Source organism: Tannerella forsythia 92A2 (genome assembly GCF_000238215.1).
Taxonomy (GTDB): domain Bacteria; phylum Bacteroidota; class Bacteroidia; order Bacteroidales; family Tannerellaceae; genus Tannerella; species Tannerella forsythia.
Window position 1 is genome coordinate 461,371 of record NC_016610.1, and the last position, 57,671, is coordinate 519,041.

Consider the following 57,671-nt stretch of genomic DNA (forward strand, 5'->3'; position numbering starts at 1 on the left):
TTCCATTTCGTTTTTCTTGCCGCGTAACAGTTCGTCCACCTTCTTTTGGGCTGCAGGATCAGCGGCGAAACTGTTGTAGTCTTCATTTACCTTGCTGAACCAAAGCGATTTGTCTTTCCATTCGGGCGTAGAAGACATCATCAGCTTGGGCGCCACATCGAAGAGATCGACCATATTCGGTTCTTTCACGAAAGGACGTACGTCGGAGACGGCAAAGCTTAACACTTTACGATCGCCTGAGAGCCGAACAGACGACCGGCATTCGCCCTGATAAAACTCGTACTGTACTTCTTTCGTACGAGGCATGTCTACGGTGTAGATTTTCGAAACAGTCGGGACGGCCACCCAAAACGGCACGATATCGTAAAACTGCCCGCGCATGGGAGGAACAAAACGCTCCTCGTCATCGGCTGCCAGCAGGGCATAGGTAAAACCTTTCTTGCTGATCTCGTAATCAATGATATCCCCGGCATCGAGCGCGCCGATTTCCAGCATGATCTGCCGTGCTCCCCAATAGATGGCACGGGCCGGCGCCGCATAGTCACAAGCCTGAGCGACATCGATGGTGCGTTGCGAGCCATCGGCCTTGTACACTGTGGCACGGCTAAACTCGGCAAAGGCCGTCAGCGGATCGTAATCGTATTTGATCACCCGGTACTTCAGCGCTCCCGCTTTGTTTTTCACTTGCACCACTTGGCGAATCGTGAAGCTTCCCGATCCGTTATCGGCTACGACGACTCCGGTGCTGTCGAGCAATGCGACAGCCTCATGTTTTTTCCATTCGGCTTGTCCGGCTGCCCGTTCTTTGAAGGGAAGCCAGCTTTGCGCCATGACCGACAAACAGCATCCGGCCATCAGCGCGACAATCATTTTTCTCATCATCCTCATATTATTTTTTGTACCGATCCTACAATTGCATCGTAACAGCCCTACACGACGAGTCAATGGAGACAAAAAAATAGGTAGGGGATGTGCCTCAAACACTCGTTTGTTTTTGACACATCCCCTATTCTGTTTATCGGAAAAGCAATATCGGAACGCAATGACCGAATTTCAATACTCCCATAACCGCAAGGCTGAAAACGGAACTCGTTTTTACTTACTTCACAAAGTCGGCAGCGGCAAGAAAGTCATAGCTTTTCTTAACATCTTCTTCGGGTGTGCCGTCATAACGTTCTATTTCGGCATACCAATCTTTAATGACCCCTGCGGCATAAGCCTGCTCGAATACGGCTTTGTAGTCTACGACATTCTGTACGCCGATCGCTGTTTCGTCCTTAATATGGAGCAGTTGGATACGCTTTGGGTATTTCTTCATGTATTCTACCGGGTCGTATCCTCCTTTTTGTGCCCAATATACATCGAGCTCAAAGCACACATGGTCAGCGCTCGTATGCTCCATAAGCAGGTCGTACAGGGGCGTTCCATCGATCTTGCCTTTGAATTCAAAGTCATGGTTATGATAACCGAACCGGATGCTCGAAGCAGCCGTTTTAAGTCCGATCTCGCTGAAATAATCGGCGTAGCGTTTGATATTGTCGAGCGTAGCCCGTTCGCCTTTGAGCGGAGCCCACGGCATGATCATGTATTTGAATCCTGCTGTGTTGTGCGTGTCGATCGCTTTGCTCCACCAAGCCATATCGGCTTCGTAGTCGCCGCTCAGTTCGTGTCCGAGGTGTGCGCTTGTTGCTTTCATTCCCAAATCATCGACCATCTTCTTAAACTCAGCCGGTTCCAATCCGTAAATTTTTCCGTCGTTATACGCCGCTGTTTCCAGATTGTTATAGCCCATTTGTGCGACGGTTTCGAGTGTTTTGCGGATTCCGGCATCTTTGACCATGTCACGCAACGAGTAGAGCTGCAAACCGATATATTTGGATGATCCGGTCTGAAGATTGATACCGTTGTTACGGGAGTACAAGAAATTCGGCATCACCATGCCGCTTGCGAGCAATAATGAAGCTCGTTTGATAAAGTCACGTCTGTTTTGCATCACGAATTATAATTTAAAGTTTGACGAATATTTTTTGCAAAGATAGCAGATAATCCTGACATCACGCATAGCATTGTCCCCAAAAAGCGATGGGTTGTTTAATTTTGCAGGGAGAACGATTTGCGACCGATCAGGTGGCCGTCGGCAAAGATATCGACACGATAAGTTCCGGGAGAGAGGTATTCGGCTACATCCCAATACATCGTTACGGGTAACTCTTCGCCTTCGTATTCGATCGTTTTCATCATCGAGTAAGAAATATTCCTGTTTTCGAACGCAAATACGCCGGAGTTGGGTTTAGTCAGAATATCGTCGTCCGGGCGCATGATACGCACATAGATATTTTTCTCGCCCACCGGAGCAGTGATGTTTTTAGCCAAGTGGAATGTAAGCACGAGTTGTGCGATTTTGTCGATCTTCTTCGCGTCCTTACCTCGCGAGGTCACGGGGCGTACCTGTATGGCCGTGGCGTCCATGCGGCTGGCTAATGTGACGCGTTCCGTCAGTTTTTCTTTTTCGCGCGTCAGTTGTGCTGCTGCCGACGTGGCCTGCCGGTATTGCTGGGTCACTCGTTCATTTTCGTTGCGCAAGCGTCCGTTTTCAGCATTCAGCGAATCGATTTGTATCACATAATTGCGCATGATCTTTCGGAGCGTTTCCAGTTCTTTTTTCAACTCCGTAATGCGTCGCGTATTCGTGGCTTTGACCGTACGAAGCTCCTCCATCAGCCGTTGCACCTTCATCTGTTCGGTGGTCAGCAGCGCTACGAGTGAGTCGTTGCCTACACTGAATTTATATCCTTCGTATTGAAGGGAGAGTTCGGCATATTCGTCGGAAAGTTCTTCTTTTTCGAGTGCAAACATTTCAGCCATGTCTGCCATCTGCTGCCGCTGGTGGTAAATGACATAACCCACGGCGACGAGTGCCAGCAGCACGATGACAATGGCCATGATCAAGAATGTTTTTTTCCTGATTTCTTTTTCTTCCGAGTTCATACGTAAAACAATCTATTCGGGGGACAAAGATAAGAAAGTTCGGCCATTAACCATTGGTCAATGACAATTTTTCTTACCTTTGCGCCCTGAAATCAGCTTTAGACGATTATGTACGAAAAAATTATCATTCTGGATTTCGGTTCGCAGACTACGCAACTTATCGGTCGTCGAGTCAGAGAACTTAACACGTATTGCGAAATCGTGTCTTATAATAAGTTTCCGTCCGATGCTTCGGGGGTCAAAGGGGTGATTCTTTCCGGAAGTCCCTATTCGGTGAATAGTCCCGAAGCGTTCAAGGCCGACCTGAGCGCTATTCGCGGTCAATACCCTTTGTTGGGAATCTGTTACGGAGCGCAACTGCTCTCGGCTACAAGCGGAGGGCAGGTCGAATCGGCCGGTTCGCGCGAATACGGTCGGGCGCATCTTTCGTCACTCGATACCAACGATCCATTGCTGACAGGCATCACTGCGGGAACACAAGTTTGGATGTCGCATGGCGACACGATCACTCACCTGCCGGAAACGTTTCGAGTGATTGCCGGTACGGACGATGTGGAAGTTGCTGCTTTTCACATTGAGGGCGAACAGACATGGGGCGTACAGTTCCATCCCGAGGTGTTTCATTCGACCGACGGCACGAAGCTGCTGGATAACTTCCTGAACATCTGCGGATGTAAAAAAGACTGGACGCCGGCCTCATTTATCGAATTGACCATCAATGAATTAAAAGAGAAACTCGGCAACGATAAAGTAATCCTGGCTCTTTCGGGCGGCGTAGACTCGTCCGTAACGGCCGTGCTGCTTCACAAAGCTATCGGCAAAAACCTGACGTGTATTTTCGTCGATCACGGCCTGCTTCGCAAAAATGAGTTCGAGACCGTATTGAAAGATTACGAACACCTGGGACTGAACGTGATCGGGATCGACGCCAAAGAAAAGTTCTACAGAGAACTGGCCGGTGTGAGCGATCCGGAAAAGAAGCGGAAGATTATCGGTAAGAATTTTATCGAGGTGTTCGATGAAGAAGCGCATAAACTCGAAGGCATTCGATGGCTCGGTCAGGGAACGATTTATCCCGACGTGATCGAATCGCTCTCCATCACCGGAACGGTCATCAAGAGCCATCACAATGTGGGCGGGCTTCCCGAAAAGATGCGACTGAAACTCGTTGAGCCGCTGCGCCTGCTCTTTAAAGACGAAGTGCGCAGTGTCGGCACCGAATTAGGCATGATGCCGCACCTGCTCAAACGCCATCCGTTCCCGGGTCCCGGCTTGGGCATACGCATCCTTGAAGACATCACTCCCGAAAAAGTGCACATCTTGCAAGAAGCCGACCACGTGTATATCTCCTTGCTGCGCGAATGGGGACTGTATGATAAGGTATGGCAGGCCGGTGCCATTCTGCTACCCATACGGTCGGTGGGCGTGATGGGCGACGAACGCACATACGAAAACACGATCGCTCTGCGCGCGGTGACTTCGACCGACGCTATGACGGCCGACTGGGCACAGCTACCTTACGAGTTTCTGGCGAAAGTGTCGAACGAAATCATCAACAAGGTGAAAGGTGTGAACCGAGTAGTCTATGACATCAGTTCCAAACCGCCCGCAACCATTGAGTGGGAATAAAAAAAGAAAAACATCCACATGAATCCTATTTGGTCAATAACGTCGAATCAGGCGATAGCCCGAGAAGTGCGAGACTATCTGATGATTGCTTTGGGAATGGTGCTTTACAGTATCGGATGGACGGTGTTTCTCCTCCCAAATGATATTATGACAGGCGGTGTGCCCGGTATTGCCTCCATTGTTTATTTCGCTACCGGACTGAAAGTACAGTATGTGTATTTCGGGGTAAACATTTTTTTATTGTTGCTTTCAATTAAAATCCTGGGATGGAAGTTCAGTATCAAGACGGTTTACGGCGTTTTTATGCTGACGTCTGCTTTGACCGTCATACAGGAAGTGACTCAGGGCATGAGACTGTTACAGAATCAGCCTTTTATGGCCTGTGTATTGGGAGCTTCGTTCTGTGGATGCGGGTTAGGTATTGCTTTCTCGGCCAACGGCAGTGCGGGAGGAACGGATATCGTAGCCGCCATCATCAACAAATACAGAGATATTACGCTGGGGCGGGTGATGATGATCTGCGACACGATCATCATCACATCCAGTTACATGGTACTCAAAGACTGGGAAAAGGTGGTTTACGGCTTCGTGACGTTATATGTATGCAGCTTTATGCTTGATCAGATCGTCAACAGTGCTCGTCAGTCAGTGCAGTTTTTTATCATATCCAAACGATACGAAGAAATTGGCCGCGCGATCAATGCCATGCACCGTGGGGTGACGGTGATCGATACCGTCGGGATGTACACCGGACAGCCGCAAAAGATGATGTTCGTGCTGGCCAAAAAACGCCAATCGACGACTATATTCCGTATCATCAACGATATTGATCCTCGTGCTTTCATATCACAGAGTGCTGTGATCGGGGTTTATGGAGAAGGTTTTGACCATCTCAAGGTGAAGAAGAACAAACCCATTGATCTTCCGGCCGAAAAAGGGGCATCAACCCAAATTCTGCAATAGTAGAGATTTCTCGTAAATCGAAAATCTAATTCGCATTTATACATGACTACTTATATCGTAACACGATGATATGATGGTAGAGTGAGACCCTTGATCCATGTGCGCCTCTGTATCTGTAAAGGAAACGGCCAACGACAGTGTTGAATAAAATAAAAGAGAAACATATTTTAACTATATATTTATGTTTTTTTAACTCATTAAATTTATCTAAGTCATTTAATAAGTCTATCTTTGCGAGTATTAACATAAATATCTTTAATTATGAGAAGTAAATTATCTGTTATTTTTTTGTTTTTGATAGGCTTTGTGATGCTGTCGCATGCGCAAAGTTTTATCAATGTAAACTTAGGTAATGCCGTCAAGCATAAAGACGGCTCGGGAGTGTATTACACTTTCCCAAACTTAAGTGTTGTTGCAAGTGACGGACTTCTAATCAAGTCTGTGCGACTTAATATTAGACAGGCTACTGCCACCTATGTACTTCCTGCCGGATGGCGGTTGAGACCACAAGGGTACTCTTCCAATGAGTATTTTATTGAAAATGAATCCGGCGTATCGGCCTCCGATGCGCAAACTTTTTTAAGAAGTATACAGTACAAGTTCAGCAATGGGTATAAAGGCGGTGAATTAGGTATTTGGGTATGTGACTATATCACGCCGGAAGTCTCCCCTATGCCGGGTAGCATATCTGCTCAAACAAGAGCTGTTGCACCTACAACATGTAGTGATTACACAGAGGTCCGTTTCGGCTTTGAAAGTACGAAAAGTGCTTCGGTGAATGATGGTGGGGTCAATAATGGGACATTAGCTGCGCCTGTGAAAGTGCTTCTTGGAGATATCATCGAATATAAAATCGAAGCGGTTAATGCGGCCCCACAGGAAGAGGGAGGAGGTCAAGCGATGTCTTCCGCCCGTATGGGATTACGGGCACAGGGTGAACCTCTTTCCACTCTGATCATTGAGGATAAGCTTCCCGAAGGACTTGAAGTGGTTCCCGGCTCTATTACCGAAGGCGGAGTTGAGAATAGCGGTATGATTAAATGGACGTTGGAAAATGTTCCCAGAGGAGTGAATAAAGTCGTAACATTTAAAGCGAAGCTGAAAACCCCGTTGATTCAGGCGTATTATCAGAACATCATGAAAAATACCGCCAAAGTAACCACTCAATGGACAGTAGATATACCGGAACCTGCAAGCGGTCAGTTAAGTCTGAGGCGTGAAGAGTCGCAAGAATATACTTCACAAACCGATACTACGTATCATCAGCGCGCCGTTTGTACGGTTAAATTCACCGTCGACCCTGCAGCCGGAGGCGCATTGACCAACGGAAACGATCAAGTGATTGATTATGGTACGAAACCGGCCGCAGGCGTGACGGTAACCCCATCGGGTGCTTCGTATAAGTTTAAAGGCTGGAAACATGGCGGGTTTACTTCGCTGAAAGACGGTGAAGCGGCTGCTCCCGCAGCATCGGGGCCGGAGGGGGATGCCAACTGGTATACTACGGTAGATGTGAAAGGCGATGTGACCTTTACGGCCGAGATGGTGTTGCAAGGCTATGCAATTACCTACGATTATAATGATAAGGCATCTTCTCCCAAAGGTCAGACGATGCCTCTTGCCACCCCTCCGACTGTAGCTAATCCGACCGGCTATATTACGAGCGAGATTCCGTCCGGAGGTATCCCGCTTAACGCTCCCACCCGTATAGGCTATGTGTTTAATAAATGGCTGGTAACGAAGACTGCAGATGGGACTCAGGTAAGTGATAATAATATTATCCCTGAGGGTACGCAAGGCGATTTGAAAGCTACAGCTCAATGGACTCCCAAACGCTTCGGTATCGGTTATGAATTAGATGGCGGTAATCCTCCAGCAACTCCTAATCCGACGCACTATACCATCGAAACGTTGCCGGAGAAAGTTCAGCATGCACCGACGAAAGCCGGTTATACCTTTGTTGGCTGGACCAACGATCGTTTTGCACCGACGACCCAGATGACGGTAGATATTCCGCTGAAGGATGCTGCCGGACACTATACCCAGGATTCGCTGACGTTCTACGCTCATTGGCACCAAAAGATTGTGGTTGATACGGTAACCTGCGAAGGTCCGCTTAGACTCAAAGGCATGCCCGGTGCGAAGAGCTATAAATGGGAATATCTTGTGTCGGCTACGGAAAAGAAAGAAGTAGGGAATGCTCAGCACTTTGATGCTGAGAAATCGGGTACGTATGTTTTGACGACCGACTATGGTACGGTAAATGTCCAAGACACCTTCAAAGTACTGTTTGCATTCGAAGGAAAGCAGGAACTCAAAAACAATAAGCATATTCCGGCCAAGATCGGAAGAAAGCAGGAGTTTTATGTTAAAATGGATACGGTAGGCCGTAACGTAAGTTACAAATGGTCCTTGACGGAAGGCGATACGACTCATTCGATGAAGGGAGACTCTTTGTATGTTGTGTTCCGAACTTCAGGAAAGAAAGAAGTCGGCGTAGAAATAACGGTTACGCTTCCGAGCGGTCTGATATGTAAGAAAGTACTCTCTGCTTCGATTGTTATCAGCGAGAAGTATAACGGCTTCTTTGTCGACCAGCATGTACAGGGTGGCCGTGAAGACGGTTCGTCGTGGGCCAATGCTTACCGTCGCATAGAGCAGGCTCTTGATAAGGCGCGCGCCGGCGACTGCGTATGGGTAGCACGTGGTGTCTATACTCCGCCGACCGGTAAGTCATATGAAATGAAATACGACAGTGTAGAGGTGTACGGCGGTTTCGGCGCGTGGGAAAGCTATCTGCATGAACGGGTGTTCGCCTCGAACCAGACGATTGTTCGACGCAGCGACAACGGTTCTTCGGTGATTGTGATTGAAGGAAGCAAAGGCATGCGCTGGGATGGCTTTACGATTGAACAAGGACAAGCGACACAAGGTGGCGGTATCCTGAACAAGAACGGTCAGGTAACGATAGCCAACTGTATCATCCGGAACAATCGCGCCGATCAGGGCGGTGGAATATATAACGGCAATGGTGGCGATGCAGTCATCTTCAATACGGAGATTAGCGGCAATACGGCTACCGATGGCGCCGGGATGTATAACCATTCCGCTCATCCGCGTTTGACCAATGTAACGATTAGCGGGAACCTCGCATCGAACCAGGGCGGTGGTCTCTACAACGACGGATCGAATCCGGATGTTCGTAATACGATTCTCTGGGGGAACCGTGCCGCCAAATTCCCGAATGTGTCGAATACGGGAAGTACGCCGATGTTCAGCTTCAGCTTGATCGAAAAAGACCGTGCCGGCTGGGATGTTGCGCTGGGCTCGGATCAAGGCGGTAATATAGACGGCAGCCCCGTATTCAGAAAGAGAGGCTTTGATGAGAGTGGTGCTATGCGTGAAGGCGACTACCGTTTAGGAGCCAATAGCGCTGCAGAAAATCAGGGGTTGAATCGTTATGTCTATGTAGAGAAGACCCGTGATGCACACCTTCCTACGTTAAATGAAAGCGAATATCACAGTGGCTTCCCGTATGATCTGTCAGGGATGAATCGCATCATCGAAGACCGTGTAGATATCGGCGCCTATGAATATGCACCTGATATAACCTTCCCGAAGGTTTCCCGCGAGATTGTGATTCCGACGGTCAAAGGGTTGACCTTCCAACCGACTCCGGGTATCCATTATGTGAATACGGGAGATGACTTTACGTTCAGCGTGAAAGAAGAAGAGTCCGGAAGCGCGCTGAAGGCCGGAGAAAAGAAACGTTTGATAGAACGTCTTAAAATTACGACGGGTGATCCGATTCGCGACAAAGACGGCATTGAGATGACGGAGAACGAAGACGGTTCGGTGACGGTTAAACTGATTAAAGTGACCGAAGGTATCACGTTGACCGTAGACCCGCATGCTAACTCATCGGCGGTCGTTACGGGCGAAAAAGTATGGTCGTACAAAGATCATGTGCTGTTGAGCGTGAAAGCCTCTACGGACGTTCGTATCTACGATCTCGAAGGCCGGTTGGTCGATGCCCGCAAGGTCAATGCCGGTGAGACATCCATTGCTCTTCCGCAAGGCATCTATCTTGTTCGTATCGCCGATCGAAGCTATAAGGTGATTCTTCGGTAATCCGGAGAGTTGATCCTCTTGGTGAAGCGTAAATTATTCAAAAACGGCAGCCCTTTTCAGTATCGAAAACGGCTGCCGTTTTTGCGTAAAAAATAAAAATAAGTTACCTAAGGGAACGGAGTTAGATTAATTCTTCATTTTATATTTTCCCATCTCAGGCAGATACCTTTTGATGGCGGCGATGCGTGTTGCATCGCTGGGGTGTGTGCTCAGCACTTCGGGAGTCCCCCCGTTTCCGGCTGTCGACATTTTTTGCCAGAACGTAACAGCCACCTCCGGATTATATCCGGCCATGGTCATAAACACCAAACCCATATAGTCGGCCTCGGATTCATGTTTGCGGGAGTAGGGAAGAATGACACCCAGCTGTGCACCCAGTCCGAAAACGGTTGCCCCCAACTGTCGCATGGCCATCGATCTTTCACTGAGTGCGGCATTGACAATAGAAGCCCCAAATTGGGTCATTAACCCTTGACTCATACGTTCATTGCTATGCTTGGCCACGGCGTGCGCCACTTCATGACCGACAACGACCGCCAACTCGTCGTCCGAAGCTGTCAACCGGAGCAATCCTTCGTAGACCACGATTTTGCCTCCGGGCATGCAGAAAGCATTCACTTGATTGTCATTAATCAGATTAAACTCCCATCTGAAATGCTTCAGTTCATTTTCCAGACCGTTTTGCTTCAGATAAGTTTCGGTCGCTTCGGCAATTTTTTTGCCGACACGCACTACGGTAGCTGTCTTGTCTTTATCGGTCGATTTCTTTGCCGTCTTCATATATTGGTCATACTGAGTCAGACTGGCTGTCAGCAACTCCGAATCGGAGACTAGCAGCATCTGCCTTCTACCCGTCAACGGCACGGTACTGCATGAGGCTGCCAATAGCGCCACCATGCAAAAAAAAAGCATCTTTTTCATGTTGTTTATATTCATATGTGAAGAATAGAGATTTTACGCCGTATACGTCGATGCGGATGTATCTCCTCCCTTACCGGTCCAGTTCGTATGGAAAAATTCGCCGCGCGGCCGGTCGGTACGTTCGTAGGTATGTGCGCCGAAATAGTCGCGTTGCGCTTGCAGCAGATTGGCCGGCAAACGTTCGGTACGATATCCGTCGAAGTAGTTGAGCGCGGCGCTCATCGACGGTATGGGGATGCCGTTCATTGCAGCGGCGGCTACGACGCGTCGCCAGCTTGCCTGCGCCGCCAGTACCTTTTCTTTGAAGAACGGATCGAGCAGCAGGTTGGTGAGGTCGGGATTCCTGTCGAACGCTTCTTTGATTTTTCCGAGGAAAGCCGAGCGGATGATGCATCCGCCGCGCCACATCAGGGCGATGCCGCCATTGTTCAACTCCCATCCGTATGTTTGGGCAGCTTCGCGCATCAAGGCATAGCCTTGAGCATACGATACGATCTTGGAGGCATACAGGGCTTGCCGAAGATCTTCGATAAACGCTTTTTTATCTCCGGAGAAAGAGGGTGCGGGGCAACACAATTCGTGCGAGGCTGCCACACGCTCGTCTTTTTGTGCAGACAAACAACGGGCGAATACGGCCTCGGCAATCAGGGTCAGAGGCACCCCCTCGTCGAGAGCTACGACGGCCGTCCATTTGCCGGTGCCTTTCTGACCGGCAGTGTCGAGTATCCGGTCGATGACAAACTCGCCTGCCTCGTTGCGACAGGCAAGGATGTCGCGGGTAATCTCAATCAGGTAACTGTCCAGCTCGCCCTTGTTCCATTCCTTGAAAACGTCGTGCATCTCGAGGTTCGACAGGCCAAGTAACTCTTTCATCATCTGATATGTTTCGCCAATAAGCTGCATGTCGCCATACTCGATGCCGTTGTGTACCATCTTGACGAAATGTCCGGCACCGTCTTCGCCTACCCAGTCGCAGCAAGGCATTCCGTCGGCCTGCGCACAGACGGATTGGAAGATCGGTTTGACAAGTTCCCAGGCGGCTTTCGACCCTCCGGGCATCATCGACGGGCCGTTCAGCGCGCCCTCTTCGCCCCCCGAGACTCCGGTACCGATATATAGCAGTCCTTTGCTTTCGACGTATTTCATGCGGCGAACGGTATCGGGGAAATGCGTGTTCCCCCCGTCGATAATCACATCGCCCGGTTCAAGGAAGGGGATCAGTTGTTCGATAAAGTCGTCGACCGCCTGCCCCGCTTTGACGAGGAGCATCACCTTGCGCGGACGTTTGAGCGATCGGCAAAGTTCTTCGATCGAATGTGCCGCAATGAAATTCTTGCCCTTGCCGCGTCCGTCAACGAATTTGTCGACCTTCGCCACTGTACGGTTGAAAACGGCTACCGTAAAGCCTTTACTCTCCATATTGAGTACGAGGTTTTCGCCCATCACGGCGAGACCTATCAGTCCGATATCTGCTAATCGATTCATGTCAGTTTAATCGTTTGTTATTCTTATTACATTCCAAGTGAAAAGGTCTGATTGTTTTCTGTTCGAGACCGTTTTTCACGATGTCTCTCTTTACGAGGTATCTGCAAAAGTAGTGAAAAACAGTTGGAATATCAAAAGCGGTCGTGGATTATTTTTTCGACGTTCAGCCGGTCGGAAGCAAAATAGAGCAACAGTCCGCGTGCGGAGAGGAAAATCAAAAAAGCGATCCAGAGCGCCGTATTACCGAGCCACGGCGACAAAGCATAAAAACTTGCCAGATAGAGGACGGTGGAGAGGAAAACGGTGTTGCGTAAAATCTTTGTCCGTGTGGCTCCAATCATGATGCCATCGATCATAAACGGTACAGCCCCGATGAGCGGCACGGCAATAACCCACCCGATGTATTGTCCGGCACAGGCAATGATCTCGTCCGAAGGGGAAAAAACCCCTAAGATTTCTTTCCATCCGACGAGGTATAAGCCGACAAACAGCACGGCGATGAGGAATGACCAGCCCATCAGCCGGCGGATAAACCGGTGTAGGGTCTCAGTGTTGCGTTCGCCCACGAAACGGCCGGAAAGCGCTTCGGCCGAGTAGGCGAATCCGTCGGCCAGATAGGAGAAGAGGGTGAAGAGCTGCATCAGCAAGGTATTCGTCGTCAGTATCACGTCGCCGAAGCGTGCCGAAGCGGCCGTAAAAAACGTGTAGGCAATAACGATGCAGAATGTACGCAGAAAGATATCTTTGTTGATATGCAGGAAACGAACGAGGGGAGCCAGCCTGAGCGAATCACGGAGGCTGAAATAAGCGCTGTACGGACGATACTTCACAAGCCAGAACACCACCGCCATGATCAGCCCCGCATATTGTGCCACGACGGTGCCCCAAGCTACCCCCGAAATGCCCATCCCCAGACCGAAAACGAATCCGACACTGAACACGATGTTGGCTACGTTCGAGAGGATGGCGATGTACATCGGCGTGCGTGCGTCCTGCATCCCGATGTACCAGCCTTGAATGGCGAAGAGAAGAACCGACGCGGGCACAGCCCGGATACGCGCGAAAATATATTCGGCAGCCAGCGCCTGCACTTTGTCGCTGCCCTGCATGAGCGCCAGCGAATACTTCCCTATCGGCTGTTGGAAGACGAGGATCAGCACCGCAAGGACCAAGGCTAACCAAACGGCTCGCACGAGCATGTTGGCACATTCGGCGTGGCGTCCCGCGCCACAGGCTTGCGCCGTGATGCCGCTCGTACCCATGCGCAGAAAGGCGCAGTTCCAGTAGATAAAGTTGAAAATGGTAGTCCCGATCGACAAGGCCGCGATATTCGCGTCGTCGCCCAACCGGCCGGCAATGGCCGTATCAGCCATACCGAGCAGCGGCACGGAAATGTTGGAAATAACATTCGGAACGGCCAGACGAAGAATATGACGGTCGGTATCGGTGTATTTCAGAGCCATCTTCCTCTCATCGTAGAGTAAACCCCAACCCGGCCAGTCCGTTTCGTGTTTCTTCGGCGACGCGGGTAAGGTGCAGGCTGAAGTGCTTACATTCGCGCCGTATCCAATAGTCTCCGCGCAGTTTCTCGAACATGGCGGGCGACTGTTTCAGCCGTTCGCTGTCCTGCACGATAGGATAGGTATGCGTCACGGCTTCGTAAAAAACCGCCTCGGCTGTTTTACCGGCGCCGTCGATGGCGAGCGTTGCAGACATGGGAGGAGGCGGAATATCGGCGGGATACCAGTCGCGCAGGGCGTCGAGGCCGAAGAAGCGACAAAATTCATGCACGCAGGCGGCCGTTCCGTTCGCTTTTCCGTCCGACGAATACCCGGCAATGTGAGGAGTGCCGATGAAAGCGTCGCGCAGCAGATCGAGGTCGATGGCCGGTTCGTTTTCCCACGTATCGAGGATGAAGGCAGACAGTTTTCCTCGCGAAGCCCTTTTAAGCGCGCCGGAGTCGGCCACCGCTCCTCGCGACGAGTTGATAAATACCGCGCCGCCTTTCATCCGGCCGAAGAAATCGTCCGAAGCCAGATGGTATGTCGGGTACGCCCCTTCGCACGTCAGCGGCGTATGACACGTAACGATATCGCTTTCATTCAACAAATGTTCCAACGGAACAAAAGCCGCATCTCCTTCGCGTTCGGCGCGCGGCGGGTCATTCAGGAGGACACGCATGCCGAGCGCTTCGGCGGCTGCCGCCACTCTGCGACCGACGTTTCCCACGCCGATCACTCCGATCGTCGTGTCGGCCAGTCGCAATGCCCGTTCATGCGCCAGCATGACGCATGCCGCCGCAATATATTGCTGTACGGACGAAGCGTTACACCCCGGTGCATTGATCCATCGGATGCCTGCCGCATCGCAATAGTCCGTGTCGATATGATCGTACCCGATGGTTGCCGTGGCAATCAGCCGGACACGGCTGCCCTTCAGCAGCGTTTCGTTGCACAAGGTGCGCGTGCGGGTAAACAGGGCGTCGGCATCTTTCACGTCGGAAGCTGTGATGGCTGTCCCGGGCAGGTAAACGATGTCGGCATAAGGTTCCATCACCCCTTTGAGGAAAGGGATTTTATCGTCGGCAATAATTTTCAGTCGTTCCATTCGACCGGCAAAGGTAGCATAAAAAACGTGCGTTTCTGCCATCACACAAAACTGTTTGGTTCTTGTGTAGCCGTTGCAAGCATCACACAAAACCACATAAACACTCCTCATTGAGGAAGATAAGTGCCGACGGACGGATTACTCCCTTACTCGACCGCTACTTTGGCCACGACCTTGCGGATGTTCCCCTGTCCGATGCCCGGCGCGTGCCCGTCTTCGGGAAAATAGACGGCGAACTGTCCGGGATACAGTTTGGTGTAGGTAGTCGGGAAATCGTAATAGAGCGTGAGGTCTTTTTCGGCATCGTAGGGCTGGGAGATGATCATCAGCTCGTCGCCGGCTTTCCATCCGATGCTTTCCACCCCGATGATGGGGGTCTGGATATCGATGTATTTCTCATGCGTTTCCATTACGGCATCCTGCGGGTCTTTGCCGCGAAGCGTGGAGACGGAGAAAAACAGGCGCGGATCGTCCGTTTCGATTTTACCGTCTTCTATCTGCGAGAAATCCGTCTCTTTAAGATAATCGAAGGCTTTTTTGAACAAAGGGTGTAAAGACTCGACATGTTTCGAGTTCTGTAAAGAATCTACTATCATCATATATCTGTTTTCAGATGGCCGGACGAGAGCATGCGAGTGCTTTCGTCCGGCGTCGTTTTCCGTTATTAATAACTGCCGGAACGTTTTTTTGTTATACGAATAAATGCAAAATAGCCACAAATGATTTTAAAGCGGCTGTTGAAAAGGTGTTGCCGTTTTACAATGTGTCTGAAAAAAACAAACTGCCTCAAGCATACGCAGCCCGAGGCAGTTTATTTTACCTGAAGGTCAGATTCCGCTGAAGTCCACCCCGTCGAAGAGCAGCGAGGGGATACGCCAGCTTGACGAGAAACGCGGGTCGTTGCCTGTTTCGGCCAGACTTGACCAGAGCGTGAGCATGTTGCCCGTGATGTTCATCTCGTTGACCGGCTGCGTGAGCTGCCCCTTCTCGATCAGAAACCCTTCGATGCCGTACGAGAAGTCGCCCGTTGTCGTGTTGCAGTTGCCACCGTTGAAACCGGTAACGAGCACGCCTTTGTCGACCGATGCGACGAGCCCGTTCATATCCTTTGTGCCGAGCGGCATGGTCAGGATCGAGGGAGAGCTGACGGTGGGCTGTGTACCCAGCTTATTGGCATAGTACGTATCGATGTAGTACGTTTGCAGGATTCCCTGATCGAAGACTTTCCGTTGCTGCGTGGCGATACCTTCGTTGTCGAAGTAACGTGCGCCGGAAGATCGCAGCAGGTGCGGCTCATCCGTGAGCGTCATCTTTTCGCCGAGCGTCTTTTGGTTAAGTTTGTCTAACAAGAACGAATTTTTCTGTTGGATGGATGATCCGTAGAGTGCATTGATGACCGGCGAAAGCAGTCGGGCGGAGCTTAAAAAATCCACGACCATCGGCATGCGTGCCGAAGCGATTTTGCGTTGTCCGAGTTTGCGGCGCACGCGTTCGAGCGCCTTCGTACCGATGCCTTCCTTTATCAGGGTGCCGTAGTAGAGCGATGAGTCGAACCAGTACGATTCCGGACGCGCATCGCCTTCGCCTCTGATGCTGACCGTACCGACGAGCGAGAAGAAGGAATTCGACGCTTCGCCCTCGAAGTCGTTGCTGGCTACCATATAGCGGAAGTTATCTCCGTCGTTATACGACGAGCCGGCGGAGATGATGCGTTCATCCTTTCCCATGATTTCGTCGCAGACCTTCATGGCCAGCCCTACCTTGTCGTCCGGATGTACGGATTCGAACGCTGCATCGTAGAGTTGCAGGTCTGCTCCGCCGCCCTTATAATACAGGGCTGGATCGGGCAAGGTGCGCGCTTTGTCTTCGGCCAGATAGCGTGTCGAATCGATGCCGTTACGAATGAATGATTCCAACTCTTTCCGGTCTAAACGGTTGGTTGAGAACGATCCGTAGCGGCCGTCTGTGAAAAGATGGATCGACATGCCGTTTTCCGATGCCTGTTGTAGCCGGTCGATTTTCATGTCGCGAATATCGAACGAAGTATTGGAATTGTTGTAAAGCGCAACGCGGGCAGCCTGACAGCCGTTCTTCAATGCGTACTCCATCACCCATCGCGCCAGTTCTTTCTGAGGGTTCGTAATCATATCAACTCTCTCCTCCTACCGTTAATTTACTTACCAATGCCGACGGCATCCCGACCGTCACAGGGCACGACTGCCCGTCCTTGCCACACGTCCACGTGCTGTCGTCCGTCTTGAAGTTAGACCCTACCATCGTGATATCGGCCAGCGCCTGGGGGCCGTTGCCGATGATGTTGATGTCTTTAATCGGCTGTGTCAGTTTTCCGTCTTCGATCAGGTAGCCGCTCTTGACGAAGAACGTGAAATCGCCGGCACCGATCTGTACCTGTCCGTTCGTGAAGTTCGACACGTACACGCCCTTCTTCACGGCTGCAATGATTTCTTTTTCGCTATGGCTGCCCGCCTCCATGTAAGTGGAGCGCATGCGCGGAAGCGGAACGTTACGGAACGATTCACGCCGCCCGTTGCCCGTCGGGGTTACCTGATAATGTTTCGCGCTGATGCGGTCGTGCAGGTAGCTTGTCAGTACGCCGTTGCGCACAATGTATGTTTTCTGTCCTTCCGTCCCCTCGTCGTCGATGTTGACGGCCCCGCGGTTAAACGGCAGTGTGCCGTCGTCTACAATATTGATGTTCTCGTTACAAACCTTTTGATTCAGTTTATCGGAGAAGATCGATGTCTTCTTACGGTTGAAATCGGCCTCGAACGTATGGCCGATAGCCTCGTGCAACAGAATGCCCGAACCTCCAGCTCCCATCACGACCGGCATCTCGCCCCCTTTGGGTTTGATGGCCTGAAACAGGATCGAGGTACGCTCGATGGCTTCTTTCGCAAGTGTCTCGACGATATTGTCCGTCAGAAACTCGGCGCCCATGCGGAACGACCGCGAGGTGTAATTGCTTTCGATCTTGTCGCCTTCCTGCATGATGCACAATGCCGAGAGACTGACCATCGGGCGATAGTCGTAATACATCTGTCCTTCCGAGTTGCAGAACAGGATGTGTGAAGTCGTATCACCCAGTCCGGCCGATACCTTCGTGACGCGCGAATCGAGCGCGAAGATGCGATCGTTGAGCTTTTGAATGTAGGGCATCTTATCCTTGACGATCATCTCATCCCACGACTTCTCCACCGCATAATAATTGTATTTGAGTGAGACGTCCGTCAAACCTGCGGGCGCTTTCGGGGTGGCGCTTTCGGCAATGCGCGCAGCCGTGCGGGCGGCTTTGAGCATCTCGTCAAGGGTGATCTGCTCTACGTAGGCATAACCGGTCTGATCGCCTGACAGTACGCGCACGCCCATCCCGAAGTCAATGTTCGAGGATGCACGGTTGACGACGCCGTCTTGGAGACCGATGTTATTGGAATACGAATGTTCGAAAAACAGATCGGCATAATCGCCTCCTTTCTCCAGAGCTGCCGCAAGGACCTGCCGGAGCTGGCTCTCCGTAACGCCGAAGAGTTGCATGACGAACGACAAGGGACTCGAGCCTTTGGCCGTCGATGCGTTCAGGTCACAACCGGTTACCATGGAAGAGGCGGCCATTGAACTCAGCATCGCCCATCCTCCCGCTTTGATGAACTCACGTCGATTGATTGACATAGGTAGATGTTTTTTACGTTCATGGCTACAAAGGTAACAAGAAAAAGAAAAAATACGGAGCCGCGGAAAGAGAAATCTTCAATGTATGGTCAGGACGTTCCACGGTTGTTCGTGTCGGGAGGCGGAATGCCTTCTCTTCGTTTGGCATTCTGCCACAGTTCGCTTATCTTTGCCCAAACAAAAAAACAGAGAAACATTATGAACAGAAAAAACGTAAGCATGACCGTCGCAGCATGGTTGGCCGGGAGCCTCTTATTCTCTTCGTGTATCGGCTCCTTTAAGCTGACGAACGGACTGTTGAGCTGGAACCGCAGCCTCGACAATAAATTGGTAAACGAACTTGTTTTCGTTGCTTTCTGCATCGTCCCGGTATATGGGGTCTCCATTCTTGCCGATACACTGGTATTGAACACCATCGAATTTTGGAGCGGAGACAACCCGATTTCCTCGATGCCCGAAACGCAAACTGTCGAATCCGAAAACGGACAGTACACCATTCGCACCCAACCCAATGGCTACCACATCCGGAAAGAAGGTGGAACTGAAGGCATCGACCTTGTGTTCGACAAGGCTGACCGTACATGGAGCGTGGTGAGCGGCGATCAGTCGCACCGGCTCTTCCGCTTTACCGAGAAGTGTGATGAAGTGGTGATGTACCTACCCGACGGCAGAGAAATGAACGTCGAGCTAAGCCGTGCCGGAACCTTGGCATTCCGTCAAGCCGTAGAGAAACTGACTTATTTTGCAGCTAATTAATTTAACATTCCTATTTTATTTTCTATGAAGAACTATTTCTTGACGGGCATGTTCTGCCTTTCTCTTACCGGATCTTTGTGCGCGCAATCGTCCGGTCTGCCGTATTGGCAGGACATACAAACCGTAGCGGTGAACAAAGAAAAACCGCGTACCGAATTTATGAGTTACGACGATGCCCGAACGGCAGGGAGTACGCCTTTTGAACAGAGCAAGTATTATCTGTCGCTTAACGGCACATGGAAATTTCTGTATGTCGACAGCTATAAAAAGCTTCCGGCCGATGCCACGTCAGCCGATGTACATACCGCATCATGGAACGACATCCAAGTGCCTGGCAACTGGGAAATGCAAGGCTTCGGCACGGCTATTTACACGAATCACGGCTACGAGTTCAAGCCGCGCAATCCGCAACCTCCCGCATTGCCCGAAAACAATCCGGTGGGCATCTATCGTCGTGACTTCGAAATTCCCGCAGGTTGGGACGGACGCGACGTGTATCTGCATATCAATGGAGCCAAATCGGGGCTGTACGTCTACATCAACGGCCGGGAGGTTGGATACAGCGAGGATTCCAAAAATCCGGCCGAGTTCCTGATCAATCCGTATTTGAAGCAGGGAAAGAATATCGTGACCCTGAAAATATTCCGGTGGAGCACCGGGTCGTACCTCGAATGTCAGGATTTTTGGCGCATCAGTGGTATCGAGCGTGACGTCTACCTTTGGTCACAACCTAAAATCGCCGTGAACGATTTCCGTATCGTTTCAACACTCGACGATTCGTACCTGAATGGCATTTTTCGCCTTGCCGTCGATGTAAAAAATCATTCGTCGAAAGCCGAAAACGTAACGGTCTCATATCGATTGATCGATGAGCACAGGGCTGAAGTTGCGACAGGCAACCGTACGTTATCGGTAGAAGCCGGCACAACGCAGACCTTCTCGTTCGGAAACCTGTTGGAGAAAGTGGCGCGGTGGAGTGCCGAACAGCCCCACCTGTACCGTATCGTTATGACGGTCGAAGCAAACGGCAACGCGTGTGAGGCCGTGCCTTATCGTGTCGGCTTCCGCCGTTTCGAAATGAAGCAAACCGAAGCGCTTGCAGCTAACGGAAAGCCCTACACCGTCATGCTTTTCAATGGTCAGCCGATTAAGTTTAAAGGAGTAAACATCCACGAGCATAATCCCGAGACGGGGCATTACGTGACCGAAGCGTTGATGCGTCGCGATTTTGAACTGATGAAACTTCATAACCTGAATGCCGTGCGCCTGTGTCATTATCCGCAAAGCCGCCGCTTCTACGAATTGTGCGACGAATACGGGCTTTATGTGTATGACGAGGCCAACATCGAGTCGCACGGAATGTATTACGATCTGCGCAAAGGAGGTACGCTCGGCAATAATCCCGAATGGCTTGTCCCGCATATGGATCGGACGATGAATATGTACGAGCGTCACAAGAATTTTCCGAGCATCACACTCTGGTCACTCGGCAACGAGGCCGGTAACGGATACAATTTTTATCAGACATATCTATACATAAAAAATAAGGAGAAGGACGGAGCAGACCGCCCCGTGAACTATGAGCGTGCGTTGTGGGAATGGAACACGGACATGTATGTGCCGCAATATCCGAGTGCCGACTGGTTAGAGAAAATCGGTCGCGAAGGGAGTGACCGTCCTGTCGTGCCGTCGGAATATTCGCATGCCATGGGAAACTCGAACGGAAATCTTTGGAAGCAGTGGCAGGCAATTTACCGATATCCGAACTTGCAAGGCGGATTCATCTGGGACTGGGTCGATCAGGGCATTCGCGAGACGGATAAAAACGGACGTACCTACTGGGCTTACGGAGGCGATTACGGCGTCAACGCACCGAGCGACGGCAATTTCCTCTGTAACGGCATCGTCAGTCCCGACCGTACCCCGCACCCGGCGATGGCCGAAGTGAAATACGCTCATCAAAACGTAGGCTTCGAACCGGTCGATACTCAAACAGGCGAAGTGCGTATCACCAACCGTTTCTACTTCACCTCTATCGACAACCGCTATAACATCATCTGCCGGCTCATGGCTGACGGAAAAACCTTGCAGGAAAAGGTGCTGCCTGTAACCCTGAAACCGCAGGAATCGACAACCGTCCGTACGTTTGTGCCCAAAGGATCGTCGGAATGTTTCGTCAATCTGTCTGTCGTAACGAAAGAGAAAGACGGCGTAATCCCTGCGGGACATGTGATTGCTCACGATCAGTTCCGTCTTTCGGAACAGACGAATCGCCCGCAATATAAAGCCGGTGGAGCTAAACCGCAGATTGTGAATGAAGGTGACCGGATCGTCGTTTCGTCGCCGAAGGTGCAATTCGTCTTCGACAAAAAGAACGGCATCGTCACCTCCTACAAGGTCGGCGGCAAGGAATATTTTCATGACGGCTTCGGCCTCCGGCCCAACTTCTGGCGTGCCCCGACCGATAACGACTACGGCAACGGCGCCCCCGAACGCGAACAAATCTGGAAGCAGAGCAGCCGTCATTTTCACGTCACCGACGCAACGGCTCGTATCGAAGGGAATCAGGCGATTGTCGGCACGACGTTCCTGTTGCCTGCCGGAAACCTGTATATCGTAGATTATACCATTTCTCCGAGTGGCGTAATGAACGTATCGGCACGTTTCACATCGACCGAGCTGAGCGCCGCCGAGGCAGAAGCGTCCGAAGCAACCCGCACGGCAACGTTCACTCCCGGCAAAGAGGCAGCCCGCAAAGAGGCTTCCCAACTGAACGTGCCACGTATCGGCGTACGTTTCCGTCTGCCCGCATCGATGAATACGGTGCGGTATTTCGGGCGTGGACCGGAAGAGAACTACTGGGACCGGAAAGCGGGTACGCCTGTCGGGCTCTACCAATCGACGGCCGATCAGCTGTATTTCCCGTACGTCAGACCGCAAGAAAACGGACATCACTGCGATACGCGCTGGCTCTCCCTCACTGCCGGAAACGGGGGCGGACTGCTCATCGTGGCAGACAGCCTGATTGAGTTCAATGCTTTACGTAATGCGATCGAAGATTTTGACGACGAAGAGAAAACCCATCTCCCACGCCAGTGGAACAACTTTACTCCTGAAATGATCGCCGATCACGATGAGGCGAAAGCTAAGAATCGCCTTCGCCGGCAGCATCATATCAACGACATCACGCCCCGCGATTTCGTTGAGGTGTGCATCGACCTCAAGCAGCAAGGTGTAGCCGGCTACGATAGCTGGGGAGACCGTCCGTTGCCGGAACATTCTTTACCGGCCAATCGCAATTACCGGTGGGGATTCACCTTTGTTCCTGTCAGCAGTGCATCGGAAGTGCAGGCAAAAAGCCGGATGACGTACGGAAACAAAAGCGGATCATCACCCGTGAAGAAGCAGGATTAACGAGACAACGCTTTTCAGACATGATCATTTGTCCCGGAGCCGCTGCCCCATACGGCCCCGGGACATTTTTATCTTCTGATGTAGTGTGTCAGATGTTGGGACAGAGAGAGAGTCGTCAGTCGTCGACAGCTTGTCCCAAGAGCGTCGCCGAAGTAGCATCTTCGATACGCACGTTCACATACCGGCCGATGCGGTGATTGCCCTTATCGAAAATCACAACTTTGTTGTGTTCCGTATGTCCGAACAGGCGGTCGCGCGACCGTTTGGAGAACCCTTCCACAAGCACCTCGAATGTTTTCCCGATGTCGCGGCGGTTGCTTGCTTCCGAGAGCTGATTCTGCAATTCGATCATTCCCTGCAATCGTCTGACCTTCACCTCCTCCGACACATCGTCGGGGAGATGTTTGGCGGCATATGTGCCCGGTCGCTCGGAATATTTGAACATAAAAGCTGCGTCATAGCCCACTTCGCGCATCAGCGACAAGGTTTCTTCGTAATCTTCCTCCGTTTCGGAATGATAGCCGCAAAAGAGATCGGTCGAGATGGCGCACTCCGGCAGGATGCGGCGTATGGCGGCGATGCGGTCGAGGTACCACTCGCGTGTGTATTTACGATTCATCACGGCCAGCATACGCGAACTGCCCGACTGTGCCGGCAGATGAATAAATTTGCAGATGTTTTTGTGTGCGGCCATGACGTAGAGCATCTCGTCGCTCATATCTTTCGGGTGCGAGGTCATAAAACGGATGCGCATCTCGGGCACAGCCTCCGCCACCCGGTCGAGAAGCTGAGGGAAACCGATGATTTTACCGTCGGGTGTCTCGTAACGGTACGAGTTAACATTTTGCCCGAGCAGCGTCACATCTTTGTAACCTTTCTGCCGCATGTCGCGTATCTCGTTCAGAATGCTGTCGATGTCGCGGCTTCTCTCCCGTCCGCGCGTGTAAGGCACGATACAGTAGGAGCAGAAGTTATTGCAGCCGCGCATGATGGAGACGAAGCCGGTCACGTGCACACCCGCCATCTTGAGCGGGATCACGTCGCGATATGTTTCCTGCGTCGACAATTCGACATGGATCGCCTTCTCGCCCCGCTCTACGGCTCCGACAAGGTTCGGCAAATCCATGTACGAGTCGGGGCCGGCCACCAGATCGGCGCCGTGCCGATTCACCAGTTCCTCTTTGACGCGCTCGGCCATACAACCGAGTACCCCGATAATCAGATGTTTCTTTTGCTTGCGCAACGACTGAAAGTATTGCAATCGCCCGACGACACGCTGTTCGGCATTGTCGCGCACCGAACAGGTATTGACGAAGATCGCGTCTGCCTCACGGATATCGTTCGTCAGTTCGTATCCGTCAGTCTGCATGACCGAAGCCACGACCTCGCTATCCGCCACATTCATCTGGCATCCGTATGTTTCAATATATAACCGGCGATCGCCCGTATGTCTTTTTGTTTCTATCTCCATTCCTTTCCAAAAAATAAGGGCGCAAATTTACACGATAATCTTCAATTTCCGTAACATACCCCCGGATTTCACTCCTAAACAGATGTTAATCCAAACAATCCATAGTTGTCGAAGATATGAAATACTTTAGGAATAATATGCCGGATTGCATTCCTTGATACATATAATGTTTTATCCAATAATTTTGATTATATTATTTTTTTTTATATCTTTGCGACTAAATCCAACCTTCAGCATATTCACATACTGATGTAGTTGGTAATATTTAATAAAAACTTTTTTAACAAAATGAAAAAAAAGATTAAAGACGGGCTATAGTCGTTTATCTACCACTCGACTACAGTTGCATTTAAAATAATTCTAGCGGTAAGAGAATGGGGAGAATGGTAGGACTTCTTTGAAATCCTATTGAATATTTATTCTTTGATAGAATAGATTTTCAGTCTATTCTAAGAAATAGGGGGGGGGGGATTTGATCCCCCTATTTCTTAATTATCAAGGCACAAAAAGCATGTTTTCGGATAAAGTCGTTTCCCGGATCTCTTTGCTCGAAAAGCCGACTTCCAGCACCTGCCCCATATAACTTTCGAAATAGAGCACTTTCAGTTCATGCCATCCCGCCTCCAGTGCGATCTTGCCGTCCTTCCGCCGCGGGCTGCCGGAACCGTCGTTATCGACTACCTCATGTCCGTCGATCAGCAGGCGCGAACCGTCGTCGGAGAACGTATAAAAACGATAGACGCCTCGTTCAGGAATGTTAATCCATGTCCGGAACTCGTAGCCGAAGTGATCTTCGCGCGGGGCTTCACGAATCGAGAGCGCAGGCATCGTTCCTTTCCCGGCCGGTTCACTCTGCGTCATCTGGCGCGTCGATTGGAAATCGCCTTCATAGTATATATAGCTCACGCCCTGTTTGGAAGGAGCACCCTCGAGCGCAGGCAGGTACTGCATACCCGTTTCGTCGGCTGCCGAAAGTCCCGAAGGGAAGTAATAAAGCTGCTCTTTCCCCGATGGGGTACGAATCCACGTATCGAACCGGAACTTGTCCTGATACAACTCGATGATCCGCGCACCGCGTTCGAGTTTGCCGTACGCATCCGTCCCCGTGACCCGTCCGAAAGCCAAAGCGATGTCGTACTCGATCCCGATAAAATCGTTGTCATGATCATGCCCGGCAAACACCCCCATGACGTCTCCCATCTCAACCAGCGAGGCAAAAAGTCCCGAGTTGATTTTGGGAGAAGCATTCCCTTCTCCTTTCGTCCCGAGCGTCGTATGGCGTCCCTCCACGTGATCGTACTCCGGCAGTGGGATATGAAAGAAGGAGAGCGCAGGCAACGGCACGCCTCCGTTCCCTTGCGTATAACGCCGGCTCATCTTCCTGTACCATTCGATCTGATCGAAACGAATCCAGTCGTAATGCCCGTATTTCGTTTGTGCGGGATAGTCGTTCGAATCGAAGCAGTAGAGCAGCGCGGCAACATCGGCCGATTGCGCACGCATAACGGGTAATACATAGTTTCCTGTGCCGTAAATATCTGCCGGTCCCTCCTCCCCGACGAAATACGGGCGATCCTTTAACAGAGCGAAAATCTCTTTCCGTGATATTCCGGCTTCAGCATCGTGATTTCCCATTGTGACGGCAAAAGGGATCTTCGTCTCTGCAAAAATGGCGGCGATAGCCTGCCAGGCCTCACGTGCCGGCGCATCGGTCACGACATCGCCGGTAAGAATGGCCAGATGAGGCTTTTCGGTATCGAGTATATGCTTGATGGTCGCGACGGTCGTTGCACAGTTCGGAGAGCGATGGCTCCAGTGCAGGTCTGTAAACTGTGCGATACGGAAGCGCCCCGCCTCATCGAAACGGAGCGTAACAGCGGACTCTTTCGCTGGCAATGCCCAAGCATACACGCATAAGAGCACAAGGAAGAAGAACAACTTTCTCATGACAAAAACGTTTTATTTCCATACAAGTTTAGCGACTACAGGAGCATGATCCGAAAGATAGATACCGTCTTTTTTTTCGGGTAGCGTTTCATAGGTCTGTACGGTGAAGTCGCCGGTCAAAAAAACGTAATCGATCAGCGGGCGTTCTGTTTCGACAATCTTCCCAAAGTTATGAAACGTACCCCGAAGGCCGGTCACGTTTTGTGCGATGGAACGGCTGTCGCGCAAAGTCCGGGTCACATGGGTAAACACATCTGTGTCGGGCGTGGCGTTGAAGTCGCCCGTAAGGATCACCGGCAGACCGCGCCTCAAGGTCTCGGTGCGGCGGAGCAGCAGCGCAACGCCTTCGCTACGGGCTACTTTCCCGACATGGTCGAGATGCGTATTGATAAAAAAGAGCTCGCGCCCCGTCTTTTTCTCCTTCAATATCGCCCACGTAGCCATGCGCTCGCAGGCGCCGTCCCAACCTTTCGAACCGGCCACCTCAGGCGTTTCGCTCAGCCAGAACCACCCGGAGTCGATGGCTTCGAACCGGTCGGCACGGTACATAATCGCGCTGTATTCCCCTTTTTCCTTTCCGTCTTCGCGTCCGGCACCGATCGCCCGGTATTCCGGCAGCCGTTCCTTCAAATCATTCAACTGATGCGCGAGGACTTCCTGCATACCGAGCAGATCGACCCCACGCGCACGAATCACCTCAGCCGCCACTTCCTTGCGATGGGGCCAGGCGTTTTCGCCGTCTCCCGCATGATCGTAACGAATATTGAACGTCATCACATACAACTCGGCCGGCTTCTCCGAAAAAGAGAGTAGCAACGGCAACAATAATAATCCGAATATTTTTCTCATGATGTTTTGATTTTTATGTAACTTATTAAATTAACGAAATTCCACTTCAGCACGGCAGACCGCTTTGCCCTCGTGACAGATGGCGGTGGCATAACGTGCGTCTCCGAGGCTTCTTCGATACAGGTCAAGCCTCATGCCATAGCGTCCCTCGGCCAGAAAAGCGATTTCAAACCGTGCGATCGACCGCGTACGATACGTTTCGATATCGAACAGGTCGAGCATCACCTCCATATATTTGATACTGTTGAGATGTCCGTTGATATCGAGATCACTGTATTTTACGGTATAGCTCATGGCCTCGGCATCGGGCGACTGTTCAGCTGCCGCCGGCTTGCCTGATAACGAGACGGGACACGGCCGCAACGTCAGATAGTCCGACAATCCTGTTTCGACAAGTGATACGGGGCGGCGCGTCGTTTTATCGATCGCTGCCCATACCGAGCGCGCATAACCGAGCGTCTCACCAGCCGATGTCGTAATTTCGAAACATCGATACGTAAAAATTCGCTCCACTCGTTCGACCCATGTCATGATCCGTATCGGTTCGGACAGACGTATCTCATCAGAGATTTCGATGGCTAACCGCGAAAGCACCCATGCCGTATTCCGAGCCTCCATATCTTCGTAACCGTAGCCGCGCTCAGCCGCATGGCATGTAGCCGCATGTAACAGATAGTCGCCCAAGGTCGGAATGGTCAGCCTACCCCTAAAATCGAGCGAATACACCTCTGTTTGGTACGCATACGTCCCGACTTTCCCGATGGGCTGCTCCGTCTTCTTCATGTCCTCACCTTGTTTGAATCTGTTTTCCGGCAAAGATAGTTTTTTTAGACGTACGGGAGGCGTTCGAAGTCTGATTTATGCGCCATCACATAAAAATCGGGGAAGGACACCGGTCATGGCTTCACTTCCTCCAACTCTTCCAATTCTTTCAGATTTTGCAGCATGATCTTAAAACTGCGAGAGAAAATCCGCTTGTATTCAAACACAGCGCCGACACCGCCTCCAGCGAAAAGGGCGAACAGCATCCCCCAGAACCACAAAGGAAATGTTGCTTCCAATGTAAGTAAATAGATAACCACCGTAATAAACAGCAAAAAACCGATCACATAGCTCACTATTGCCATACGTCGGTAGAATCGATAGGCACGTTCTACCTTTCTGATTTTCGCACAAACAGATTCCGAGAAATCGGCTCTATGGATTTTCAGAATTAGCATCATGGTTGTCACAATAGCACACAAAAGATAGATTAACACCATCATATTAAGCACTTCTACAAAACTGCGTGCCCGACCTTGTCCCCATAGAAGAATAGGAATACCGATCATCATGATCACCAGTCCTACGACAGAATAACCGATCATTTTGTTGGATGCTTTGTCCGATTGGTCGAGCAATATTTTCCGTATAATTGCCGACTGTAATCCTTCCTGTTGTTGCATACGCTGATCAAGCCCCCTCCATGCGCATTTTAACCCAAATCACGCGATATACTGTTGGGCGTTTTCCATTAATAATGGACGTATGAATGTACGACAATGGTTACGTCAGGCTTACAGCCCTCCGCCGAGATACGATGCTTTTTTTCCCCCAACGCTTCGCATTGGGCTGAATGATCTCCCCCCCCCTATTTATTAATGGTTAATTGTCATGCCGGGTACATGATTCAGCGTGTAACACGCATAACCATTACCCGAAAGGGCTGAAAGCCCGAATTATTTCAGCCCCATCCCGTAAGGGTGGGGGATCGACATCCGGACCTTGTTCGAAGGGCTGAAGGCCTGAATTAAATTCATCCTTATTTGTTCTATTGCCGAATCTGGGTTTAATTTTCCCAGTTCCATTGTGTTGTAATTTATTGATTAGACATATTGATTAGTTTTTCTTTGGTGTGTTACAGCTTTCCGGCTGCGGCTTCGTCGAGACAGTAAACGAGGTTTCCGGCCGGTGCGACGCGCGTAGCCGGCAACGTGAGGTTCTTCTTGCGTATCACCTCGTCGAGAATCTCCTGCTTGCCCGCTCCGGTGCAGAGGAAGACCACTTCTTTGGCGCGATTAATCACACCGCCGGTAAGGGTAATGCGCCGCTGTCCGTTCTGCGGATGAGTAGCCAAAGCCACGATATCTTCCGTATCGAAAAGCGACAAGTTATCGGGGAAGATAGAGGCCGTATGACCGTCTTCGCCGATGCCGAGGATGATCAAGTCGAATTGCGGAAAACCGTCGGCAAAGGGAACTTGTTCGCGTATGCTTTGGTCGTATGCGGCCAGGGAACGATGCTCGTCACGTTCGTACCGGACGGGAAAAACCGATGTTTCGGGCACGATGCCCGAAGCGATCAGGATACGATGGAAGACGCCGAAGTTACTCTCGTTGTCGGTTTGCGGCACCATCCGCTCGTCTACCCAGAAGAAACGTATCTTCGACCAGTCGGTTTGCGTGTACTTCTCTGCGATGGTATGAAAAAGCAGTTTCGGGGTAGAGCCGCCGGACAGTGCGACGTTGGCTCCTTTTTCGGCCATACGTGACAGCAATCCGGCCAGATGCAGACAAGCCTCTTCTGCCGAATGATATCTGTTCAGTGTCATCAGAGTTCGCAATAAGAGTTATCGGATGTCAGATTTTTGCAGGGGTAGCGCCATTCGTAGCCGTCGGCAGCGAGCAACGCATCGGCCTGTTCGGGGCCCCACGAGCCGGCAGGATAGCCATACACCGGGATGGCCGGATTTTCATGCCAAGCCTCGAGGATGGGCTGCACAAACTGCCACGTAGCTTCTACCGCATCGCCACGCTGATAGAGGGTTGCATCGCCTGTCATGCAGTCGGACAGCAGCCGTTCGTAAGCGTCGGGGATGTGCCGTTCGTTGAGTGACGAGTAACGGAAATCCATGCCGACCTGATCGACGTGGAAACCGGCTCCGGGCACTTTCATCCCGAACTTGAGCAGAATACCTTCGTCGGGCTGGATACGTATGACGAGCTGATTCCCGATGTTCTCGATGCCGTTCTTACGGGCGAAAATCCGGTGCGGATTGGGACGGAAATGCACGACAACTTCCGTGACGCGCGTAGGCAGGCATTTGCCGGTACGGATGTAGAACGGCACCCCACTCCATCGCCAGTTGTCGATGAAACATTTCATCGCCACGAACGTTTCCGTCTTCGAAGCCGGATCGACCCCTTTCTCGTCGCGGTAAGCCTTTTGTGCGACGCCCCGAATCGTCGACGAGGTGTACTGTCCGCGCACCACGTATTCGGGCACCTGCTCCGCTGTCATCCGCCGCAGGGAGAGGAAGACTTTCAGCATCTCGTTACGGATGGCATTGGCGTCGGACGACACAGGCGGCTCCATCGCGGCGATGGCCAGCAACTGGAGCAAATGATTCTGAAGCATATCGCGCAGAGCGCCGGCCGTTTCGTAATAACCCGCACGCGACCCGACCCCCAGCGCCTCGGACGAGGTGATTTCAACGTATTCAATGTAGTTCCGGTTCCACAGCGGCTCGAAGATGCTGTTCGAGAAACGTGTTACCAGCATATTTTGAACCGTCTCCTTACCCAGATAATGATCGATACGGTAGATTTGCTCCTCGTCGAAATACCGGAGCAGTTCGCGGTTCAGCTGCACCGCGCTCGCGTAATCGTGTCCGAAAGGTTTTTCGATGACAAGGCGCTTCCATCCTCCCGTCTGACAGGCCAACCCCGCGTGATGCAGCGACTCTGCCACGGAAGCATACATAAACGGGGGTATGGCAAAGTAATAAAGATAATTGGCATTGCATACAACCGTTTGCGAGAGCGACTCGAGGCGTGTTTTCAACCCCTCGTAATCGGCCGGATTGTTCGTGTCCATCGCATGATAGTGCAAGCTCGCGGCAAAACGTTCCACCGATTCGTCGTCGACGAACGAAGCCGGAGCAAACTGTTTCACTCCGCCGGCCATTTTGTCACGAAACTCGCCGTCGGTCAGCGATGCGCGTCCCACCCCGAGTATCCCGAACTGTTCGGGCATCAGTCCCTGATAATACATATCGTAGAGCGCGGGGATCAGCTTGCGCCATGTCAAATCTCCGGATGCTCCGAAGATTACCAATATAAAGTTTTTCTGTTCTTTTATTTCCATGTTCCTGTTTTCTTGTCCTGTTATTTTTGACAAAGGTAGCATAAATCCGTCATTATCTCTCTCGTTGCGGCAGAGAATTATGACGAACGATATCCCAAGAACGTATGACCGAATGCTGAAGAACAGTCAGGCAGTGCAGGGCAGAGCAGCCGGTCAGTTGATGCCTTCGTAATACTCCATAATCTTTTTACGCAGCAGATATTCGTACTTGGCCTGCGTTCGGTTCGACATGGCTTTCGTCATGCCTGTTCTGGATTGATTATACTCATAGACCGTAGCGCGTCCGTTGGCAAACTTCTCATTCATATAACCGAACGATTTGCGCGCCGAGACGTAAGCCGCCTCCGAAGCCTTGTACTTCTCTCCGGCGGCGACTGCATTGTAGTAAGCCTGCTGAATATCTTTATACAAGGCCTTCTTCGTATTCTCCAACTGTAATTCCTGTCTGCGTTTGTCGAGTTTGGCGCTGCGCACTCCGTTACGCGTAGCCCAACGGTTGAAGATGGGCACACTCAGGTTGAAGCCCAAATACTGATTCCGGTTCTTCTTCAACTGTTCGGAGAACGAAAGATTATCCATACCATCGGCGAAATAGTAGTTATTGCTATATCCGGCCCTGAACGAGAGGGTCGGATAATAAACGCTCCGAGCCATCCCGATATTCTTCTCGCTGCTTTTCAGGCGCAATTCTTCAGCACGTACCGACGCCCGTGTCGTCAATGCCGTACGGTAGATATCCTCCGGCTTGCGCGCCAGAAGAAATTCCACCTCTCCCGCCGGCTCTTCAACGGCAAATCCTTCGGGGCCGGGCAGTTCGAGCAGTTGGGTCAACCCCAGCAAAGCGATTTGCAAATCGGATTCTGCCTGTACGACCGATAACTCATCATTGGCCACCTGCGCTTCGACTTCATAAATCTGCGCTTCCGAGGCACGTCCTGCCGCGTGCATGCTCCTGATGCGCTCAAGCTGTTCACGGCTGAGCGCAAGCTGCTCGTTCGATACGCCTAACAGCTCTTTCTGGTAGAGCACCTGCAAATAAGCCGAAGTGACGGTAATCTCCATATTCTCCTTCACCTTCTCCAACTCTGCGGCTATCGCCTGCAAGTTCAGCCGGGCTACCGCCTCCTCATTCGTAATCCGAAAGCCCGTGAAAACCGGAACGCTGGTAGAGAGAGACCAGTTGGTTGAACGGGAGTTTTGATCTTTATAGGTATTATCATAGCCCGAAGGAGAGCGTCCGAAGTTCCATCCCTGCGAAGCGCTCGCTGAGAGGTCCGGCAGACGCTTGCTCCTGACCGTGCTCAGCGTCACCTCCTGCTGCTGCACATTCATTTGCTGCATCCGCACCTCAAGGTTATGCTCTTTGGCATAGTCGATACATTCCTGCAACGACCATTTCTTCACATTCGCATGCTCCTGCGCCGGGAGCATACCGGCAAACAATAAGAGCGAAAGTCCTATCATCTTCGTTCGTTTCATCATTTCGTATCTTCCGTTTTGTCCGTTCCACATACCTGACATTTCCCTGCAATCAGTTTTCTTTATTGACAGCCGCACCGCGTATCTTGTCCGAAGATGTCAGCCCCTCTTTTACCTCAATCTTGATGCCGTCGCTCAGTCCGGTTTTGATCGGATGCCTCTCAAAAACCTGCGTCGGTTTCTCCTGCTTCACCAGCTGCACAAAGGCCGAGTCGCCACGAAACTCGACCGTGCTTTCCGGAATCGTGAGAACGTTCTCGGCACGTTTCAGCACAATCTCCGCATTTGCACTGTAGCCGGCACGCACAAAGGCGGTGTCGGGCAAAGACACGGCTGCCTTGATCTCAAACTGAATCGCCCCGTTCTTCTCCTCGCCCTTAGGCGAAACATATTCCAATACGGCGTGAAACGTCTGACTTTCCAGCGCACCGATCGTCAGTTTAATCGGCATGCCTTCGTTGATCTTCCCGATCTCCGTCTCATCTACATTGCCTCTGAAGATCATATCGTTCATATCGGCGACGGAGGCTATCGTCGTACCTTCGTTGAAGTTATTGCTTTGGATCACTGAATTGCCGACCTTCACCGGCACATGGAGAATCATTCCCGTGATGGTACTGCGAATCTGCGTCGTACTGCTTACTTTCGAGTTCTTCGCAATCCCGTCGCGCACAATTTCGAGCGCGTTCTGCGCATTGGCATATTCTTCCTTCGCTTTCATGTAGTTGGCCTTCGATACGTCATACTCTTCAGCCGTCATAATCCCCTGCTTGAACAGCTGCTCGTCACGTTTAAACGTGCTCTCGATCTGCTTCAGGCTGATATCGGCCACATTGACACGCGACTCGGCGCTGTTCAACTGCACCATCTCCGGTATCACTTTGACACGGGCAATAATCTCGCCGGCCGTCACTTTTTGCCCGGCTTCCTTCATCAGCTCGGAGATGATACCCGATATCTGCGGCTTAATCAATACCTCGTAACGAGGTTCCACATGGCCCGTTGCGACGGTCTTGGTCTCCACTGTTCCCGTCGCGGGCGTGACAATCTCGTATACCGTCACTACCGGTTGCGCCTTCTTCCACAGGAAAATAAACGTGCTCAATACCAGCAGCCCCACAAACGAAAGCAGGACGATCCTCATAATCTTCTTTACCAATCTGTTTTTCATCTTTCTGTCTTTATACTTTATTTATTCGTCTCTAATCGCATCGATCGCTTTGATCTGCATCGCCCGCCAGGCAGGAATGAGCCCCGCCAACATACCGCACACGAGCAGTACGATCGTCGCAACGACAGCCGTCCCGATATGTACGCCCGGATGAAGTATCGCCGGGCTATCGCCGGGCTGAGCCGAGAGGATACGGTCTACCAGATCGAGCAGGAATACGCCGAAACTCAACCCCAGCAATCCGGCAAGAGCCGTCAACACAAGGCTCTCGCTCATCACCTGCGAAACAATGTTCCACGGCTTTGCCCCGATGGCGCGACGCACGCCGATCTCACGTGTACGTTCTTTCACCGTCACCATCATGATGTTACTGATACCGATCACACCGGCCAGCAGGGTTCCCAGACCGACCAGCCAGACCAATGCGTCGATCCCTCCGAACAACATGTCGAACATCCGGAACTGAGCGGCCAGATTGATGACGAGCACGGCCTGTTTGTCGTCCGGCGCGATACCGTTCTGGCGTTTCAGAATCCCGGTGATGTCGTCGATGACTTTCTGAATCGGTTGCTTGGGGTAAGCGCTCACACAGAGGAAGTGCATAATGTCTCCCTGATTCAATGCCTGCTGCATGGTGGTATAGGGCAAGAAGACCGTCTCTTCCGAACGTCCTCCGATGTTAATGTTCGCAGAGCGTCCCTTCACCACACCCACGACCTGATAATACAGTCCGTTGACACGTACATATTTCCCACAAGGGTTTTCGTTCTTAAACAGTACCTCATTGATCCGCGTGCCGATCAGACACACCTTGCGCTTCTCGCGGGAGTCGATCTCGTTCAACAGACGGCCGAAATGTAACTGCTGCCTCTCGATCTTAAAATAAGAAGGATGAACACCTTTCACATTATATGTCCCTGTGAGTTGGCCATACACCACATTCTTCTCTTGACGGGATCCCCAAAGCACGGGCGATATGGCTTCGAGGCCTTCCACCTCACGCTGTATCGTTTCCAAGTCACGGTTACGCATGTTCCATTGCCTCCCTTTGTTGAAGCCGCGATACGGCTTGCCCGTGCGTTCGGCAATGAAGAACACCGAGTTGGTCGCAAAGCCTTTGGTTCCCTCATACATGGCATTCTTCAGCCCCGCTCCGGAACCTAACAGGATGACAAGCATCAGAATACCCCAGAACACCCCGAAGCAGGTCAGCAAACTGCGGGTCTTGTTGCGGGTAATGGTCACCCATATCTCCACCCATCGATCCGTATCAAACATCATCCACCTTTTCATCATTCTACCCTCATGGCTTCGACCGCAGGGATCTTGACCGCTTTACGTGCCGGGAAATAACCGGCGATCACCCCTGCGATAATCAGTAAAACCGTCGCCGAAACAGCGACACCTAAGTCTACGGTCGGATGGCGGAAAAGCGTAAGATTTTCACCCGGACCGCCACCCGCATGCGCGCTGTTGGCACCCGTCATCGTCATGATATAATCGATACCCTCCGTCAGTCCGATGCCCGTTACCATCCCGACATAGCCGAAAGCGGCCGTGATCAGGATGGATTCGATGATGATGAGCCGGAGGATCGACGACGGCTTGGCGCCAATCGCTTTCCGAATGCCAAATTCGCGCGTGCGCTCACGCACCGTCACCAGCATGATGTTACTCACCCCGACAATCCCCGCCATCAGCGTACCGATGCCTACAATCCAGATGAAGACGAGAATCCCGTTCATCATCATGGTGAACATCCGGATGTTCTCTCCCATATTCCATATCCCCAAAGCCCCTTTGTCCGTCGGATCGAACTGATGACGGCGTGCCATCTTCCTGAGAAAACGCTCTTCAAACGCTTCATTCTCGGCCTGTGTCGTAACCCCTTTCACCGTAAAGAGCAGTGAATTTAACCCTTCGCCTCCGTTATATAACTGTTGAGCCGTGGTGAACGGGAGATAGGCCGGCATGTTATTGCTCATATCCTTCTCGTGATATATACCGATCACCTGAAACATCATCTGCCCGATGCGGACATATTGCCCCAACGGATCAGCCTCATGAAAAAGCACTTCGGCCATGCGTAGGCTAAGCACAATCACTTTGCGACGCTCACGCATATCGATATCATTGACAAAACGTCCTTTTCCGGGATCGATCCGGATAAAATCGATCTTCGCAAGATCCGGTGCCACTCCCATCATTTCGCCGTTCAGGAACTCTTCGCCGTAGACGAGCGTGTCACTATGCGAGACGGTTCCCGTATAAAGGTCGACCTCCGGGAAGTCGGTTTTCAGATGAGCAAGATCATCGTTTTTCAATTGCAGTCTCCGGTTTTCACGGTTACCCTTCCACGGTTTGGTAGTATAGCGTGGCCAGACTTCGATACGGTTAGCCGAGAAATCGCGAAAGTTATACATTACGCCATTGTGGAGTCCGTTGCCGGCTCCCAACAGGATGACCAGCATAAAAATTCCCCACGCAACCGAAAAGCCGGTCAGGAAGGTACGGAGCTTGTTCTTCCGCATCGTGCTCCAGATCTCTCGCAGGTTATCAAAATCTAACATGGCCTTTGTTCTATGAGTCCGTCCTTCACATGCACAATCCGGTCGGTCACTTCGGAAACGGAGCGCTCATGCGTCACGATGATCATTGTCATCCCGGTTCGGTTGACTTCGCGCAACAGCTCCATGACCTCGACCGTCGTCTTGCTATCGAGCGCTCCCGTCGGTTCGTCGGCCAGAATCACTTGCGGTTGCGCAATCAGAGCGCGGGCAATGGCTACTCGCTGCTTCTGCCCGCCCGACATCTCATTGGGCATGTGTTCCGCCCAGTCTTTCAGCCCGACACGGTCTAAATATTCAAGCGCCAAAGCGTTTCTCTTCTTTCGCGAGACGCCTTGATAGTACAGCGGCAGTGCCACATTCTCCATGGCATTCTTGAACGAGATCAGATTAAACGACTGAAACACGAAGCCGATCATCCGGTTGCGCAGTTCGGCCGCGCGGCTCTCGCTGAGGTTACGGATCAGCTGGTTATCGAGGTAATACTCACCCGTATCGTATGTATCCAGTATGCCAAGGATATTCAACAATGTACTTTTCCCCGAACCCGATGCTCCCATGATGGAGACCATCTCGCCCCGTTCGATATCCAAATCGATCCCCTTGAGCACATGCAACGGGGCACCGTTATAATAAGTCTTATGAATCCCTTTCAGTCGAATCATCATCGTTTTTCAGTCTATTTCGATTCTATTTCTTTTCTGTTAGACGCAACTCTTTTCTTTTTGTTACAAGATAGCGTTCGTTTTCTTCTGTTCTAAACCTCATACATGCTGCACAAGGCACATTCTTCAAGCTGTTTTTCAATATTTATCCCCTCGCTTCCCATACTGTTATGGACTGCACCTACTCGCAGGAACACCTCGGTTCTACGACGTTGTTTCCTTTTAGTCAGACCGGTTCAATCAATGGATGTTGATTTGGTATCACCCTTTTAATCTGCCGGAAAAACGGGAACAATATACGAATGTTTTTTCATGCAAAGGTAAGATGGCATAAAATTTTATCCCGCCGATTTGTTTTTCTGGTTATCGGAAACAAAAAACAGAAGCGAGAAAGAGTCTGCACCGTCTCTCATCGTTCAAATTTCACGATCAGCGAACTCAGCGGAGCAACATACAACAGATGTCCGACGGTGACGGAGCGACCCGACAAGACGTCTTTTCCTTCCGGCTTGTAGTTGCGTAATACTTCATCATAGCGCTCCCAATTAATCGTGCATGGTTGGCTCGCAGCATTCACACAGACAAACACCGCCCCGTTATCGTCATACCGGAAATAAGCGTACATATTATCCTCGACGGCGAAATGCATCGTTCGCCCATGATGAATAACGCTCTCCGTTTTGCGCCAGTTAAAAAGCCTGCTGTAATGATCGAACACATCCTGCTGAACAGTCGAACGTTGCGAAGCATCGAAAAGATTGAGCGTATCGCCCGGCCATCCTCCGGGAAAATCGACCCGCAGGCCACCGTGCCCCTGCGTAAGATCTTTTGAGGCAAACATCAGTTCATCACCGCTGAAGATCTGCGGAACACCGCGTAAAGTGGCCAATAACGTAGCCACAAGCTTTGCCTTTTCAGGATTCTTCCCGACCTCATCGGCCACACGCTCGGTGTCATGATTTGCCGCCATAATCAACAGACGACACGGATCATCGAACAAAAAATCGTGCGAGAGCGAACGATAAATCAGCTTCATCCCGCTGTCCCAACTTGTATCGTCGTCTGTCAGCGCCTTGCATAACACGCTTTGAAGCGGGAAATCCATTACCGAAGGGAGGTAAGAACAGAAACCGTCCTTATTCTTCGTGCCGGCTTCCCAGTAGGCAAGTTGAGCCGGCGAAGTCGTCCAACACTCTCCGACAATATTCACAGCCGGATATTCGGTACGAACAGCCTTACACCATTCGGACATCGGCTCTTTCTCGTTGTAGAAATACGTATCGACGCGCAGGCCGTCCAAATCGGCATATTCCATCCACCAGACTGCCCATTGCTTGAAATACTGCAACAGGTCGGGATGATTCAGATTCATATCCGGCATGCTTGTATCGAACCAGCCGCTCTCGTGCACCATCCGGTCATGCGTCGATGCATTCGGATCCATATTCACGGAAGACAGATGGTTAGATGATGTATAGCGATCAAACTGATGCACCCAGTCTTGATAGGGTAAATCACGCATCCACCAATGTGCCGCCCCGCAGTGGTTCGTCACCACGTCCATAATCACCTTCAGCCCCCGCCGGTGACACGCGGTGACAAATGTCCGGTAAAGCGCATTATCGCCAAAACGCGGATCGATACGATAGTAATCGGCACAGGCGTAACCGTGATACGACGACTTCGGCTCGTTATCGAGTAGCAGCGGAGTAGACCAGACAGCCGTAGCGCCGACCGAGGCGATGTAATCAAGCCGATCGATCATACCCTGCAAATCACCTCCGTGACGTCCGAAATAATCGTTCCGGTCAGGCTTCTCGGCCGTGTCGTATGTAGCATCGTTTTTCGGATCACCGTTTGCAAAACGGTCGGGCATGAGCAGATAAATCATATCGGCCGACGAGAAACCCTCTCGCCCTGCCGATTTCTCCCGCCTGCCTTCCAACTTGTATGTACAGGTAAACTTCTTCTTCCCTTTACGTAACAACAAGGTATACTCGCCCGCCCGTGCATCGGGAGCAATATCCATATCGACAAACAGATAATTCGGACTTTCCGCGTTACGCACCTTGCGCACGGACATCCCTTGCTGATCGACCTCGACCGAACAGTCACGCAAATTCTCTCCGTAAAACATCAGGGTAAGCGGCGTATGCATCCCCACCCACCAGCTCAGCGGCTCAACCCGCACAATCTTCTGCGCTCCGGCACTGAATGAAAGAAAAACAAGAACAAATAAAAAGAGCAATGTTTTCATTGTGTATTTTTTCTGCAAAAGAAAGCTATAATCCGTCTTTTTCGACTTTCTACGAGATAAAATATAAACCGGACAAACGACAACCATCTATCTAAAAAGAATTTACTGCCTCTCAATGCAAGAAAAATATAATGCTCGTAGAACTTTTATTTTATTCATTCGTCTTTTAATTTTGACCCTAATATTGCATTCAAAAAAACCGGATATCTGACTCGTAAAAAACGGAACAGCATATAAAGATAATTTTCAAACTAACGCGAGGATAAAAATTTACAAAGCCTAATGAAAGGATTCTCGTACTGCAGTGCTGCTTTTTGTATATACGATTGACATAAAGGCTTATCTTTCCAATAAAAAAACGTTTGATAAAGATTCTCGTCATTACAACAGTCGTTGAGGTATAAAGAGAGTTCATAAGGATTGTTAAAATCACGAACATTAATAAAGCAATTCTCTCCTGGCATAAATTCTTTTATATTAGGAGCGCCATAATATATCGGTACAGAACAAACGGAAAGAGGATCAAAAAATTTTTCAGTCACATAGTCGATTTCTATCGAATTCTCAAAGGCTATCACAAATTTATAATTACGATACAATTCCAATTTCGATTTCTGACCAGTATCATTTTCAAGTTTCTTATTATTAAATATTTTACCGTAAGAATCGACCTTTATGTATTTCATTAGCTCCTGAATATATTCTAACCTGTGGCTTTTGTTGAATGGACTTGATATCATCATACATATATTCCCCTTTTTTTTCAAGAAACGCTTTTCCTTGTGAAATGTCTCTATATGATCATACTGATAATAAGGATATGTCCTGTCCTGAGAAAAGTTGACAAAAAAAATTAGGACAAAAAGAGGAAAAAAGTAATTCGGTACAGTAATTGTTTTCAACGACTTTGTTGCAACGGTATAAAAAATAGGGGTTATTGGTATATTTTTATGTTTGCAAACGCCTTTGTCATTCCGAACACAGTGAGGAATCCCACCCCGGTAAAGGGAAGAGATTCTTCGCTTCGCTCTGAATGACAAATTAATGGTTAATTGTCAATTGTTAATTGTTATGCCGGGTACATGGTATCCGACCGCAGAGGAACATCCCCCCCTCCCCCCCCCTTCAAAGGGGGGAAGAGCGAAGCGAAGGGGGGATGTTATCCCTTCAAAGGGGGGGAATGCGGAAGCGAAGCATTGGGAAAACAGGCAACCCCTCAGCGGAGGGCTGAAAGCCTGAATGAATATGGATTTAGATGCCGTCTTTGTCATTCCGAACGTAGTGAGGAATCCCGCCCCGGTAAAGGGAAGAGATTCTTCGCTTCGCTCTGAATGACAAATTAATGGTTAATTGTCAATTGTTAATTGTTATGCCGGGTACATGGTATCCGACCGCAGAGGAACATCCCCCCCTCCCCCCCCCTTCAAAGGGGGGAATGCGGAAGCGAAGCATTGAGAGAAAAGCGAGCACAAGGTTCGCCCCTACGCGGCATTTCATCCGGTAGCCTAATGTCGATCCGTTCGACAGCCTAATGTCGATTCAGGGCTGTTTATTAATGGTTAATTGTCATGCCGGGTACATGATTCGGCGTGTAACACGCATAACCATTACCCGAAAGGGCTGAAAGCCTGAATTAAATTCATTCTTATTTCTTCTATTGCGGAATCCGGGGTTATATCGGCATCCATAAAAATATAAGGACAACCTACATAACTCATTTGGGAGGGGGTTTTGTCTCCTCAAACCATTTTTCCATGAAACAGGACCAAACCAGAAACACTCTTAGAGCGGAGAGTGTCAATTATCTAAAACAGCCATATTCAGTATAATCCCTGTTAAAAACTGGAATCTTACTCTTCGACCCGAATGGTTGCGGAGAGGGTATGTCCCTGCTCATCGACGACGGTCATCGTATGTTGTCCGGGCTGAGGAGAGACGGAGACTTTATGAAAATCGCGGGTGGCCGTGAGGTATTCTCCGTCTAAATGCCAGAAAACGGTCGCCTCGCTGTTACTGTGTGCCAGCTCGAACGTAACGACGCCCGGAGTTCCGTCAAGCTGCTTCGGTAAGGTCACTCGGGTATGATAACTTTGCGGATAGATAAATTGCATCGGTTGCTCGGAGTCGCCTCCGCATCCGGCCCAAAAAGGCGGAAGCGGCTTATATTCGGGATGACGACGCCTGTAATACCATTCCCATGCAGGTGGCAAAACAAACCAGTTCTCCGGAATCGTCGTCCCGTTATTCAGACAATGCTCATAGACGCGATAACGCCTGTCGGCGCTCAGATTTACACGGATATGGTAAGGACACGCCACGGTTCGCTGTCCGTTCGGACAAATCGGAGCCGTTTCCGTCTCGTCGCAAAAACGTCCTTTTAAATGTCCCGACAGACGGCACACTTCGGCCTCCACAAATACGCCTTCGGGACGAACGAACCATTCGGACGAAGGCAGGATATTGAAAATATCGAACATCACCGGCCCGGCCGTACGCGCCCCGACCAGCTCGGGTTTACCCTCACCCGAGGCATTGCCTACCCATACGCCCACGGCATAGCGTGGAGTCACGCCGACGGCCCACGCGTCGCGAAAGCCATAGCTCGTACCCGTTTTCCAAGCGACGGACTGCATCGAGGGGATTGTCCGCCAGTCGATATCTTCCGGACGGTTCACTTCTTTGATGGCATCGAACGTCTGCCATACGGCTCCGGGCTGAAAGACTTCGGGCAGGGAGGGCGTTGTTTCTCCGTCGGAGAGCATGCGACAGGCTGTGCGCTCCTTTCCTTCCAATGCCCGTGCCATATTAGCATAGACCGTAGTGATATCCCAAAGGGTAGCTTCGGCGCCGCCCAGAATAAGCGAAAGACCGTAATGCGACGACGGGCGGGTCAAGGTCGTCAACCCGGCTTTTTTCAGGAAATCGTAAAACTTGGGCACGCCGTAGCGGCGCAGCAGCATCACCGAAGGGATATTTAGCGACCGGGCAATGACTTCGGACGCCGGAACAGCCCCATCGAACTGCATGTTGAAATTTTGCGGAGCAAAACCGTTTACATTCAGCGGCACATCGGGCAGCAAAGTATGCGGAAGAATATCGCCGTCCTGCAAGGCCGCATAATACAGCAAAGGCTTGAGGATACTTCCCGTACTGCGCGGCGACCGGATCACATCGACCTGATTGCCGGACTTCGTGTCTTGAAAGTTCACATTGCCGCAATAAGCCAACACCCGGTTAGTACGTACATCGATCACCATCGCGGCCATATTGCGGATATCGTGCCGGACGAATTCGGCATGCCAGCGTGCCAATAGCCTTTCAAGCTGCAACTGCAGCCCTTTGTCGATCGTTGAAGTCACCTGCTGCCCCTGACGGTTTCCATAAACATACGCTACCAGATGCGGGGCTATCTGCGGCAACGGCAACGGTTCCGGCGGAAGCGCTTCGCTCAAGGCCAGTTCATAGTCGATTTCGTCAATCACCCCTTGGCGATAGAGTTGTTCCAATAGCTTGTTTCGCTTTTTGATCAGCGCCGAACGATTTTTGGCCAGATGAATCATCGAAGGAGCATTAGGCAGCACAGCCAGTGTTGCAGCCTCAGCCCAGGAGAGTTGTGCGGAAGAATGTCCGAAATAACGCCACGATGCGGCATCAAGCCCCACTACATTTCCCCCGAAAGGGGCATGCGAAGCATAAAGGGCAAGGATTTTCGCTTTCGAGTATCGACATTCGAGACGCGTTGCCAGTATCATCTCAATCAGCTTTTCTCCGATCGTTCTGCGTTCTCCACGCGAGAGGCGAATCGTTTGCATCGTCAGCGTGCTTCCCCCACTCACCACTCGTCGAGCCTTGATATTCTGCACCAGCGCTCTCCCCGTCGCCAGCGGGTTAACACCCCAGTGCCGGTAATAATAACGGTCTTCAAAAGCAATCAGGCACTTTGCGAACTTCTCCGGTATCGTATCGCTCACCGGAAAACGCCACTGTCCGTCGGCTGCGATCCGGGCACCGAGCAACTCGCCGTGGCGATCAGTCACCACGGTGGCGTAGGGAGTATGAAACAAGGTACGGGGAAGGCAGAATAAATAGCAAACAAGCAAAAGAGCTATCCCGTATCGGATAGCCCTTTTGCGAAATAACGAATCTTTTATGCTCCGGTTAATCATCGTTCTACCGTGACACGTCCGGCACGTGTCCGCGCCTGTGCTCCCGCATCGTACATCGCTCCGCAATGTACGGCAGGCAATACGAACGTACCGGCATAAGACGCTTGCAAACACACCTTAAACTCTTTCGTTTCACCCATCTTCAGATCGAAATACGTCATTACCCCATCATCCCGGATGTCACGATAAATGTAGGACGCCGCTTTTTCCGTATCCGGATCGTCCGGATTGAGCATGCGCTCGTTGTATACTTCCCATCCGGACGGAATAAGTTGTGTCAGGGCAACATCCGTATAGTCATTGATTCCACTGATATTCGACACCCGAATCACCGCCATAAAGTCCGTGCCCTGCTTCAGCCGTTGCACATCGACCAGCGTGCCTTTCAGATCGGTATACGTGACTGTCATACGCAAATTTTGCTCAATGGACGGAAGCGAGTCGCGGAGAGGTTTCGTCTTCGAGACAAGACTCACGTACAGCAACCCGTTTCCATTGTTTTTAACAGTTGCCGCACCGTTCGTCGGACGTGTCGGGAGGTCTTTCTGGAAAACGGCACGGGCCGAATTCACCTTGGATTGAGCCTTGCCGTTCAACGTCCAATCGAACTGCAACGAACCGGACACCTTCTCCGCCAGACGTCCCATAGCCACCAACGAATAAGCGGTAGACTGCGTGGTAAACGATTGTTCACGTGAAAGGTTGGCCGATACTTTCCGTGCCTGTTCGAAGGTTTCCTTTTCCTTGCCCATCAGCACCATGGCCTCAAGAATCATCGCCATATCCCGCTCGGACGAGCCAAACGTCGAGTTATTTAATGCATAGGGAGCTACCTCCGTCGAGGCGTTAAAGACAAGCTCGCTCGCCGCCTTCGTCTTACCGGACAAGGCATAAGCTGCCGCCAGACACCAGCGCGCCTGCATCGACAAGTCTTTCAACTCTTTCATCCGGTTCATTGCCCCGAGTTCGGGAGCGCCGGACAACGCCAGCGTATAAAGACGGTAAGCCTGCGAAAAGTCCGACTGATAATATGCATATCGACGACTTCCCCGTGCATTCGCCCGCCAGTTCTGAGCGGCACTCCGCTGGTAGTTTTTCCATCGACTCAGCACGCCCGAATTGACGTCATATCCTTTTTCTTTGGCCAAAACCAGGAAACTTCCGGCGTATGATGTCACCCATTCGTTCTCGTACCCGTCGCCCGGCCAATAGGTAATCCCACCATTGGACAGTTGACGACCGTACAGATTCAAAATGGCTTCGCGCACATTCTTTTTCACGGATTCCGTCTCTTTCTCCTCCATGTCCTTAAACTGAGCGATAAACAACAGAGGCAAAGCCCTTGAAGTAAGCTGCTCGGAACAATAATGCGGATAGTCATACAGATAATCGAACCGTCGACTGATATCGACCGAAGGAATACGGGAAACTTCTAATTTCACCCAGTTCCCGTCGAAATCGCCGTCTAAGGTGTACGTAAAATCAGCCGACTCTCCTGCATTGAGCAGTTTATTGTCGGTACGAATAATCGGGGGATTAGGATTCCGGACATCGATTTCAATCGTCTCTTTCGAAGTATGCCCATTGCCAGTGGCGGTTACCGTCACTCGTTCTATTCCCGTCGAGGAGCCCGATTTCAGGGCAAAGTATACCATCTTATCGCCGGGAGCAGCAAACGTCAAGGACTGGCTGCCTCCGTTCGCAATTTTTAACTTACCTGTCGTCTCAACCTTGATCGATACGTTCTTCACCGTATTCTCCATTGCAAACACATTGACCGGCAAATAAATTTCTTCGTCCGTGCTGACTACACGAGGCAATGACGACAAGATCATCAACGGTGTACGCACCGGTACGGTCTTTTCCGCCTTGCCGTAAGCGCCATCCTGCCCGGCAACAACCATCACACGTACCGATCCGATATACGGCGGGAGCTTCAACTTATGACTCTGTTCCTCCCCTTTTTTCAACGCGAACGGACCGATAAATTTCACAACCGGTTTGAAACGGTTGGCTTTCGAGTTAGCAGGCTTCATATCTTCATCCCCTCCGATACTGAATAGTGAACCATACTTCCCTGCGTAGGCACCCATCACAAAGTCATACATGTCCCAGGTACGTATCCCCAACGCTTCGCGTGCATAAAAGACATTCCACGGGTCAGGCGTCTTGAAATTCGTCAGGTCAAGTAATCCGTCATCTACCACAGCCAGCGTGTACGTCATGGCTTTGCCCGATGTTTCTTTCACTTTCACCGTGAATTCCGTCTCGGGACGTAACACGTCGGGCATCGTAATTTGCGGTGTAAGCTCGGAACCTTTATTCGTGACGAAAACCGGTACTACTCCGTACATCCGGATAGGCAAATCATTGACGGTTTGCGCGTGCGGTTGCAACAGACTGACATGCACATAGACGTTCGGCGCCATCTGTTCCGTAATCTTAAACGTATATTTCGTATCGCCGGACGAAGCCATATCGACCCACTCGCGGCTTATGACTTCCGATCCGTTCTCAATAGAAACCAGCGCTCTGCCTCCGGCCGACGAAGGAATAATCACCGTCGCATTCTGGCCGGCTTCGTACGAAGATTTATCTAACGAGAATGCTAACATCTTAATCCCGTTCGGATCCGATTTATTCGAACGTCCTCGCCACGAAGGCCAGTCGATATAAATAACCCCGCCTGTCGCATGACCGCTTTCACGATCCTTGACGTAGACCAGATAACGTCCCCACTGCGGATAATCGACCCGGAAGCCGATCCGCGCCTTGCCGCCCGAAGTGCTCAGCGTGCCCGATGCCACGGGCGAGATCGAAGAGTTATTCAGGTACGACACGAACGATTCGTCATCATGCTCCCACCACCAGCTCCAACCGATCTTGTAAATCTTATATTCCAGGCCGGAACGATTTGTCGGTTGACCGTCCGGACTGAGCGTCACAACTTCGAACTGATGGTCAACATCCGTCTCGAGGAAATCGGTCTTGTCCTTCTCTCCGAAACGGATTCCCACATACGAATCGAAAGGAGAGAAAGGAATCGTCTGCGTATAGATACTCGCATCCCCTCCCGGTTCAAACACCCGGCAGGTGATGTTGGCACGCAACATGCCCGGTGCATTTTTGGCCGCCGGAAGCGACATACGGAAGACTGACTTCCCCTCTCCATCCAACACTCCGGAGTATAGATCAATCGTACTCGACGTAAAGTCTGCGGCCGGATTATGAAAGATGTATTTTTCATACCCTTTAAACTGGGTTGTCGTTTCAGATAACAACAACTCCACTTTGGTCTTGAGATGCTGCGCCACCGCACCGGTCAACCAGGCCGATTCGAGAGTTGTCTGAACCGGCGATGCCGAAGCCTTCAACTGTTTTCCGGGGATCGTCAAGTTAATTTTCAAGCGATTGGGCTTCACGGTCTCGATACGTAACGATTTATGAAACGACGTACCGCCCACTTTCACATAGGCATTCCAAAGCCCCGTAGGATCGTCGGCCTTAGTCGGAACCGTAAATGTGTACAATCCGTTCAGTCCTTTGGAAGAAACTTGCTTTTGATAGAATTGTCCACGGGGATTATACACTTCTATCGACACCGGATGATTGACCGGAATCCGCTTCTCACGGTCTTCCAGCATAAATGAAAGATGCAATGTATCTCCCGGACGCCACACGCCACGCTCACCGTACACAAAGCCTCTCAAACCTTTTTTGATCTCCTTGCCGCCGACATCGAACCGACTCAGCAGATTATCCTCTCCATCGACGAGACGCAGGTAGGTCTTCTGCTTATCTTCCGACGAGGCAACGAGTACAAACGGTTTGTTTTTAGCCTTGATCAGTGCAAATCCGTCTCCGTCTGTCCGAGCCTTCCCTATCGGTTGCAACTGGAAGTTATATGCTGTTACTTCAACATTCGACATCGGCTTTGTATCCAACAGATTTGACACAGTGACCCATAACGTATTGTTCGTGTTGCCTTTCACAATCACTCCCATGTTCGAAGCCATCACATTCGTCGTTGCCTTACGCTCCGAAACCATATAATAACTCGGATGGCACGGGTTATCCCGTTCGTCCCATTCGTATATATCCCAGTCTATGTTCGAATTATCATAATAATACGTTTGGGGTTGATCCCATACGGCCTCGTCCTCTTCCGTCATCTCACCGGCCTCAATACGTGTCAAAGCATTCGATGCTTGCAGATTACGTGCGGCCGGCTCGTTTCCGCACGGATAAGCCGAATAGTCCTGCTTAAATGAAAGCTCTACCCGATAAATAGCCCCCGGCTCCTGTTTCATCACTCCACTGAGGTCGATAAAATAGTTATCCCAGTCGTGTATATTCTTGGTCGGATCACTATCGAGACGAAGCATCTTTTTATATATCAGTCGGCCGGAACGTCTCAATTCCGAAGAAGAAGATGCAGATAACGAATTATCCTGTAAGAACATCAGCACGTTGCTCTCAAAAATCCGGATCACTTTCAGATCGACGGCATACAAATTAACTGCCCTAAACGGCAGAACCAGTTCTTTAGAATCAGGCATAATCGTTCCCGACGACAAAAATTCCACTTGTGGACTCAGTGAATTCATTTGCAGGGTAACAGACGAAGACCTGGGTAACGATTCGTCGGATACATTTTTTAATCCCTGATCAACATTAATATAGAGAGACGTATTTTCACTCTTTCGCTCGAAAAAGATTTTAACTTTATTATCTTCCACCTGAAACGTATAGGCAGAGATCGGTTCCAGCGTAATCAACCCGTTCAAATCCTGCGTATTGGAAACCGGTGAAGAAAAAGTCAGACACACGCCATGTTCAGGTGCTTCAATAACTTTGGCCGACAGCAATTCAAATGGGGGCGTCAGTGCCGGTATGTCCATCTCCTGCTTGATCCTTTTATCGGAATTAAAAGCCTTTCCGTCGACCGTAACCTCGAGGGTCGTTTCGGCTTCTTTTTTGGCGATGTTCGGAATAACGAAATGGAACGTACGCGGATTGTCGGTCGGGGTCACAACAGCCGAGAACGACTCGTTTTCCCTCATGGCCGTTATCATGTCTTGTACAATCGTAGCGGGCGGAGCTTCGCTGAAACGGATCTCTCCCTGAACAGCAACCTGACTCATCGCTGATTCCACCACATCAAGCGACGTAAATTCCATCACAAAACTTCGCTCTTCCACGCGAAACGAAAATTCAAATTCTTCCAGTTTCTTCTCCACCTTCATCACTTTACCCAGCGCAAAGGTTGCATTGTAGAGTTCTCCGGGTTTCAACGCACCGGAATCGGGGATAAACTGAAGCATTTTGTTGTTGACCCAAAAAGTTTTTCCCTTCAGCGACGGAGAGAAACGAAAAAGTTTCTCCTTTACTTCGGCACCTATCTCCACGATTTGCTGTTCTTCAGTTAATTCGATAAAAATAGACGCATCGGACGAGATGACCCCGCCTGTATATGCACTTACATAAGGAGCATATTCAGACGAAGGCACAATATCCCGATTTCTTTTGCAGGACATGCAGGACAAGCCTGCGACGATTGCAATAACGGCAAGTGCAAGAAATTGTTTCATGGATTCTTTCTATTTAAAATTAAAATCATTTATACTTCCATACTCTGTTTAGTTTTATCTTGCTTATCAAGAAGCAAAAACAAGCAGAACTCCAAATAAAAACACAAATTTACCCACTTCTATTTTCTATAATAATAATTAAAGTTTTTAAAATTGCAAATATATGCTATTCTTTGTACACATGCAAGCAAAAAAGATTTTTTCGTTACAAAAAAAAGAAGGCAATACGGTGTATCCGACTATTTAGACGATCTCATTCAGCTATCGGTTCAAAATAAATACTCCGTAAATTATGTACATTCATTCTCTTTTTTTACTTTTGTCCTTTCGAATTTAGATATATTATGAAAGCATTAGAACGAATCGTAGCAGAAAAATTACTAAAGATCAAGGCCGTAAAGTTACAGCCGGCCAATCCGTTCACATGGGCATCCGGTTGGAAATCTCCTATTTATTGCGACAACAGGAAAACACTTTCCTATCCGGCTATACGTACTTTTATCAAGTTGGAACTGGCACGGATCATTTCTGAGAAATACGAGGAGGTCGATGCCATTGCCGGCGTAGCCACAGGGGCTATTGCCCAAGGAGCTTTAGTGGCGGATCTCCTCGGATTGCCATTCGTATACATCCGTTCGGCACCGAAAGATCACGGACTGGAAAATTTGATTGAGGGTGAATTGAAACCGGGCTCGAAGGTTATCGTTGTCGAAGACCTCGTCTCTACCGGCGGAAGCAGCCTGAAAGCCGTGAATGCCATACGCAATTTCGGATGTCAGGTCATCGGGATGGTCGCGATCTTCACACACGGTTTCCCGATAGCCGAACAGCAGTTCAAGGAGGCCAAAGTATCGCTGACGACACTCTCGAACTATGACGCTGTCATCGAAGAAGCGGTTAAGATCAATTACATCGACGAAACAGAGGTAGCCATCCTTCAGGAATGGCGCAAGGATCCTGCGAACTGGGACCCGGATGCTTAACATCATACACATAAACGAATGACAGAATTTACCAGTCAAATCAGAACAATCCCGCATAACGACGAACGCATCTTCTCGATGTTATCGGATCTCTCCAATCTGGAGCGTGTCAAAGCCCGGATTCCGGAAGATAAAATCAAACGTTTCTCTTTCTCGAACGACCGTTGTTGTATCGAAATAGATCCGGTAGGTCAGGTTGAGTTCCAAATCGTCGACCGCGAACCGAACAAAACGATCAAATTCGAAACCGTTCAGTCTCCGGTGCCTTTGTCCATGTGGATTCAACTCAAGCAGGTGGCGGAAAAAGACACGAAGATGAAGATGACCGTACGCGCCGAGTTGAACCCTTTTATCAAAGCCATGGTATCGAAGGTGATGCAGGAGGCTGTCGATAAGATATCGGAAGTGATTGCTTCACTGCCGTACGAACCGTCAACGAACGAAAACGCTTAACGCTTATGTCCCGGAAACTTTGGGAGAAAAATATACAGGTCGATAAGGAAGTGGAACGGTTCACGGTCGGGAAAGATCGTGAACTGGACCTTTATCTGGCTCCTTACGATATGCTCGGGTCGATGGCGCACATCACCATGCTCGAATCGATCGGATTGCTGACGAAAGACGAGCTGCAAAGCCTGCATGCGGAGCTAAAAAACATGTACGCCGAAGCCGAGCATGGTAATTTTGTGATCGAAGAAGGTGTGGAGGATGTACATTCACAAGTAGAGCTTATGCTCACACGTAAGCTGGGCGACATCGGGAAAAAAATCCACAGCGGACGCTCCCGCAACGATCAGGTATTGCTCGATCTGAAACTGTTTACACGCGCCCGAATCCGTGAGCTGGTCAGACTGACCCGCGATTTATTCGAGGTGTTGATCGACCAGAGCAATCGCTACAAAGACATCCTGATGCCGGGCTATACCCATCTGCAAATCGCGATGCCTTCTTCTTTCGGACTTTGGTTCGCAGCCTATGCCGAGAGTTTGGCCGACGATCTTCTGCTGATGCAGGCGGCATATAAGATATGCAACCGCAACCCGTTAGGTTCTGCGGCGGGCTACGGCTCTTCGTTCCCGCTGAACCGCTCCATGACGACAGAGCTGTTAGGGTTCGACTCGATGAATTATAACGTCGTTTACGCTCAAATGGGGCGGGGAAAAATGGAACGGACGGTCGCTTATGCCATGGCGGGAATAGCGGCTACTCTCTCGAAATTAGCGATGGATGCCTGTCTCTTTAACAGTCAGAACTTCGGATTCATCCAATTACCTGACTCGTTCACGACCGGCTCCAGCATCATGCCTCATAAAAAGAACCCGGACGTATTCGAGCTGACGCGTGCCAAATGCAATACGCTTCAGGGGATGCCCCAACAAATCGCACTCATCTGTAACAATCTGCCCTCGGGATATTTCCGCGATCTGCAAATCATCAAAGAGCTTTTTCTTCCGTCCTTCGATGAATTGAATGATTGCCTGCGAATGGTCACCCTGATGATGCGCGAAATAAAAATCAACGAACATATCCTGGACGATCCAAAATATTCGCTGCTTTTCAGCGTTGAAGAAGTAAACCGCCTGGTTATGGACGGCGTGCCTTTTCGGGATGCGTATAAAAAAGTAGGTATGGACATTGAAGCCGGAACGTTTACAGCCGATCAGACCGTCCGTCATACGCACGAAGGGAGCATGGGAAATCTTTGCAATGAGAAGATCGAACAGCTGATGCAACAGACGATCGAAGGTTTTCAGTTCGAGAAGGTCGACCGGGCAGAAAAAGGATTACTGGCATGAGAAAAAAAATCTATCTGATCTTATTCGTACTGTTCGGATGGTTGGCTTGTACGGAAGAACATCCCATACTCAATTATCCGGTAGACTTATCATTAGACACCCAACATAGTGACAAAAATATCCGCAGAGGAAACATTCTCGGATACCGGACTTATACAATCGAAGATATGCGGGAAAGACCCTTCGCCATAAGAGCGACCGGGTATGGGGGGATATTAGCGGTACGCGCGCTGGATGGAGAATGTTATGCCTTTGATTTGGCCTGTCCGCACGAAAACGACCGCGGAGTTCTTATTTCCGTCGATCAGGATCGTACTACGGCCACTTGTCCGAAATGCAAGACCGTTTATGACATCAGTGCTGCAACCGTACCGGGTATCCCCATCAAAGGAGTCAGTAAATCTCAATTAAAAAAATACTCCGTTTACGAAAACGGCAGCAAGATCATCATACGAAACCATTAATCGACAAGCCGAAGGATCGATGAATTTTACCATCCCCCCCTGAACCGTTCGCACTATTCCTGTACTATACATGCATTGTTCTTTCAAATATCCGATACTTCTATCGCCTGACGACCGGGTGAATAAAAACCTTTATGCTTTCTTTTTATGAAACAGTCATCCCCCTTCAAAATAGGTTTCGACGCCAAACGTGCTGCGCGAAACAATACCGGATTAGGAAATTACAGCCGATTCATCATTTCCCTGCTGGCTAAATACAACCCGCAAAACAGGTACTACCTCTATACTCCCTCCTCGCGGCGCACCAATCTCTTAAACCAAGTCGCAGATCATACGAATGTGTGCTATCCTCACACCGGTTTCTGGAGAAGATGCCCATCCTTATGGCGTATTTGGGGAGTGACGAAGACCATCGCTCAGGAACGCATCGATCTGTTTCACGGTCTCAGTAACGAGCTTCCCCTGAATATTCGTCAGGCGAAGCACACACGAAGCATCGTAACCATCCACGACCTGATTTTCATGCGTTATCCGCGTTATTACCGTTTCTTCGACCGGATGATCTATCGTTATAAATTCCGAAAAGCCTGTCGGAATGCCGACCGTATCATCGCCGTCAGTCACTGTACGAAAAAAGACATCATCGACTATTGGGGTATTCCGTCGGATAAGATCGATGTCGTTTATCAAGGATGCGCCGACGATTTTAAACGTCCCGTATCGGAGGAACTGCTCCGGAGTGTTCGGCAGACGTATAAGTTGCCGCAGCAGTTCTTCTTATACGTAGGAAGCATTGAAGAACGCAAGAATCTGCTTCTCGCCGTACGCGCGTTGCGACGGCTCAGCCGGCCGGTCAAATTGGTAGCTATCGGAAAACGGACGGCATACACGCAGCAAGTAGAGCAGTACATCAGAGCGCATCAGATGGAAAGCAGCGTGACGTTACTGACCGGCATCAGCACCCATGAATTACCGGCATTTTATCGACTGGCCACGGTATTTGTTTACCCTTCTTTTTTCGAAGGGTTCGGTATTCCCATTCTGGAGGCGCTATGTTGCGGCACTCCGGTAATCGCGGCCAAAGGCTCATGTCTGGAAGAAGCAGGAGGGCCGGGGTCTCTTTACGTCGACCCGAACGATCCGGACGAGCTGGCACAAGCCCTTGAGCGGGTATTGGATGATCCGCATTTACGCCGCCGAATGATTGACGAAGGACTGATGCATGCCCGTCGTTTCGACGATGAGCCACTGTTCCGGAATTTATATAATGTATACGAGAAGACACTTTATCCTTCCGTTCCATAACGACTATTTCCGTCCGAAGTCGGCAGGTATTTCGCCCCACGCAGCCGTATCCCATTTCAGGATTTGCGTCGTGTAGGTATTTTCACGCAACCATTTCTCCGCCCGGCGGATCAGTTCGAAAATCGGGGCATTAGCGGCGTTCTGTTCTAATTTCGTCCGGCATTTTTTGAGTCGCACCCATTGCATCGCATTGCGACTGTCGGAATAGATCGGCATCGCACAGTTGCTTTTCTTGAACAGCGCCAGCCCGTGTACCAGCGCCAGAAACTCGCCGATATTATTTGTCCCCTGCGCCATAGGCCCGACCCGGAAAATCTCCTGTCCCGTCTCGACGTACACACCCCGATATTCCATATCGCCGGGGTTGCCGCTGCAAGCCGCATCGACCGCAAGGCTCTGCACAATATACGGGGGAGGCCCCTCCCGACGGAGCAACCTGAAAGACGATGCAGCATGCTTCCCGATGTATTCGTAAGGCGATTCACGCAGGGCTGCTTCAGCCTCGGCACGCGAAGCGAACGACTTGTAGAGCGCACCTTCAAACCCTTCGATCTGTAGTTTACACTCAGTCCAATCCTCATAAATCCCGGGACAAACACCCCGCCATACTACATAATATTTCTGTTTCGACTTTCCCATCCGCTTTTCCGTTTTAATGGCTCCAAGCTGCCGGCAAAATACCGATGCCGCATTATCTCTTCCGGAATTCCCGCGCAAAAGTAAACATTTTTTTGTCGTGGCTAAGTACCTTCCCCAAGCTTGTTTGAAAAGGATCTGCATAAGTACACAAAATTATTTCTGTTATTTTTTGTTGCTTTTCTTTTATAATTTCAAAAAAAACAACTACCTTTGACACGAAATTTTCAAGAAAAATGGTGCTGAAAAAACTATTATTCATCGGGTATATCTCCTGTCTGTTCGCGGCATGTACAAAAAATGCGGCCTATCAGGTAGATGTAAAGCTTTCCAATCTGGAGGCGCAGCACATTTACGCCGTATTCGAAACATTCGATGGCAAGCACGTGGATACGATTGCCTGCCAACCGTCCAAAAAGTTCTCGATCATACGGAAAGAAGGTGAATATACGACACTCACTATTTATTTTGAGAATCATAAGGATTGGATCACCGTTTACCTCGAACCGTATAAGAAGATTACGGTCAGCGGAGATGCACTCTATCCGTTACTTGTCCAAGTTAAAGGTACGCACACGAACGAACTGTTGTCTGATTTCCGAAAGAAAGCGGCATCATTATTGAAGGAAAAGACCGAGCTGTCCGGAGCGATTGATACTTCCCAATATGTCGGGTCGGAACATACGCCTCGTCTGGCCAATATCGATCATGAGTTGACCACGCTGGCCGAACATTTTATCCGCAAGCATCCCCATGATGAAGCTTCGGCCGTCCTGATACAGGAATACTTCCTCGATCCTGAAAATCCGCTTCCCGCCGAGACGCTGATAAACACGCTGGATCCAAAACTTGACGATTCGTATATCGTTAAAAACCTGAAAGCTTATTGTCAAAAAGCGAAGCAAACCATGGTCGGAACAAAGGCTCCCGATTTCGAGATAACAAACATCTACGGCACCACCTATACGCAACATTCGCTTGCCGGCAAGTATTGTGTACTCGCTTTCACGGCTACATGGTGCGATATGTGTCAAATCGAAAAGATGATGCTGAATCAAATTGCGGAGGTTGCCCGCCCGGAAGAACTCGAAATCATGCTTGTCAGCCTCGACGAAGACCTGCAGAAGGTACGCAGTTTTATCAAAAGCCAGACGATACGCTGGAACATCTGTACCGACTCGGCCGGACAGGCCATCCATCTGTTGGAAGCCTACAACATCAGCTCGCTTCCCCGTTGCTTCGTGCTTGATAAGAACGGAACGATTGTTCTGAAAACAGACAACGGCATCGAACTTAAACAAAGCCTCGAAACCTTAGGAGCTATTCCGAAAGACAAGAAATAACTACAAAACAAGTCCCCCTCCATGCAATGAAACGAATCGTCCTTATCACCGGCGGTCAGCGTTCGGGCAAAAGCAGCTACGCCGAGCAGATGGCGCTGTCATGGTCGGCCAACCCTGTTTATATGGCTACTGCCCGTGTATGGGACGATGAGTTCCGTCAACGTGTCGAACGGCATCAGGCTTCGCGAGGCATGCAATGGACAAATATCGAAGAAGAAAAAACACTGAGCCGGCATGATGTGACAGGACGCGTCGTAGTGATCGACTGCGTTACGCTGTGGTGTACGAACTTCTTCTTCGACCTCAATGCCGACGTACAGCAATCCTTGCAAGCCGTCAAAGACGAATTCGACCGGTTTACAACACAAGACGCCACGTTCCTCTTCGTCACCAACGAAATCGGGTTAGGCGGCGTTTCCGAGAACACCCTGCAACGTCGATTTACCGACCTCGAAGGATGGACAAACCAGTACATCGCAGCCCGTGCCGACGAAGTGATTCTGATGATCAGCGGTATCCCGGTAAAAATAAAATAAGAAAGAGGAACTCTTTTTAAAAGGATTGTTGTCTCACCAAGATTCGAACTTGGACAAACAGAACCAAAACCTGTTGTGCTACCATTACACCATGAGACAAACGAAACATTCGGTAAAAACGCTGCAAAAGTATACGAAATCTCCCGTATTTGCAACTTTTTGCCCGAAAAACTATTTTGCGATCAGCAAAAAGTAATTCTTCTTGCCGCGCTGCACGAGTAAGTACTTTCCGTTCAGCAACGCACCGGCATCGATCGTCGCATCAAATTCGTCCAGTTTCTCTTTGTTGATGCTTACACCACCGTTCTGCACCATCTTGCGCATCTCGCCTTTTGAAGGGAATACGGCAGCTTTCTCGGTGCAGAGATCAACGGCTTTGATGCCGGCAGCCAGCTCGTCGCGCGAAATTTCAAACTGCGGTACGCCTTCAAACACGGAGAGCAGCGTTGCCTCATCGATCTTTTTAAGCGTCTCGGAAGTGGCTTGACCGAACAGAATATGAGAGGCTTCGACAGCCATTTCGTAGTCTTCGGCCGAATGTACCATGGTAGTGATCTCCTGTGCCAGACGTTTCTGCAAGGGACGCAGATGAGGAGCGGCCGCCTGTTCCTGTTCGAGTGCGCCGATTTCTTCGCGGCTCAGCGCCGTGAAAATCTTGATGTATTTGGCAGCATCGGCATCGCTTACGTTGAGCCAGAACTGATAGAATTTATACGGCGAAGTGTAATTCGGTGCCAGCCATACGTTGCCCGTCTCCGTCTTGCCGAACTTCCCACCGTCGGCCTTCGTGATGAGCGGACACGTAAGCGCATAGGCCTCTCCGTTCAGCTCGCGACGGATCAACTCGGTGCCCGTCGTGATATTGCCCCACTGATCGCTTCCTCCCATCTGAAGTTTGCAGTTCTCGTGCTGATAGAGATACATAAAATCGTAGCCCTGCAAGAGCTGGTAGGAAAACTCGGTGAACGACATCCCCACATTCGAATCGGCACTCAGGCGTTTCTTGACCGAATCTTTGGCCATCATATAGTTGACCGTAATATGTTTGCCGATGTCACGGATAAAGTTCAGGAACGTATAGTCCTTCATCCAGTCGTAATTGTTCACGAGCTTGGCCGCATTCGGAGCGTCGGAATCGAAATCGAGGAATTTGGCCAACTGTTTTTGGATACCTTCCTGATTGTGCCGGAGCGTATCCTCGTCGAGCAGGTTTCGTTCGGCCGATTTCATCGAGGGGTCGCCGATCATGCCCGTCGCACCACCCACTAACGCAATCGGACGATGTCCCGCACGCTGGAAATGCCGAAGCATCATTACACCGACCAGATGCCCAATATGCAGCGAATCGGCTGTCGGGTCTATTCCTACATACGCGGACGTCATCCCCTGCTGCAAACACTCTTCCGTTCCGGGCATCATGTCATGCACCATACCCCGCCATTTCAGTTCTTCAATAAAATCCATCGTTTTATAACTATTGTATATTTTTTAGTCGTGCAAAGGTAGTTATTTTTTAGGTTCATACTTGGAATGAAGCCATGAAAAACCGATCCGGCAGCTCGATTAAGAAATGCAGGGAAACGCTGAACAGATGCTAAGCTTATTTCTCCCGGATAAATACCTGAATCGGTGTACCCAGAAAATCCCAGTGCTCGCGTAGTTTATTTTCGAGAAAACGCTTGTAAGGCTCTTTTACCCACTGCGGCAGATTGCAGAAAAACGCAAACGACGGGACACTG

The 57,671-nt window shown here is 50.4% G+C and carries 41 protein-coding genes and 1 tRNA gene (2 of these 42 only partly in view); 12 read left to right on the forward strand and 30 right to left on the reverse strand.

Annotated elements, in window-relative coordinates:
• The 3 genes from BFO_RS01955 to BFO_RS01965 all read right to left on the reverse strand — a co-directional run.
• Positions 1 to 879: the beginning of a DUF3857 domain-containing protein gene (locus BFO_RS01955; RefSeq protein ID WP_041591034.1), read on the reverse strand. The gene continues 1,068 nt to the left of window position 1, outside the view; only the first 879 of its 1,947 coding nucleotides appear in the window; the start codon lies at positions 877 to 879; its stop codon lies beyond the left edge, outside the window.
• A gap of 220 nt (positions 880 to 1,099) precedes the next feature.
• Positions 1,100 to 1,993, reverse strand: coding sequence for a sugar phosphate isomerase/epimerase family protein (locus BFO_RS01960; protein ID WP_041591035.1), 894 nt, complete (start codon positions 1,991 to 1,993; stop codon positions 1,100 to 1,102).
• Between the two features lie 98 nt (positions 1,994 to 2,091).
• Complete coding sequence (locus BFO_RS01965; protein ID WP_041590582.1) at positions 2,092 to 2,988, reverse strand: hypothetical protein; 897 nt, start codon at positions 2,986 to 2,988, stop codon at positions 2,092 to 2,094.
• Between the two features lie 108 nt (positions 2,989 to 3,096).
• Here BFO_RS01965 and guaA point away from each other — a divergent pair, with 108 nt between their 5' ends.
• The 3 genes from guaA to BFO_RS01980 all read left to right on the forward strand — a co-directional run bounded on the left by guaA (position 3,097) and on the right by BFO_RS01980 (position 9,711).
• Positions 3,097 to 4,617 carry a glutamine-hydrolyzing GMP synthase gene (guaA, locus tag BFO_RS01970; RefSeq protein WP_014223893.1) on the forward strand — a complete coding sequence of 507 codons (1,521 nt, stop codon included), beginning with the start codon at positions 3,097 to 3,099 and terminating at the stop codon, positions 4,615 to 4,617.
• A gap of 18 nt (positions 4,618 to 4,635) precedes the next feature.
• Positions 4,636 to 5,580, forward strand: coding sequence for a YitT family protein (locus BFO_RS01975; RefSeq protein ID WP_014223894.1), 945 nt, complete (start codon positions 4,636 to 4,638; stop codon positions 5,578 to 5,580).
• A gap of 261 nt (positions 5,581 to 5,841) precedes the next feature.
• Complete coding sequence (locus BFO_RS01980) at positions 5,842 to 9,711, forward strand: InlB B-repeat-containing protein (RefSeq protein WP_041590583.1); 3,870 nt, start codon at positions 5,842 to 5,844, stop codon at positions 9,709 to 9,711.
• A 126-nt stretch (positions 9,712 to 9,837) separates the two neighbouring features.
• Here BFO_RS01980 and BFO_RS01985 read toward each other — a convergent pair whose 3' ends face one another.
• From BFO_RS01985 to BFO_RS02020, 7 genes are all read right to left on the reverse strand, one after another.
• Positions 9,838 to 10,632 carry a M48 family metallopeptidase gene (locus BFO_RS01985; protein ID WP_041591037.1) on the reverse strand — a complete coding sequence of 265 codons (795 nt, stop codon included), beginning with the start codon at positions 10,630 to 10,632 and terminating at the stop codon, positions 9,838 to 9,840.
• A gap of 33 nt (positions 10,633 to 10,665) precedes the next feature.
• Positions 10,666 to 12,117 carry a decarboxylating NADP(+)-dependent phosphogluconate dehydrogenase gene (gene gnd, locus BFO_RS01990; RefSeq protein ID WP_014223898.1) on the reverse strand — a complete coding sequence of 484 codons (1,452 nt, stop codon included), beginning with the start codon at positions 12,115 to 12,117 and terminating at the stop codon, positions 10,666 to 10,668.
• A 131-nt stretch (positions 12,118 to 12,248) separates the two neighbouring features.
• Positions 12,249 to 13,580 carry an MATE family efflux transporter gene (locus tag BFO_RS01995; RefSeq protein ID WP_014223899.1) on the reverse strand — a complete coding sequence of 444 codons (1,332 nt, stop codon included), beginning with the start codon at positions 13,578 to 13,580 and terminating at the stop codon, positions 12,249 to 12,251.
• Positions 13,581 to 13,587: 7 nt separating this feature from the next.
• Positions 13,588 to 14,766 carry a 4-phosphoerythronate dehydrogenase gene (locus BFO_RS02000; protein WP_014223900.1) on the reverse strand — a complete coding sequence of 393 codons (1,179 nt, stop codon included), beginning with the start codon at positions 14,764 to 14,766 and terminating at the stop codon, positions 13,588 to 13,590.
• Between the two features lie 104 nt (positions 14,767 to 14,870).
• Positions 14,871 to 15,320 (reverse strand): YhcH/YjgK/YiaL family protein, encoded by a 450-nt coding sequence (locus BFO_RS02005; RefSeq protein ID WP_041591039.1) that lies wholly within the window; start codon positions 15,318 to 15,320, stop codon positions 14,871 to 14,873.
• Positions 15,321 to 15,551: 231 nt separating this feature from the next.
• The gene (locus BFO_RS02015; RefSeq protein ID WP_014223903.1) at positions 15,552 to 16,871 is read right to left on the reverse strand and encodes a TldD/PmbA family protein; all 1,320 of its coding nucleotides are present in this window, start codon (positions 16,869 to 16,871) and stop codon (positions 15,552 to 15,554) included.
• Between the two features lies 1 nt (position 16,872).
• Positions 16,873 to 18,411: a TldD/PmbA family protein gene (locus tag BFO_RS02020; protein ID WP_014223904.1), complete on the reverse strand. Its 1,539-nt coding sequence runs from the start codon at positions 18,409 to 18,411 to the stop codon at positions 16,873 to 16,875.
• Between the two features lie 198 nt (positions 18,412 to 18,609).
• Here BFO_RS02020 and BFO_RS02025 point away from each other — a divergent pair, with 198 nt between their 5' ends.
• The gene (locus BFO_RS02025; protein ID WP_041591040.1) at positions 18,610 to 19,167 is read left to right on the forward strand and encodes a DUF3332 domain-containing protein; all 558 of its coding nucleotides are present in this window, start codon (positions 18,610 to 18,612) and stop codon (positions 19,165 to 19,167) included.
• Between the two features lie 24 nt (positions 19,168 to 19,191).
• Complete coding sequence (locus BFO_RS02030) at positions 19,192 to 22,581, forward strand: glycoside hydrolase family 2 TIM barrel-domain containing protein (protein ID WP_014223906.1); 3,390 nt, start codon at positions 19,192 to 19,194, stop codon at positions 22,579 to 22,581.
• A 115-nt stretch (positions 22,582 to 22,696) separates the two neighbouring features.
• On the opposite strand, the gene miaB is transcribed toward BFO_RS02030, so the two are convergent.
• From miaB to BFO_RS02110, 16 genes are all read right to left on the reverse strand, one after another.
• On the reverse strand, positions 22,697 to 24,052 hold the full coding sequence (gene miaB, locus BFO_RS02035) for a tRNA (N6-isopentenyl adenosine(37)-C2)-methylthiotransferase MiaB (protein WP_014223907.1): 1,356 nt from the start codon (positions 24,050 to 24,052) through the stop codon (positions 22,697 to 22,699).
• Positions 24,053 to 24,547: 495 nt separating this feature from the next.
• On the reverse strand, positions 24,548 to 25,999 hold the full coding sequence (locus tag BFO_RS02040; protein ID WP_014223908.1) for a metallophosphoesterase: 1,452 nt from the start codon (positions 25,997 to 25,999) through the stop codon (positions 24,548 to 24,550).
• 12 nt (positions 26,000 to 26,011) lie between these two features.
• Positions 26,012 to 26,848, reverse strand: a complete 837-nt coding sequence (locus BFO_RS02045) for an endonuclease/exonuclease/phosphatase family protein (protein WP_014223909.1) — start codon at positions 26,846 to 26,848, stop codon at positions 26,012 to 26,014.
• 30 nt (positions 26,849 to 26,878) lie between these two features.
• On the reverse strand, positions 26,879 to 27,631 hold the full coding sequence (locus BFO_RS02050) for an acyl-[acyl-carrier-protein] thioesterase (RefSeq protein ID WP_014223910.1): 753 nt from the start codon (positions 27,629 to 27,631) through the stop codon (positions 26,879 to 26,881).
• A gap of 113 nt (positions 27,632 to 27,744) precedes the next feature.
• Positions 27,745 to 28,293, reverse strand: a complete 549-nt coding sequence (locus tag BFO_RS02055) for a hypothetical protein (protein WP_014223911.1) — start codon at positions 28,291 to 28,293, stop codon at positions 27,745 to 27,747.
• Between the two features lie 452 nt (positions 28,294 to 28,745).
• Positions 28,746 to 29,438 carry a 6-phosphogluconolactonase gene (gene pgl / locus BFO_RS02060; protein WP_014223913.1) on the reverse strand — a complete coding sequence of 231 codons (693 nt, stop codon included), beginning with the start codon at positions 29,436 to 29,438 and terminating at the stop codon, positions 28,746 to 28,748.
• On the reverse strand, positions 29,438 to 30,973 hold the full coding sequence (gene zwf, locus BFO_RS02065) for a glucose-6-phosphate dehydrogenase (protein ID WP_014223914.1): 1,536 nt from the start codon (positions 30,971 to 30,973) through the stop codon (positions 29,438 to 29,440). The genes pgl and zwf overlap by 1 nt, the downstream gene beginning before the upstream one ends.
• Positions 30,974 to 31,126: 153 nt before the next feature.
• Positions 31,127 to 32,455: a TolC family protein gene (locus BFO_RS02070; RefSeq protein ID WP_157755272.1), complete on the reverse strand. Its 1,329-nt coding sequence runs from the start codon at positions 32,453 to 32,455 to the stop codon at positions 31,127 to 31,129.
• Between the two features lie 49 nt (positions 32,456 to 32,504).
• Positions 32,505 to 33,623, reverse strand: coding sequence for an efflux RND transporter periplasmic adaptor subunit (locus tag BFO_RS02075; protein WP_014223917.1), 1,119 nt, complete (start codon positions 33,621 to 33,623; stop codon positions 32,505 to 32,507).
• 21 nt (positions 33,624 to 33,644) lie between these two features.
• Positions 33,645 to 34,901: an ABC transporter permease gene (locus BFO_RS02080; protein ID WP_014223918.1), complete on the reverse strand. Its 1,257-nt coding sequence runs from the start codon at positions 34,899 to 34,901 to the stop codon at positions 33,645 to 33,647.
• 14 nt (positions 34,902 to 34,915) lie between these two features.
• Positions 34,916 to 36,193, reverse strand: a complete 1,278-nt coding sequence (locus tag BFO_RS02085; protein ID WP_014223919.1) for an ABC transporter permease — start codon at positions 36,191 to 36,193, stop codon at positions 34,916 to 34,918.
• Positions 36,187 to 36,855: an ABC transporter ATP-binding protein gene (locus BFO_RS02090; protein ID WP_014223920.1), complete on the reverse strand. Its 669-nt coding sequence runs from the start codon at positions 36,853 to 36,855 to the stop codon at positions 36,187 to 36,189. Before BFO_RS02090 ends, BFO_RS02085 begins: the two co-directional genes overlap by 7 nt.
• A 409-nt stretch (positions 36,856 to 37,264) precedes the next feature.
• A complete protein-coding gene (locus BFO_RS02095) occupies positions 37,265 to 39,112 on the reverse strand; it encodes a glycoside hydrolase family 13 protein (RefSeq protein ID WP_041590584.1) in 1,848 nt (615 codons plus the stop codon).
• Between the two features lie 251 nt (positions 39,113 to 39,363).
• Positions 39,364 to 39,855 carry a glycosyltransferase family 10 domain-containing protein gene (locus tag BFO_RS02100; RefSeq protein ID WP_087879792.1) on the reverse strand — a complete coding sequence of 164 codons (492 nt, stop codon included), beginning with the start codon at positions 39,853 to 39,855 and terminating at the stop codon, positions 39,364 to 39,366.
• A gap of 1,107 nt (positions 39,856 to 40,962) precedes the next feature.
• Positions 40,963 to 43,278: a penicillin-binding protein 1C gene (gene pbpC, locus BFO_RS02105; protein ID WP_014223924.1), complete on the reverse strand. Its 2,316-nt coding sequence runs from the start codon at positions 43,276 to 43,278 to the stop codon at positions 40,963 to 40,965.
• Positions 43,275 to 48,869 carry an alpha-2-macroglobulin family protein gene (locus BFO_RS02110; RefSeq protein WP_041590585.1) on the reverse strand — a complete coding sequence of 1,865 codons (5,595 nt, stop codon included), beginning with the start codon at positions 48,867 to 48,869 and terminating at the stop codon, positions 43,275 to 43,277. The genes pbpC and BFO_RS02110 overlap by 4 nt, the downstream gene beginning before the upstream one ends.
• 344 nt (positions 48,870 to 49,213) lie before the next feature.
• Here BFO_RS02110 and pyrE point away from each other — a divergent pair, with 344 nt between their 5' ends.
• From pyrE to BFO_RS02135, 5 genes are all read left to right on the forward strand, one after another.
• Entirely contained in the window at positions 49,214 to 49,852 is a 639-nt protein-coding gene (gene pyrE, locus BFO_RS02115) for an orotate phosphoribosyltransferase (protein WP_014223927.1), read from the forward strand.
• An 18-nt stretch (positions 49,853 to 49,870) separates the two neighbouring features.
• A complete protein-coding gene (locus BFO_RS02120; protein ID WP_041590586.1) occupies positions 49,871 to 50,305 on the forward strand; it encodes a polyketide cyclase in 435 nt (144 codons plus the stop codon).
• A 5-nt stretch (positions 50,306 to 50,310) separates the two neighbouring features.
• Positions 50,311 to 51,648, forward strand: coding sequence for an argininosuccinate lyase (gene argH / locus BFO_RS02125; protein WP_014223929.1), 1,338 nt, complete (start codon positions 50,311 to 50,313; stop codon positions 51,646 to 51,648).
• Positions 51,645 to 52,112, forward strand: a complete 468-nt coding sequence (locus BFO_RS14325) for a Rieske (2Fe-2S) protein (RefSeq protein WP_014223930.1) — start codon at positions 51,645 to 51,647, stop codon at positions 52,110 to 52,112. The genes argH and BFO_RS14325 overlap by 4 nt, the downstream gene beginning before the upstream one ends.
• A gap of 147 nt (positions 52,113 to 52,259) precedes the next feature.
• Positions 52,260 to 53,417, forward strand: coding sequence for a glycosyltransferase family 4 protein (locus BFO_RS02135; protein WP_014223931.1), 1,158 nt, complete (start codon positions 52,260 to 52,262; stop codon positions 53,415 to 53,417).
• A 3-nt stretch (positions 53,418 to 53,420) separates the two neighbouring features.
• On the opposite strand, the gene BFO_RS02140 is transcribed toward BFO_RS02135, so the two are convergent.
• Positions 53,421 to 54,056 carry a ribonuclease H1 domain-containing protein gene (locus tag BFO_RS02140; RefSeq protein ID WP_041591046.1) on the reverse strand — a complete coding sequence of 212 codons (636 nt, stop codon included), beginning with the start codon at positions 54,054 to 54,056 and terminating at the stop codon, positions 53,421 to 53,423.
• 233 nt (positions 54,057 to 54,289) lie between these two features.
• Here BFO_RS02140 and BFO_RS02145 point away from each other — a divergent pair, with 233 nt between their 5' ends.
• On the forward strand, positions 54,290 to 55,396 hold the full coding sequence (locus BFO_RS02145) for a TlpA disulfide reductase family protein (protein WP_014223934.1): 1,107 nt from the start codon (positions 54,290 to 54,292) through the stop codon (positions 55,394 to 55,396).
• A 26-nt stretch (positions 55,397 to 55,422) separates the two neighbouring features.
• Positions 55,423 to 55,932, forward strand: coding sequence for a bifunctional adenosylcobinamide kinase/adenosylcobinamide-phosphate guanylyltransferase (locus tag BFO_RS02150; RefSeq protein ID WP_014223935.1), 510 nt, complete (start codon positions 55,423 to 55,425; stop codon positions 55,930 to 55,932).
• Positions 55,933 to 55,960: 28 nt separating this feature from the next.
• On the opposite strand, the gene BFO_RS02155 is transcribed toward BFO_RS02150, so the two are convergent.
• From BFO_RS02155 to der, 3 genes are all read right to left on the reverse strand, one after another.
• Positions 55,961 to 56,031: transfer RNA gene (locus BFO_RS02155), tRNA-Gln, on the reverse strand.
• A gap of 72 nt (positions 56,032 to 56,103) precedes the next feature.
• Positions 56,104 to 57,396, reverse strand: coding sequence for a tyrosine--tRNA ligase (gene tyrS, locus BFO_RS02160; protein ID WP_014223936.1), 1,293 nt, complete (start codon positions 57,394 to 57,396; stop codon positions 56,104 to 56,106).
• A 136-nt stretch (positions 57,397 to 57,532) separates the two neighbouring features.
• Positions 57,533 to 57,671: the final stretch of a ribosome biogenesis GTPase Der gene (der, locus tag BFO_RS02165; RefSeq protein WP_014223937.1), read on the reverse strand. Its footprint extends 1,175 nt past the window's final position; only the last 139 of its 1,314 coding nucleotides appear in the window; its start codon lies off the right edge, out of view; the stop codon is at positions 57,533 to 57,535.

Bases quoted from the DNA above. Each gene is read 5' to 3' on its own strand.
- BFO_RS01960 (WP_041591035.1), bottom strand. From the start codon at position 1,993: ATGCAAAACAGACGTGACTTTATCAAACGAGCTTCATTATTGCTCGCA.
- BFO_RS01965 (WP_041590582.1), bottom strand. From the start codon at position 2,988: ATGAACTCGGAAGAAAAAGAAATCAGGAAAAAAACATTCTTGATCATG.
- guaA (WP_014223893.1), top strand. From the start codon at position 3,097: ATGTACGAAAAAATTATCATTCTGGATTTCGGTTCGCAGACTACGCAA.
- BFO_RS01975 (WP_014223894.1), top strand. From the start codon at position 4,636: ATGAATCCTATTTGGTCAATAACGTCGAATCAGGCGATAGCCCGAGAA.
- BFO_RS01980 (WP_041590583.1), top strand. From the start codon at position 5,842: ATGAGAAGTAAATTATCTGTTATTTTTTTGTTTTTGATAGGCTTTGTG.
- BFO_RS01985 (WP_041591037.1), bottom strand. From the start codon at position 10,632: ATGAAAAAGATGCTTTTTTTTTGCATGGTGGCGCTATTGGCAGCCTCA.
- gnd (WP_014223898.1), bottom strand. From the start codon at position 12,117: ATGAATCGATTAGCAGATATCGGACTGATAGGTCTCGCCGTGATGGGC.
- BFO_RS01995 (WP_014223899.1), bottom strand. From the start codon at position 13,580: ATGGCTCTGAAATACACCGATACCGACCGTCATATTCTTCGTCTGGCC.
- BFO_RS02000 (WP_014223900.1), bottom strand. From the start codon at position 14,766: ATGGCAGAAACGCACGTTTTTTATGCTACCTTTGCCGGTCGAATGGAA.
- BFO_RS02005 (WP_041591039.1), bottom strand. From the start codon at position 15,320: ATGATAGTAGATTCTTTACAGAACTCGAAACATGTCGAGTCTTTACAC.
- BFO_RS02015 (WP_014223903.1), bottom strand. From the start codon at position 16,871: ATGATTACGAACCCTCAGAAAGAACTGGCGCGATGGGTGATGGAGTAC.
- BFO_RS02020 (WP_014223904.1), bottom strand. From the start codon at position 18,411: ATGTCAATCAATCGACGTGAGTTCATCAAAGCGGGAGGATGGGCGATG.
- BFO_RS02025 (WP_041591040.1), top strand. From the start codon at position 18,610: ATGAACAGAAAAAACGTAAGCATGACCGTCGCAGCATGGTTGGCCGGG.
- BFO_RS02030 (WP_014223906.1), top strand. From the start codon at position 19,192: ATGAAGAACTATTTCTTGACGGGCATGTTCTGCCTTTCTCTTACCGGA.
- miaB (WP_014223907.1), bottom strand. From the start codon at position 24,052: ATGGAGATAGAAACAAAAAGACATACGGGCGATCGCCGGTTATATATT.
- BFO_RS02040 (WP_014223908.1), bottom strand. From the start codon at position 25,999: ATGAGAAAGTTGTTCTTCTTCCTTGTGCTCTTATGCGTGTATGCTTGG.
- BFO_RS02045 (WP_014223909.1), bottom strand. From the start codon at position 26,848: ATGAGAAAAATATTCGGATTATTATTGTTGCCGTTGCTACTCTCTTTT.
- BFO_RS02050 (WP_014223910.1), bottom strand. From the start codon at position 27,631: ATGAAGAAGACGGAGCAGCCCATCGGGAAAGTCGGGACGTATGCGTAC.
- BFO_RS02055 (WP_014223911.1), bottom strand. From the start codon at position 28,293: ATGCAACAACAGGAAGGATTACAGTCGGCAATTATACGGAAAATATTG.
- pgl (WP_014223913.1), bottom strand. From the start codon at position 29,438: ATGACACTGAACAGATATCATTCGGCAGAAGAGGCTTGTCTGCATCTG.
- zwf (WP_014223914.1), bottom strand. From the start codon at position 30,973: ATGGAAATAAAAGAACAGAAAAACTTTATATTGGTAATCTTCGGAGCA.
- BFO_RS02070 (WP_157755272.1), bottom strand. From the start codon at position 32,455: ATGATGAAACGAACGAAGATGATAGGACTTTCGCTCTTATTGTTTGCC.
- BFO_RS02075 (WP_014223917.1), bottom strand. From the start codon at position 33,623: ATGAAAAACAGATTGGTAAAGAAGATTATGAGGATCGTCCTGCTTTCG.
- BFO_RS02080 (WP_014223918.1), bottom strand. From the start codon at position 34,901: ATGTTTGATACGGATCGATGGGTGGAGATATGGGTGACCATTACCCGC.
- BFO_RS02085 (WP_014223919.1), bottom strand. From the start codon at position 36,193: ATGTTAGATTTTGATAACCTGCGAGAGATCTGGAGCACGATGCGGAAG.
- BFO_RS02090 (WP_014223920.1), bottom strand. From the start codon at position 36,855: ATGATTCGACTGAAAGGGATTCATAAGACTTATTATAACGGTGCCCCG.
- BFO_RS02095 (WP_041590584.1), bottom strand. From the start codon at position 39,112: ATGAAAACATTGCTCTTTTTATTTGTTCTTGTTTTTCTTTCATTCAGT.
- BFO_RS02100 (WP_087879792.1), bottom strand. From the start codon at position 39,855: ATGATGATATCAAGTCCATTCAACAAAAGCCACAGGTTAGAATATATT.
- pbpC (WP_014223924.1), bottom strand. From the start codon at position 43,278: ATGATTAACCGGAGCATAAAAGATTCGTTATTTCGCAAAAGGGCTATC.
- BFO_RS02110 (WP_041590585.1), bottom strand. From the start codon at position 48,869: ATGAAACAATTTCTTGCACTTGCCGTTATTGCAATCGTCGCAGGCTTG.
- pyrE (WP_014223927.1), top strand. From the start codon at position 49,214: ATGAAAGCATTAGAACGAATCGTAGCAGAAAAATTACTAAAGATCAAG.
- BFO_RS02120 (WP_041590586.1), top strand. From the start codon at position 49,871: ATGACAGAATTTACCAGTCAAATCAGAACAATCCCGCATAACGACGAA.
- argH (WP_014223929.1), top strand. From the start codon at position 50,311: ATGTCCCGGAAACTTTGGGAGAAAAATATACAGGTCGATAAGGAAGTG.
- BFO_RS14325 (WP_014223930.1), top strand. From the start codon at position 51,645: ATGAGAAAAAAAATCTATCTGATCTTATTCGTACTGTTCGGATGGTTG.
- BFO_RS02135 (WP_014223931.1), top strand. From the start codon at position 52,260: ATGAAACAGTCATCCCCCTTCAAAATAGGTTTCGACGCCAAACGTGCT.
- BFO_RS02140 (WP_041591046.1), bottom strand. From the start codon at position 54,056: ATGGGAAAGTCGAAACAGAAATATTATGTAGTATGGCGGGGTGTTTGT.
- BFO_RS02145 (WP_014223934.1), top strand. From the start codon at position 54,290: ATGGTGCTGAAAAAACTATTATTCATCGGGTATATCTCCTGTCTGTTC.
- BFO_RS02150 (WP_014223935.1), top strand. From the start codon at position 55,423: ATGAAACGAATCGTCCTTATCACCGGCGGTCAGCGTTCGGGCAAAAGC.
- tyrS (WP_014223936.1), bottom strand. From the start codon at position 57,396: ATGGATTTTATTGAAGAACTGAAATGGCGGGGTATGGTGCATGACATG.